This is a genomic window from Moorena sp. SIO3E8 (assembly GCF_010692445.1).
Lineage (GTDB): Bacteria > Cyanobacteriota > Cyanobacteriia > Cyanobacteriales > Coleofasciculaceae > Moorena > Moorena bouillonii.
The window spans coordinates 1-44,562 of sequence record NZ_JAAHHM010000056.1 but is presented as its reverse complement, the minus strand read 5'-3'; the positions used below and the strand labels follow the sequence as shown (position 1 = coordinate 44,562).

Annotated in this window: 36 protein-coding genes, 1 tRNA gene and 2 pseudogenes; 20 read left to right on the top strand and 19 right to left on the bottom strand. The window is 43.5% G+C overall.

Annotated elements, in window-relative coordinates; all coding sequences use genetic code 11:
- Positions 1–21: 21 nt before the first annotated feature.
- The 8 genes from F6K46_RS22060 to F6K46_RS22025 form a co-directional block, all read right to left on the bottom strand.
- Complete coding sequence (locus F6K46_RS22060; protein ID WP_293059681.1) at positions 22–2,265, bottom strand: molybdopterin oxidoreductase family protein; 2,244 nt, start codon at positions 2,263–2,265, stop codon at positions 22–24.
- Positions 2,266–2,892: 627 nt separating this feature from the next.
- Positions 2,893–4,416, bottom strand: coding sequence for an MFS transporter (locus tag F6K46_RS22055; RefSeq protein WP_293059678.1), 1,524 nt, complete (start codon positions 4,414–4,416; stop codon positions 2,893–2,895).
- Positions 4,417–4,868: 452 nt separating this feature from the next.
- Complete coding sequence (locus F6K46_RS22050; RefSeq protein WP_293059674.1) at positions 4,869–6,242, bottom strand: ABC transporter substrate-binding protein; 1,374 nt, start codon at positions 6,240–6,242, stop codon at positions 4,869–4,871.
- A gap of 151 nt (positions 6,243–6,393) precedes the next feature.
- Positions 6,394–7,929 carry a ferredoxin--nitrite reductase gene (locus F6K46_RS22045; protein WP_293059671.1) on the bottom strand — a complete coding sequence of 512 codons (1,536 nt, stop codon included), beginning with the start codon at positions 7,927–7,929 and terminating at the stop codon, positions 6,394–6,396.
- An 86-nt stretch (positions 7,930–8,015) separates the two neighbouring features.
- Positions 8,016–9,116, bottom strand: coding sequence for an RRXRR domain-containing protein (locus tag F6K46_RS22040; RefSeq protein ID WP_293059668.1), 1,101 nt, complete (start codon positions 9,114–9,116; stop codon positions 8,016–8,018).
- A 518-nt stretch (positions 9,117–9,634) separates the two neighbouring features.
- The gene (locus F6K46_RS22035; protein ID WP_293059665.1) at positions 9,635–10,744 is read right to left on the bottom strand and encodes an ATP-binding protein; all 1,110 of its coding nucleotides are present in this window, start codon (positions 10,742–10,744) and stop codon (positions 9,635–9,637) included.
- Between the two features lie 12 nt (positions 10,745–10,756).
- Entirely contained in the window at positions 10,757–12,502 is a 1,746-nt protein-coding gene (locus F6K46_RS22030; protein ID WP_293059662.1) for a histidine kinase dimerization/phosphoacceptor domain -containing protein, read from the bottom strand.
- A 94-nt stretch (positions 12,503–12,596) separates the two neighbouring features.
- A complete protein-coding gene (locus F6K46_RS22025; RefSeq protein ID WP_293059659.1) occupies positions 12,597–13,874 on the bottom strand; it encodes a valine--pyruvate transaminase in 1,278 nt (425 codons plus the stop codon).
- A gap of 70 nt (positions 13,875–13,944) precedes the next feature.
- Between F6K46_RS22025 and tsaB the strand changes: the two genes are divergently transcribed.
- From tsaB to F6K46_RS21995, 6 genes and pseudogenes are all read left to right on the top strand, one after another.
- The gene (tsaB, locus tag F6K46_RS22020; protein WP_293059713.1) at positions 13,945–14,715 is read left to right on the top strand and encodes a tRNA (adenosine(37)-N6)-threonylcarbamoyltransferase complex dimerization subunit type 1 TsaB; all 771 of its coding nucleotides are present in this window, start codon (positions 13,945–13,947) and stop codon (positions 14,713–14,715) included.
- Positions 14,716–14,839: 124 nt separating this feature from the next.
- Complete coding sequence (dprA, locus tag F6K46_RS22015; RefSeq protein WP_293059656.1) at positions 14,840–15,976, top strand: DNA-processing protein DprA; 1,137 nt, start codon at positions 14,840–14,842, stop codon at positions 15,974–15,976.
- 230 nt (positions 15,977–16,206) lie between these two features.
- A complete protein-coding gene (locus tag F6K46_RS22010) occupies positions 16,207–16,332 on the top strand; it encodes a hypothetical protein (RefSeq protein ID WP_293059653.1) in 126 nt (41 codons plus the stop codon).
- A 199-nt stretch (positions 16,333–16,531) separates the two neighbouring features.
- Positions 16,532–17,635 carry a transposase gene (locus F6K46_RS22005; protein WP_293059650.1) on the top strand — a complete coding sequence of 368 codons (1,104 nt, stop codon included), beginning with the start codon at positions 16,532–16,534 and terminating at the stop codon, positions 17,633–17,635.
- Between the two features lie 73 nt (positions 17,636–17,708).
- Positions 17,709–18,602: pseudogene (locus tag F6K46_RS22000) on the top strand (endo-1,4-beta-xylanase).
- Between the two features lie 82 nt (positions 18,603–18,684).
- Positions 18,685–19,312, top strand: a pseudogene (locus F6K46_RS21995) (Uma2 family endonuclease).
- A gap of 234 nt (positions 19,313–19,546) precedes the next feature.
- Here F6K46_RS21995 and F6K46_RS21990 read toward each other — a convergent pair.
- From F6K46_RS21990 to F6K46_RS21965, 6 genes are all read right to left on the bottom strand, one after another.
- Positions 19,547–20,857 carry a putative sulfate exporter family transporter gene (locus tag F6K46_RS21990; RefSeq protein WP_293059644.1) on the bottom strand — a complete coding sequence of 437 codons (1,311 nt, stop codon included), beginning with the start codon at positions 20,855–20,857 and terminating at the stop codon, positions 19,547–19,549.
- Between the two features lie 356 nt (positions 20,858–21,213).
- Positions 21,214–21,402, bottom strand: coding sequence for a hypothetical protein (locus F6K46_RS21985; protein ID WP_143727560.1), 189 nt, complete (start codon positions 21,400–21,402; stop codon positions 21,214–21,216).
- A gap of 566 nt (positions 21,403–21,968) precedes the next feature.
- On the bottom strand, positions 21,969–22,610 hold the full coding sequence (locus F6K46_RS21980) for a hypothetical protein (protein ID WP_293059639.1): 642 nt from the start codon (positions 22,608–22,610) through the stop codon (positions 21,969–21,971).
- 94 nt (positions 22,611–22,704) lie between these two features.
- Entirely contained in the window at positions 22,705–25,197 is a 2,493-nt protein-coding gene (locus F6K46_RS21975; RefSeq protein ID WP_293059636.1) for a CHASE2 domain-containing protein, read from the bottom strand.
- A gap of 66 nt (positions 25,198–25,263) precedes the next feature.
- A complete protein-coding gene (locus F6K46_RS21970) occupies positions 25,264–26,436 on the bottom strand; it encodes a DUF1822 family protein (RefSeq protein WP_075898687.1) in 1,173 nt (390 codons plus the stop codon).
- Positions 26,429–27,949 carry a hypothetical protein gene (locus F6K46_RS21965; protein ID WP_293059632.1) on the bottom strand — a complete coding sequence of 507 codons (1,521 nt, stop codon included), beginning with the start codon at positions 27,947–27,949 and terminating at the stop codon, positions 26,429–26,431. Before F6K46_RS21965 ends, F6K46_RS21970 begins: the two co-directional genes overlap by 8 nt.
- 275 nt (positions 27,950–28,224) lie before the next feature.
- On the opposite strand from F6K46_RS21965, the gene F6K46_RS21960 reads away from it, so the two are divergent.
- The 6 genes from F6K46_RS21960 (at position 28,225) to F6K46_RS21935 (ending at position 32,932) form a co-directional block, all read left to right on the top strand.
- The gene (locus F6K46_RS21960; RefSeq protein ID WP_293059711.1) at positions 28,225–28,872 is read left to right on the top strand and encodes an alpha/beta hydrolase; all 648 of its coding nucleotides are present in this window, start codon (positions 28,225–28,227) and stop codon (positions 28,870–28,872) included.
- Between the two features lie 389 nt (positions 28,873–29,261).
- The gene (locus F6K46_RS21955) at positions 29,262–29,456 is read left to right on the top strand and encodes a hypothetical protein (protein WP_293059629.1); all 195 of its coding nucleotides are present in this window, start codon (positions 29,262–29,264) and stop codon (positions 29,454–29,456) included.
- A 497-nt stretch (positions 29,457–29,953) separates the two neighbouring features.
- A complete protein-coding gene (gene rfbC / locus F6K46_RS21950; RefSeq protein WP_075898682.1) occupies positions 29,954–30,499 on the top strand; it encodes a dTDP-4-dehydrorhamnose 3,5-epimerase in 546 nt (181 codons plus the stop codon).
- The gene (gene rfbD, locus F6K46_RS21945) at positions 30,496–31,386 is read left to right on the top strand and encodes a dTDP-4-dehydrorhamnose reductase (RefSeq protein ID WP_075898680.1); all 891 of its coding nucleotides are present in this window, start codon (positions 30,496–30,498) and stop codon (positions 31,384–31,386) included. Before rfbC ends, rfbD begins: the two co-directional genes overlap by 4 nt.
- 268 nt (positions 31,387–31,654) lie before the next feature.
- Complete coding sequence (locus tag F6K46_RS21940) at positions 31,655–31,855, top strand: hypothetical protein (RefSeq protein WP_158069518.1); 201 nt, start codon at positions 31,655–31,657, stop codon at positions 31,853–31,855.
- Positions 31,856–31,858: 3 nt separating this feature from the next.
- Positions 31,859–32,932, top strand: coding sequence for a glucose-1-phosphate thymidylyltransferase (locus F6K46_RS21935; RefSeq protein WP_075898666.1), 1,074 nt, complete (start codon positions 31,859–31,861; stop codon positions 32,930–32,932).
- Positions 32,933–33,164: 232 nt separating this feature from the next.
- Here F6K46_RS21935 and F6K46_RS21930 read toward each other — a convergent pair whose 3' ends face one another.
- Positions 33,165–33,290 carry a hypothetical protein gene (locus F6K46_RS21930; protein WP_269086979.1) on the bottom strand — a complete coding sequence of 42 codons (126 nt, stop codon included), beginning with the start codon at positions 33,288–33,290 and terminating at the stop codon, positions 33,165–33,167.
- Here F6K46_RS21930 and rfbB point away from each other — a divergent pair.
- Complete coding sequence (gene rfbB / locus F6K46_RS21925) at positions 33,289–34,386, top strand: dTDP-glucose 4,6-dehydratase (RefSeq protein ID WP_075898664.1); 1,098 nt, start codon at positions 33,289–33,291, stop codon at positions 34,384–34,386. The two genes, F6K46_RS21930 and rfbB, sit on opposite strands and share 2 nt — an antisense overlap.
- Here the strand turns inward: rfbB and F6K46_RS21920 are convergent.
- Positions 34,313–34,639 carry a hypothetical protein gene (locus F6K46_RS21920; protein ID WP_229415262.1) on the bottom strand — a complete coding sequence of 109 codons (327 nt, stop codon included), beginning with the start codon at positions 34,637–34,639 and terminating at the stop codon, positions 34,313–34,315. The two genes, rfbB and F6K46_RS21920, sit on opposite strands and share 74 nt — an antisense overlap.
- A gap of 580 nt (positions 34,640–35,219) precedes the next feature.
- Here F6K46_RS21920 and F6K46_RS21915 point away from each other — a divergent pair.
- From F6K46_RS21915 to F6K46_RS21905, 3 genes are all read left to right on the top strand, one after another.
- Positions 35,220–36,170, top strand: coding sequence for a hypothetical protein (locus F6K46_RS21915; RefSeq protein WP_293059615.1), 951 nt, complete (start codon positions 35,220–35,222; stop codon positions 36,168–36,170).
- Between the two features lie 475 nt (positions 36,171–36,645).
- On the top strand, positions 36,646–36,804 hold the full coding sequence (locus F6K46_RS21910) for a hypothetical protein (protein WP_293059612.1): 159 nt from the start codon (positions 36,646–36,648) through the stop codon (positions 36,802–36,804).
- A 314-nt stretch (positions 36,805–37,118) separates the two neighbouring features.
- Positions 37,119–38,276: a mechanosensitive ion channel domain-containing protein gene (locus F6K46_RS21905; RefSeq protein WP_293059609.1), complete on the top strand. Its 1,158-nt coding sequence runs from the start codon at positions 37,119–37,121 to the stop codon at positions 38,274–38,276.
- A gap of 179 nt (positions 38,277–38,455) precedes the next feature.
- On the opposite strand, the gene F6K46_RS21900 is transcribed toward F6K46_RS21905, so the two are convergent.
- Positions 38,456–38,527 (bottom strand) — tRNA-Val (locus F6K46_RS21900).
- A gap of 60 nt (positions 38,528–38,587) precedes the next feature.
- Here F6K46_RS21900 and F6K46_RS21895 point away from each other — a divergent pair.
- From F6K46_RS21895 to F6K46_RS21885, 3 genes are all read left to right on the top strand, one after another.
- Positions 38,588–39,193 carry a metal-binding protein gene (locus tag F6K46_RS21895; protein WP_293059606.1) on the top strand — a complete coding sequence of 202 codons (606 nt, stop codon included), beginning with the start codon at positions 38,588–38,590 and terminating at the stop codon, positions 39,191–39,193.
- Positions 39,194–39,271: 78 nt separating this feature from the next.
- Complete coding sequence (gene mazG, locus F6K46_RS21890) at positions 39,272–40,111, top strand: nucleoside triphosphate pyrophosphohydrolase (protein ID WP_293059603.1); 840 nt, start codon at positions 39,272–39,274, stop codon at positions 40,109–40,111.
- Between the two features lie 330 nt (positions 40,112–40,441).
- Positions 40,442–40,642 (top strand): hypothetical protein, encoded by a 201-nt coding sequence (locus tag F6K46_RS21885; RefSeq protein WP_075898656.1) that lies wholly within the window; start codon positions 40,442–40,444, stop codon positions 40,640–40,642.
- Positions 40,643–40,842: 200 nt separating this feature from the next.
- Here F6K46_RS21885 and F6K46_RS21880 read toward each other — a convergent pair whose 3' ends face one another.
- Positions 40,843–42,387 (bottom strand): YcjF family protein, encoded by a 1,545-nt coding sequence (locus tag F6K46_RS21880; protein ID WP_293059600.1) that lies wholly within the window; start codon positions 42,385–42,387, stop codon positions 40,843–40,845.
- Between the two features lie 215 nt (positions 42,388–42,602).
- Here F6K46_RS21880 and F6K46_RS21875 point away from each other — a divergent pair, with 215 nt between their 5' ends.
- Entirely contained in the window at positions 42,603–43,124 is a 522-nt protein-coding gene (locus F6K46_RS21875) for a hypothetical protein (RefSeq protein ID WP_293059597.1), read from the top strand.
- A gap of 21 nt (positions 43,125–43,145) precedes the next feature.
- Here the strand turns inward: F6K46_RS21875 and F6K46_RS21870 are convergent, their stop codons facing one another.
- Positions 43,146–44,174: an Hpt domain-containing protein gene (locus F6K46_RS21870; protein WP_293059594.1), complete on the bottom strand. Its 1,029-nt coding sequence runs from the start codon at positions 44,172–44,174 to the stop codon at positions 43,146–43,148.
- Between the last annotated feature and the right edge of the window lie 388 nt (positions 44,175–44,562).

Sequence of the window (44,562 nt, the reverse complement as noted above, 5' to 3'; positions counted from 1 at the left end):
TTAACTTTAAACTTTTAAAAATCAACTAAACACTTTGAGCTTTTGTAAAATCGGTGTTCCTAATGGCTCTTGGTTGGGATTTTGCGATCGCATACTCTCAGTTTCACTGATGGGCACCAAGTTGACAGCACAGGCTTTTAATTCTGGTTCCAGGGAAATGGGACAAGATTCAGGATGGGTCAGAGCATTAGCTTCTGCCTGATTTGCCCACAAAGCTCCCCAGTGCATGGGGGCAAAGACTGTACCAGGAGTAATCGCTTTAGTGACTTGAGCTGGGAAGCGGCAAGTTCCGCGACGCGATCGCACTTCTACCCAATCCCCATCTTTAATCCCCAGCTTTTGGGCATCACGGGGATGAATTTCTAGTAACGGATTGGGGTACATTTTGGTAATTTTCTCAATCCGTCCGGTGCGGGTTTGGGTGTGCCAGTGACCATAGAGTCTGCCACTGGTCAGCACCAAAGGGTAATCCTCCGACGGGGGTTCTGCCAGTCCTTTAGAATGGAAAGCGGCAAATTTTGCCTTGCTATCTGGCGTATTGAATCGGAAGTCAGTATAAAGCCGTTTGCCAGTATTGCTGATTGACTCAGAAGACTCTTGATTTTGGAACTCCTCAGGGCAGGGCCATTGAATCGGACCGTTTTTCCGTAAGCGCTCGTGACTAAGTCCAGTCATGTCACAAAGTCGTCCACGGGTAAGTTGGACAAATTCCCGATAGACAGCGGCAGAGTCAGTAAAGTCAAATTCTTTAGTAAAGCCGAGGCGACGCCCTACTTCCGCAAAGATTTCCCAATCCGGTCTGGCTTCTCCTGGTGGATTACGGAATTGGGGGCAAAAGGTGACAACTCGCTCAGAGTTAGTCATAGCGCCAGTCTTTTCACTCCACTGGGCTGCTGGGAGCAACACATGAGCATAAGCAGCGGTTTCAGTGGGGTAGTAAGCATCTTGATAGACAGTAAAGGACGATTTTCTTAGGGCTGCCTTAGTTCGTTCAATATCCGGCATACTCACAGCTGGGTTAGTGGCAGCAATCCACAAGAAACCGACATCTCCAGTTTCTAGACCTTTGATCATGCTCCAAGCATCAAGGCCAGGATTGGGGGAAATTGTCCCTGGATTGAGTTTCCATAACTGTTCCACCTCACTACGATGTTGGGGATTCTTTACTACCCGATAACCCGGTAAGATGTGAGCAAGTCCCCCAGCTTCTCGTCCTCCCATCGCATTAGGTTGACCAGTTAGAGAAAATGGTCCTGCTCCTGGTTTACCAATGTTCCCTGTCATCAGGTGCAGATTGATGATGGTGCGAACTTTAGCAGTACCTTCTGATGATTGGTTGACTCCCATGGACCACAAAGACAGGACACGCTTCGATTTTGCCCAGTAGCGAGCGGCTTCCTCAAGTTCATGCACCGCTATACCACATCTTTCCGCAACTATTTCCGGTGGGTAGTTGATAATTATCTGAGCGTATGCAGAGAAGTCGCTGGTACACTCCTCAATAAATTCCGTGTCTAGTTTACCCCAGCGCAATAGTAAGTGAGCAATGCCATTGAGTAAATCAATGTCAGTACCCGGTTTAATCGCTAGATGTAAATCAGCCAGCTTAGCGGTAGACGTGCGGCGAGGATCTACCACTATCATTTTAACATGACGATGCTTTTTGTGATGCTTACGCAGACGGTTAAATACTATGGGGTGACAGTCTGCTGTATTAGTCCCAATCAAAAAGGCACAGTCTGTTAATTCTAAATCGTCATAGCAGCACGGAGGTCCATCGGAACCAAAACTTTGGATGTATCCAGCTACAGCTGAAGACATACACAGGCGCGAATTAGCATCAAAGTTATTGGTACCGAGGCAACCTTTGAGCAATTTCTGGGCAATATAGTAGTCTTCGGTTTGGAACTGACCGGAACCGTACATACAAATTGCTTCTGGTCCTTGGGTGAAACGAACCGTCTGAATCCGATTCACTACTCGGTCTAGGGCTTGATCCCAACTCACTCGCTGAAATGGTTGGTCTAGGGAATCCCGCATCATGGGATACTTGAGGCGGTCTTTATCCAGAGACTCAGTTACACTGGCACCTTTGATACAAACCATACCCTGGCTTGAAGGATGAGAGCGATCGCCTCTGACTTTCCAAATCGGATTCCCTTGACTATCTCGATAGGTAGCACGACCAGAACCAGCTGGAGGCAATACTTCCAGACCACAGCCAACCCCACAGTAGGGACAGAGTGTCTTAGCTGAGTCAGTCATGATGTTTTCCCCCAATTTTTTTTTTTTTACTATTTTTATAGTTTGTAACTATATTAAATAGTTTTTTTTATTAATTTATGATTAATATTTCTTATATCAACTATCAGTTATTTCTAATAAATGTTAATTTAAAATTAATCATAAATTAGTTAGCTACTTCGCTACATTATTTCCCGTTTTAAGGATTTTTCAAGAGCAATTATATCTTTCGATAGGATTTTGGGAAAATTTTTGTTAATTCAAAATCAGGTTAAGTCTTGAAGAGCTGATAGCTGAAGGTTGACTGCTAAAGGTTGACTATTTTTTTTGATTCTTCAGTACCTACTATGCTAAATTTATAGTTAAAAAAAACCAAAAAGCTTACTGTGTAAGGGTTATGAGGCTATTTAACAATAAATTTTTCCAATATAGCTGCCTCTTCCTGCTGCTCCCTGCTCCCTGCTCCCTGCTCCCTTTGGCAAAGTGCTAATTTAGCATAACAAGTACGGAAGAGCCATTTTTTTCCTTGTTTAAGAAGCGATTATTTCGTGAGTTTTGGGGCAATCTTAATTAAGATTGCCCCACTTCTATCTACATATTTTTGAGCCATCTAGTAAGCGAGTGCTTTCAACTAGACCTACAAAGGAACTAGTTCATTAAGTCTCCAGTTTCCATAGCGGCAGCAGGGCTAGCAGCAGTAGCATATTGTTCTTCCCCTTCATGAAGGTCAGCAAAGGAACCCTTAGGTTCTTTCAATACTAGGAAGCACAGGAAGGCAACAATCAAAGCTGAAACACCCAACATCTGGAAGAATATACGGTTACCCACATCCCCTGCTGGCAATAAACTGAAGATAGTCAGGTAAGCAACAGCACCAACGTTTCCGTAAGCACCCACGTTACCAGCCACCTGACCGGTGATCCGTCGTTTCACCAGAGGTACGATAGCAAAGGTAGAGCCTTCTCCAGCTTGCACAAAGAAGGAACAAGCCATGGTCAGCAGTACCGCACCAGGAAGCCACCAGCCTCCGTTCACCGTACTGAAAATCAGATAGCCAATACCCATACAGAATGTTAGAACTGCCATGGTCATCTTGCGGCTACCCAGTTTATCAGAGATTAAGCCGCCACCAGGACGGGACATCAAGTTCATGAAAGCGTAGCTAGCAGCAATCATCCCCGCTGCTTGTTTACTCAGTCCGAAGGTGCCTTCAAAGAAGGCAGGGAGCATAGAAACTACAGCTAATTCAGAACCGAAGTTAACAACGTAGGTCAACTCTAGAATGGCAACTTGAGAAAAATTGAAGCGGTCTTCAGGAGGATAGCGCTTACGACCTGCTAACAAATCTTTGTTAACTGCCCAGCAGTTGTAAGCTTGGAACAGATACAGCCCAAGTAGACCAGCCCAGACGATGTAGAGAACATTTTGCTCGAAAAAGCCGACTTTATTCAAGCGCCAAGCCAGAACACCAAGAATGATCGATAGAGGAGCATTCATCACCATCAGAAACCAGAAGTCTTTTTTGGTGGTGACTTCCATTCCTCTGGCGCTTTTGGGCTTCTGATAAACTTTGCCTGGGGGAGTATCTTGGACGTTAAAATAATATAGGATACCATAGAGAGCAGCGATAATCCCAGTACCAGCAATGGAAAAGCGCCAGTTGAGACCTGGACTGCCAAAGGCTAAAAAAGCGGCAATGGTAGGTAGGGTAAAGGCTGCTGCTGCAGAACCAAAGTTACCCCAGCCCCCGTAAATCCCTTCGGCTAAACCAATTTCTTTGGGAGGGAACCATTCTGCCGTCATCCGGATGCCAATCACAAAACCTGCACCTACGATACTCAGTGCCAAGCGGCTAATCACCAGTTGGCTAAAGTTCTGTGCCGAGGCAAAAGCAATACAAGGTATTGCTGCATACATCAGCAACAGGGAGTAGGTGATTCTTGGCCCGTATTTATCTAACAGCATCCCGATGATGATACGGGCAGGCACTGTCAGGGCAACGTTACAAATTGCGATGGTTCGGATTTGACCTACTTCGAGACCGAAGTCTGATTTCACCTGTGTTGCTAGGGGCGCTAAGTTGAACCAGACTACAAACGACAGGAAGAAAGCAAACCAGGTCATGTGGAGGATTTTATACCTACCACGAAACGACCACATTTCTGCGAGCATCTATATACCTTTCCTCTACTCAAACTACGAAAACAGAAGATTCACGCACCAACAGCATTAGTGATAAAAGCTGAACGTTTGGGTGGATTTAGTCTCCTCCAAAAACTACTCCAAAGAATCCCTTTCAAAACAATCCAGCTGATCGGTTGCCATCAACTTGCTGACTGATTAAAGTTACCTATTAGTTTGAATACTATAGCTTATTGGTTTAGGGTAATTCTTTCGGAATTGATTGCTAAAGTACTCGCCCATAGATACTACTTTTCTGAGGTTAACTTAATACTATTGTTCAGGTACTAATAGTGACACCCCTGAAACATAAGTTTCGTATGATTTGTTACAAATTATTTCTGGTGATGAATTAAATGCATAATTTATATTCAATGGTTACATCAGAGCCAGAAAATTGGGGTGTTGCTTAATTTTCGAATGAATTGAGGTTTATTCCTAAGTTAAGCCAAGCCGATTAACTGAGAACGATCAGCTCGGATATCGAAACCATTGAGGTAATTAACTGGCTGACTAGGGTCAAATGCTCTTTGATCCACAAACACATCAGCAGGTTCAACCCTCATACGCTCACTAGGTAAATCGATTTTCAACGCCTTGGCAACCTCTTCATAAATTTTCACTGGATAAACCCGGTCGATAATTTTATCCGCATCCTTGGGATATTGACGTCGGTTAATATGACGCCAGCGAATCATTTGGGTTAGCAACCAAACACCATGGGAGCGCCAAGGATAATTAGCATGATTGGGCTTTTTCAGATAGTCTGTATCTTGGAAGTGAAATAAATTAAAATCAGGGATTGCTTCAAATCGGTCTTTCTGGTCAAAGCCACCATAATTATAGTTGCCCAGTAAAGAACCTTCCAGATAGCTTACTTTAGTGTCGATGTATTTGCTCCTAGATATAATCTGAGCAATTGACTGGCGATTTTCTAGTTGGTCACAATACTGACAAGCTTCCAAAACAGCCGCTACTAAGGCTCGGGCGGTTGTGGGATGTTTTTCTGCCCAAGGTCCCATGGTTGCTAGTATTTTTCCTGGATGACCTTTCCAAATATCCCGACTTACATAAACCGTAAATCCAGCCTGGTCTACAACTGCTCTTTGGTTCCAGGGCTCATCTAAACAGTAGCCATCTACTATCCCAGCTTGGAGTTTGTATACCATTTGAGATGGTGGAAACTCGATTAGCTTAATCTGTTTCTCGGGATTAATCTCCATAGCTGATAGCCAGTAGAGAAGCGTATAGTTTGCCATGGAGTTGGTCAAGTCTATCCCTACCTTGAGGGGCTCGGCTAATTGTTTAATGTATTTCCTGTAGGAGTAGGCAAAATCTGGGAAATTATAGTACTCCGTTGAAGGACGAATAGCACCTTGCCAAGCTTTTTTGGAAAAAGTGATCCCAGCGCCATTGCGATTGAGCATCATTAGAGATATCACTGGTGCCTTGGCTGAACCAAAATTGGTGAGCATTGGCAATCCAAACAAGGCAACGCAGGCATCTATACCCCATGATAGTAAGTCTTTGTGAACCCCTGACCAGTCAGGATATTTTTTAAGACCCACATTCAGACCATAACGCTGAAAAAAGCCCTTTTCTTTGGCAATGATTAAAGGAGCACAGTCAGTTACAGGAACAAAGCCAATGGTGAGGTTAGTTTTTTCTAACTTACCAAAGTTAGCCGGAGGTCGTTGAGTGGGCTCAGAGGAGCGATCGCGTTTTGGGAAATCGAATAGATTATTTGAGCTACAGGCACTAAAGCCACATCCTACCGTGGCACAGCCGATGTATTTGAGAAACTTGCGGCGCTCCATATTGTCGTTTCCGATTAATGGACAATGGAAAATGGAAAACTAAGTTTTCACCATTACCTAACCATTAACCATTAATCTTTGACAACAGTGATTAGGGATTAGCTATAAGGTCTTCTACTGGTTAGTGATTACTCTCCGACTCAGAACTAACTTAGTGGGATTTTGCTCCAAAATTCTCAATCAGTATATTGCCCAAGACCTCTGGTAAGTCATCACAAGCAACACTTTTGAGCACACACTCGCCCAGCTTAGCATCTTTGCCAACTTTGCCACCCATGTAAATATTGACTCCTTCAACAGACTTACCGTCTTTACGCACCTTAGTTCCCATCAAACCAATATCAGCTACTTGGGGTTGACCACAAGAGTTGGGACAACCTGTCCAATGAATCCGCACTGGGTTTGGTATATCTAAATTTTCTTCGAGTTCCCGAACTATTGCCAAGGCACGATTTTTGGTTTCAATCAGAGCAAAATTGCAGAACTGGGCTCCTGTGCAAGATACTAGAAGCCGTTCTAGAGGTTTGGGCTCAAGGGTAAATTTCTGCAAGAGGGGTTCAGCTAAGAAAGCGTCGAGATTAGCATCCGGAATATTGGGAATAATCACATTCTGCTCAACCGTGAGGCGGATTTCGCCACTGCCATAAGCCTCAGCCATCCGTGCCAGATCAAACATCTGCTGAGCATAAAGCCTACCAACGGGCACGTGTAAACCCACATAATTCAGACCTGGTTGCTTTTGGGCAAAGACACCAATATGGTCTCGTTTTTCCCAATCTATTTCATCGTGAGGAGCAGCCGTAGGGAGTTCTCTACCAAACTGCTTACTGACTTCCTCGCGGAACTTGTCAATCCCCCACTCATCAATCAACCACATCATCCGGGATTTTTGCCGATTCGCCCGCGAGCCTTCGTCGCGATAAACTTCCAGAATAGCACGACACAAGTCAACTACATCATCATTAGGCAGTACCCAAGCATTGAGGGGAACAGCAGCTTCACAACGCTTGGCCGAGAAAAAGCCACCTACGAGTACATTCAAGCCTAGTTGTCCATCTTTGTAGGCAGGCACGAAGGCAATATCATTAATTTCAGCATGGACTGAGTTATCCCGACCCCCTTCAATAGCAATATTGAATTTACGGGGCAAGTTAGTAAACTCGTAATTTCCTTGGCTGTTATTAGTGATCATGTCCTGTACCTTTTGGACAAGATCCCGAGTGTCAATTAATTCATCGGGATCTATCCCCGCCATGGGAGAACCAGTAATATTGCGGACATTGTCCATACCGGATTGGACGCTAGTTAAGCCAACTTGCTCGAACCTGCGGAAAATATCAGGCATGTCTTCAATGCGGATACCTCGCAACTGGATGTTTTGGCGGGTCGTGATATCAGCACTACCATCTTCACCATAGCGCTGCACTATCTCAGCTAGTACCTGCATCTGAGTGCTGTTGAGAATGCCGTTGGGTGTCCGCATCCTTAGCATGAACTTGCCTGGAGTGACAGGTCGGTAAAAAACACCCATCCACTTCAGCCGATGCTGTAGGTCATCTGGCTCTATTGCTTCCCAGCCAATTCTAGCAAACTCTTCTATTTGTTCTTTAATGGCAAGACCATCTTTCTCTGCCTTGAATTTCTCAAATTTGTTTAGTTTTGCGGCTGGCTTAGCTGCGCTGGTCATCAAATCTTCGCGGCTGGATACCCCATCCCTGGCCGTAGGCCACGCTGCGCGAACGTTCAGGGTGGGGAGGAAAGCCGCGCCTCCATCTAGTAGTTAACAATTAAGCCCGTTGCACGTTTGAGGAGTCGGACTTTCCGGGCTGAAAATTGTCCGATCCGTTTCCAATTAATGTTGCTAACAGAGACTTGTTTTGCCGTCTCACCACTGACCCAACCTCGATAAGTTTTACCAGCTTTAACCGCTTCGACATAATCTCCTTTGCGAAAACCGTGACGAGTGGTTGTCCCCCCGTACTTACGCCGTTTTCCACCTTTAGAAAATTGCAGTAAGTGCAACTGACGGCGGCTGATGGGTGCTCGTCTGACTACAGCGAACAAAGCATTGGTTACGGTGCAGTTCTCTGGGAAACTTACCTTACCGTTGCGATAATAGTAATTCCGACGACGGAAAAAGTGAGTGGCAGCCAGTGCAATTCCGTCTACCCCATGGGTTTCCAGCGTTTGACGACTTTTGTCGGTTTTGTCTTTGGTCAGTCCCAATCCTTCTCGCTTCAATGCCGTCTCCCACCCTTGCTTTCGGGTAACCGGAGCCATCTGTTGTAACTGGGAGATTGCCCAGTGTTGACCTACCATTACGGGAGAGAACCCTTTATTACCGCGTGCTTTGACCACTTCGTAGACAATAGCTTTGACTGGGTATAAACGAAACAGTTCACTCACCACTTGGAATTCGAGCTGACGATTTGCTCGAATGGAAGGGGGAACCTTTTTTGCTATCCGGTTTTCAAAGCGCTTCTGTCTGTGAGCACGTTTGGAATAGGAGACTTTGCGGTTAATCCGACGACTCCGGCGAGTTCTTTCGGCGAAGCCGACGCTACGCGAACGCATAATTCGTCGAGTATCGATCCGGTCACGAACTCTTTTATACGGCAGTACCAAATGCCCCGTCCAAAGAGTAGTGGTTTGAGACTGAACAGCAATGCCAGAAAACAGTTTGCCGGGATCAACTCCAACAGCAATGTCTTGGGTTTGGCTTCCAGATGGTTGATTAACTAATTTAATGGCGAAAATATTTAAATCGTTTGGGTAAACAACGGCAAAACCTTGTTTCAACCAACGACGAGCGCGAGAAGCTTTTGTTGGCATCAGGGGCTTTCCATTAGGTGAAATAACTGGAACTCGTAGCATGGTGATAAACCTCACGAGACAAAGTATTTAGGTTAAAAACCCGTCCCCTGGCCGTAGGCCACGCTACGCGAACGACCACCAGATTCAAGATGTCCTGTCTAACAGCAACTGACAACACAGTTTTGAAGAGGTTCGGACTGGGGAAGCATCCGAACGTTCGTGCCAGAATTCGGTTCAATGGTCTAGTCAAACCTGAGAAGTTGCTTGTCTTCTCAAGCCCCAACCTGGCCGTAGGCCACGCTTCGCGAACAACGAAGTAGGTTGGGGTTATTGACAGCTGTTCCCTCGTTGCCTTTTGCTCAATTGCCAGAAGTTTTGTCCAGAGCCTCTGATGTCACTACTCTTGATGTTGATAAATTAATTTAAAGTATTGCTAAAATTTTGTATATTTTGTTACTAAATACTGATTTTAATTAAAAAAATGCATAAATTAAATGCATAAATTGTATTATGCAGTTAGATCAAGTCTGCCCCTGCTCCCCTGCTGTCATAACCATGGCATTCAAAGGAAGACCAGCTTACTCCCAATCCTGACTCGACAGGGGTAGTCTAACGGTAAACAAAGTTCCTACACCAACCTGGCTATCTACCAAAATTTGACCACGGTGCTGCTCTACACTCTTGTTAACAATCGATAATCCTAGACCTGTACCAGGAATATCCCCAACATTGCTAGCTCGCTGGAAAGGTTCAAACAGCTGGGAAATCTCTTGTTTGGGAATACCAATTCCCGAGTCTCTAATTTTAAAAATTGCCCAGTTACCTTCCACGGTTAACTGAAACTCTACCGTTCCCCCTTCAGGAGAATACTTAATCCCATTGGATAGCAAGTTATTGAAAATATATCGAAGGAGTTGGGTATCCATATAGGCATCAGGAATATTACCTTGAGGAGTAAAAATAATCCTATGGCTCCCCCCGGTAGCCAACTGCATCTGCTCTATCAAATCAGAGCAGAATTCTACTAGGTTAATTGGAGTTGGGTTAAAAGTTAGCTTGTTTCCTTCTGCTTTTTCAATAAATATAATTTCATCCAAGAGTTGTCTCATATCTTGGATAGAGCCTTTAATTTGTTCAAAATACTTGCGATGTTTATCTTTGACCAAATGTTTGCTATAGCGTTCTAACAATTCAGTAGCTAGGATAACTTTACTCAAAGGTGTACGACATTCGTGGGAAACAATAGAGACAAAGCTAGATTTTTGCTCTCTAAGCTCCTGTTCTATTACTAGTGCTTGACGGATTTTTGCTTCTGCTTGAAAGCGAGAAAGGGCAATTTCAATGGTAACTCGCAGTTCTTCTTCCTCAAATGGTTTCAGAAGGTAACCAAAGGGTTGGGTTATCTTAGCTCTTTCTAGGGTGAGCTCATCGCTATAGGCAGTCAAATAGACCACTGGGATCTTCAATTTTGTCCTAATCAGCCTTGCAGCAGTCACTCCATCTATTTCCCCTTTCAGACGAATATCCATCAGGATTAAATCTGGTTGGATTTCCTCAGCTTTTCTAACTGCTTCTTCTCCAGATACAGCCACAGCAGGAACCATGTACCCTAAAAGTTTGAGGCTATTCTTGATATCCATAGCCACAAGTGTTTCATCTTCAACAACTAGGATTTTTTTCTTGGTCATGCTCGACTTGCCCTAGAGATCCAGTGAATGGGGAAAGTTTATTTTTAATCTAGTGCCTTGGCTACAGTCAAGGATGATGTTACCCCCCAGTTGTGCAGTCAAGTTACGAACAATACTCAAACCAAGGGATTTAGTGGATTGAAAGTCTAAATTGTCCGGTAAACCAATACCATTATCACTTACCGTAAGGATTAGCTGACCCTGTTGATCTGAACTTAGACTGATTTCAATCTTACCCTCTTTATGTTCATGAAAGGCATATTTGAGTGAATTAGACACCAATTCATTGATGATTAGCCCACAGGTAATAGCTACATCAATGGTTAAGGGAGCTGTGGTAACTTCAATATTGAGGGCGATTGTCTGTCGGTTAATCCCGTAGGAACGGAACAAGTTATTGGTTAAGGTTTGAATGTATTTTCCGAAATTAATCTGGGCTAAATTTGGGGATTGATACAGCTGCTGGTGAATCAGAGCCATAGATTGAACCCGATGCTGGGAATCTTTGAACAAACTTAATGCTTGTGGATCTTCAAGTTGCCTCGACTGTAGGCGGAGTAGGCTAGAAATAATTTGCAGGTTATTTTTGACCCGGTGATGAATTTCTTTGAGCAAAACCTCTTTTTCGGTTAGAGAGGCTCTAACTTGATTTTCCGCTTGCTTGCGTTCGGTGATATCTACAATTTGATACAGAAATTTTCGGGGCTTACCTTGAGCATCCCTGACTAAAACTGCTTTCTTGGTCAAAACATGGATAACTCTACCATCTTTCGACAGTAAGCGATTTTCCATCTGAAAGTGGGATGTTCTTCCTGGCCACAACTCTTGATTCGGGGTAAGGTTAATTGTGAAATCATCGGGGTAGATAATATCTGTAGCCTTTTTCTGCCTCAGTTCCTCGGCTGTGTAACCAACCGTGTCACAAAAGGCTTGATTAACCTTTAGCACGGAGTTATCAGTGCTGGTAATTGCCATACCCATGGGAGATAGTTTAAAAATCAGGCGAAATTGTTCCTCACTTTTGCGAAGTTGTTCATTGACGTTCTGTAGGTCAGAAGTCCGTTGTTCGACTCTCAGTTCTAGTTCCTGGTTGAGCTGTTGTAGAGCTAATTCTGCCTGTTTATGCTCGGTGATATCAATCCCTACACACACGGCTGCAGCACCTTGCTGGTACTTCTGAGCGGCAATTAGATAATATCTCGAAGAATTTTTCACTTTGAGCTCAACCACCTGGGAAGATCCTGAGTCCCCACAGGCGAGAAACTGAGTCATAAAGCCGACAAACTGAGGGCTGCTCTGCAGAAAACCCAACTCTTGACCGACAAAAGTCTCTGGAGGTAATTGCAGGCTCTGAGCCAGATGTCGGTTAACCCCAAGATATCGACCATCAGCACTAATCCAAGACACCGCTCCCGGTACAGCATCCAAAACTGCCTCTAGTTGCTCTTTTGTTTGTCGCAGCTGATGATTAGCTTCGGACAATTCTGTTGTCTGTTTTTGAAATTGGTATTCCAATTGCTGATCAGCCTGTTGCCATTTCTCCTGAGCCTGCTTACAGTTGGTAATTTCCGGTTGTAATTGCTGATTGACCTGAGTTAACTGAGCAGCTTGTTGTTCCACTACTTGCCCAAGTCCTTTGATAATCCTACACATCTGTGTATAATTAAGGGTTGTGAGCAAGTTAGGCTGGTTAATAATGCCTAGCAACTCCCCTAGATCGCCAGTTTCCAACACTTGTGCTAGCTGCTGCTGTTCCATCTGTTAATATGATGTGAATATTATTTAATCAGTACTGATCTAACAAGTACTCACCGAACGCTGTTAGATTATCACAACATCTCCAACAGAAATACTAATCTGACCCCATCCGATAGACTTCCTCGACCAATGTTGCTAAACGCTGCATGGCCATTTCAATTTCTTCTTCACTAGCGGTAAGACTGATGCGAATGCACTGTTGCTGGTGAGACCAGTCTTCTCGTAAGCCAGGGAAAAATGTACTCCCAGGCACCACAATCACACCCACCTGCTTCAACTTTTGATACAGTTCCCAGTCGGTAATTGGCAAATCCTGTAACCACAACCAAGCAAAGATAGCTCCTTCACCCCGATGCAAGAACCAAGGCAAGTCTTTGGGCATGAATTTGTCTAATGTCAGTTCAAGGGTCACAAACTTTTGCTGGTAGTGGGGGCGAACCACATTAGTGGCAATCTCAGGGAGTGCTCCAGATGCGATCGCTTTTGCGGCAATAGCTTGTCCATAGCGAGCCGAATGAATACAAAGATTGGTCTGGAAGGATTGTAAAATGCTAATTAGCTCGGGATTTCCAATTGCTACACCAACCCGTTCCCCAGGTAGTCCAGCTTTTGATAAACTCAGACAGTGGATGATATTGTCTCGAAAGACTGGTGTCATTTCGGTAAAGTTCAGTGCTGGAAAGGGTGGAGCATAAGCTGCGTCAATCAACACTGGCACATTGAAGGGTGCAGCCATTTCCGAAATTTTGATTACTTCTTCATCGGTTAGGACATTGCCAGTGGGATTACAGGGACGGGAAACAATTACACAGCCAGTCTCTTCGCTAATCTTCAATTGGCTGAAATCAGGGCGATACTTAAAACGGTGTTGCTCGTGGTTAATTTCCAGAGTAGGTTTGTATGCATATACTGCTTCTGGAGTCAAGCTTACTCCTCCATAGCCAGTGTATTCTGGAGAAAGGGGCAAGACCACTTGTTTGAGCTGGCCGCTGCTGGTGTAGCCACCAAAAACGTTAGCGGCGTAGAAGTAAATCGATTGAGAACCGGGAGTAATCAGGATATGGCGATCGCTTAGGGAAAGACCGTAGCGTTGATTGAAATCCTTTGCGATCGCATCGATCAGAGGCTGATATCCTTGAGATGACCCGTAGCGGCAAATCACCTCACCATACTCTGAGCTAGCCAACAGTTGTGCCGTGCAATCGCGCCAAAGTTGCTCGACTTGTGGCAAAATCACTGGGTTTCCTGCACTGAGATTAATCCAATCTTGTCCCTGACCAGCTCGTAGCGTTTCGATAATATCTTTCATAATCGCTCGGACACCAGTCAGTTTGGACATCTGAGTCCCAATTTGAGTCAGGGTAGGATCCATGGATAGTGATCACCTTTTAGCTGTGATGGTACTTTATCAAGAGTTCTCCAATCGAAAATCATACCAACAAATGCCGATTCTCGAAGCAAACAAATATGCTCTTGCCCTTCACACCACTAGTCCTCAATTGGGGCTAGTGACCAGTAACTTTGCCAGGGATACCCGCTGCCAAACTTGGGACTTAGGGCGAGAGTTGTCTGGCCAATTGCATCAGCACTTGACTGAATTTCTCAATTCCCAAACTTGGGAAAACTTAGAATTCATTGCGGTAGCTATCGGACCGGGTAGCTTTACGAGTACCCGTATCGGTATAGTTACTGCTCGTACCATAGCACAACAGTTAGATATTCCCCTGTTTGGCATTTCTACACTGGCAGCGATCGCCTGGTTAGGGAAAGAGGGCAAAGAGGAGGAAGAGGGTGCTATGTATCAAGACAACTCTGGATCAGGACTCAGCACATGGGCTACGCCCACGCTACGGGAACAGCAATTAGCAATTAGGACTCAGGATTCAGCACATGGGCTACGCCCACGCTACGGGAACAGCACTCAGATTGCTATTCAAATGCCTGCCCAACGTGGTCAGCTTTATACCGCCATCTATCAGCCATCAATAGCTGGTCTGGGGCTGAGGAAGATATTACCAGATGCTGTCATGACTTCAGATCAATGGAAACAAGTTTTGGATACCTTAGAAACACCATTACGATTGCTAGAGGCTCCGGCAAATTTGGGAAGTTATGCTAGGGGTGTCTTGGAACTTGCTTATCTCGATTGGCAACAGGGAAAGCGCCCCAACTGGTCAGAAGTACTGCCGTTTTATGGACAGCATCCAGTTTAAGAATTAAGAATTAAGAATTAAGAATTAAGAATTAATAAAATTAGATTTTTTTTGAAAATTTATAATTCAAATTATGGGGTATTTTTGAAATATAAATTGATAATTTATAATTGGAGCGAAGCGATTGACCAAGGAAGAAGAACGTGCGTACTGGCTAGCATGGTCCGAAGTTCCCGGTATCGGATCAGTATTGCTCCAACGGCTACAGCAACAGTTTGGGACTCTAGCAGAGGCTTGGAAAGCTTCAGCTTCAGAGTTAGGAGCAGTTGAAGGGTTCGGGGTGCGGCTGATCGAAAGAGTAGTGAAAATGCGTGGGCAAACTAATCCGGAACAGCTACTTGAGCAACACTTGGTCAAAAATCCTTGTTTTTGGACACCAGCGGATGGGGAGTATCCCCGCTTGTTACAGGAAATTCCTAGTCCTCCCGCAACGCTATACTATAGCGGACTAGTTGATCTACAAGAAAATTACGGTAGCAAGCCGATAGTCGGTATTGTGGGTACTCGAAATCCCACCGAATACGGTAAACGTTGGACTCGTAAAATCAGTGCTACCCTTGCTAAGCATGGTTTTACAGTGGTGTCCGGTATGGCAGTGGGAATTGATACACAAGCCCATCGCGGGTGTCTGGAAGCGGGTGGTAGGACAATAGCAGTTTTGGGAACTGGCCTTGATGTGGTATATCCCTTGAGCAATAGTTATCTTTATAAACAAATTCAAGAACAGGGATTGATACTCAGTGAGTATCCAGCTAGTACGAAACCCGCACGTTCCAACTTTCCCCAACGGAATCGGATTATTGCTGGTTTAAGCCGTGCAGTTTTGGTGATGGAAGCGCCTAACAAGTCCGGAGCGCTAATTACTGCTAGGTTAGCCAATGAGTTCTGTCGGGATGTCTATGCACTACCAGGTTCCTTAGATAATCCCAATTCTATCGGTTGTTTGGGACTGTTAAATCGGGGTGCCCATGTAATTTTAAGTGAAGGTCACTTGTTGGAAATGCTCGGAGCTATTCCAGAACTTGACCCCCACTCGGCTGTAGAAAAACCTTTACCCGCTTTACCCGTACCAACCTTAGAGCCAGAATTGGCAAAAGTGTTGGATGCGATCGCATTTGAACCAACCCCATTCGATATCATTGTCCAGCAAGCAGCTTTAGAAGCAGGCTCAGTATCCAGTGCCTTGTTACAGTTGGAACTAATGGGATTAGTGTCTCAGTCACCAGGGATGCGATATCGAAGATTAATAACTGAAATATGACAGTAAAAAGGATTGAAGGTTTAATGTTGAAGGTTGAAGGTTGCAGGTTGCAGGTTGCAGGTTGTAGGTTGCAGGTTGCAGGTTGTTCGCGTAGCGTGGCCCATAGGCCAAGGTTGGAGGTTTAAGGTTGGTAGGTTTAAGGTTTAAGGTTGCAGGTTGCAGGTTGACTGTTGACTGTTAACAGTTAACAGTCAACAGTTAACAGTCAACAGTCAATAGAATAAATTGAGATGAATACAAATAACAGTAATTTACGTTCCTTGGCACAAAAGCGTAAATTGGCGATTGGAACGGGAGTGTCGATGGAACCGTTGCGGGACGATCCTAGTTATCGGGAGTTGAGACTTAGTAAATAGTTAGCGTTACTTTGCGTCTGTTTTCGGTAGCTTGCGGATATATTCGCCGCCTGAGACATAGACCAACCATTGACGTCTGCGTTCGAGCTTTGTAGCTGACCGTGTTCATGTTCTTTTAGCATTACTTTTAAGCAGTATTCGCCCTTGCTCATTGAGCGGTTTTGTGGGTATAATATAGGTAATAACAGGCTAACACCCTATGGCTCCCAATCACTCTTACACGACAAAACTGAAGCTTAACAACCGTCAAAAAACGTTGATGGCCAAACACGCTGGTTTTAGTCGGTGGGTGTACAACTGGGGTTTAGGGATGTGGAAAGATGCCTACAATCAAGGGTTAAAGCCTAACATTAAAACCCTAAAGCGGTTATTTACCAACCATGTCAAACCTGAGTATCCCTGGATGAGGGAATTATCCTCAAAGGTTTACCAATATGCCTTCATCAATTTAGGGGAAGCATTCAAAAGGTTTTTCAAAGGATGGGGTAAGTACCCTAGATTCAAATGCAAGGGTAGAAATGATCGCTTTACTATCGATAATTCAGGAAGACCGATTCGATTAGGTGGACTAATTCATAACTTACCCTTCCTGAAGCAGGTTAGAACGTTTGAAGCCCTACCAGATTGTCTAACTAAAAAAGTCACAATCTACAAAAAAGCCGGGGAGTGGTATATTAGCTTCTCTATTGAAAAGACCTTTGAACCAACACTTAAAGAACGAGAAAGAGTTGGTGTGGATTTTGGGATAAAAACCCTAGCTGTATTAAGCTCTGGTGTTGAGTTTGAAGGACTTAAGCCTTACCGCAACGCTCAAAGGAAATTAGCTAGAGTTCAACGGAAATTATCTAAAAAAGTAAGAGGCTCTCAGAATTACTCAAAAACCAAGCTTGAAGTACAGAAACTTCACCGTCGAGTTGCTGATATCCGAAAAGATTATCTTCACAAGATGACCACTTATATAGCTAAAAACCACAGCGTAGTTGTCATAGAAGATTTAAACGTGTCTGGGATGATGGCTAATCATAAATTAGCCAAAGTTATCGGTGATAATGGACTGTATGAAGCCAGGCGGCAACTTCAGTATAAGTGTGAACGCTACGGTGCCAAGTTAGTAATAGCTGACAGGTTCTTTCCATCTAGTCAATTATGTTCATCATGCGGAAATAAACAGCCAATGCCTTTATCTGAAAGGATTTATGAGTGTGGTTGCTGTGGAAATAAGATTGATCGGGATTGGAATGCCTCAATGAACCTAGAAAGCTATAACGAGTACGGCTCGACTCGTAAGCCTGCTAAGGGTTAACCGCTCCCATGCCCCCGTTGAAGCAGGAAATCAACACACAAAGTCTCGTTATGTGACGCTTTGTACACGTTTGATGGAGCAGGTGTTGATGCGTGAATATAACATGGTGACACCAACTTATATCATGAAGTTTGAGGCGCTACAGCCGCAACGCCATCACTATAATTTTGAAGCTGCTGATAACTTTGTGGCCATGGCGAAAGCCAATCACATGCAGGTGCGCGGTCATAATCTAGTTTGGCATCATAGTGTGCCTTGATGGCTAACCCACGGACAATGGACAACAGAAGAGTTAATCTATATCCTGCGACAACATATTCATACTGTTGTTGGTCACTATCGGGGACAATTAGCAGCTTGGGATGTGGTCAATGAAGCGGTAGCAGACCAAGACTCAGCAGGACAAAGGAAACGAGATACAATTTGGTTGCGCGGCATTGGACCAGAATACGTTGAGTTGGCATTTCGGTGGGCTCATGAAGCTGACCCCACAGTTCCCTTGTTTTATAACGACTACGCTGGAGAAGGACTTGGGGCAAAGTCAGATGCGATTTATGCCATGGTCAAAGACTTGCGGCAACGGGATGTCCCAATTCATGGCATTGGCTTTCAGATGCACATTAGTATTCAAAATCCTCCTAAGCCAGAAGAAATAGCAGCAAACATGAAACGTCTGGGTGAGTTGGGATTGCAGGTTCAGGTCACAGAGATGGACGTAAAAATCCATGATGGTAGCGGCACACAAGAAGAACGGGTGGCTGCTCAGACACAGGTATATCGAGATATACTCCAAGTTTGTTTAGAGGCTCCCAATTGTACAGCGTTCTTAACTTGGGAATTTGCAGATCATCATTCCTGGATTCCGGATTTATTTGGTAAACCAGATTCCCCTCTACCTTTCGATAACTCCTATCGTCCTAAAGCTGCTTATCACGCGATGGTTCAAGTTTTAAAAATTGATAGTTAAAAAGTAAAAAATAAAAATAAAAATCGCTTAAATTATCCTTTTTCATTCAATAAGTTATTGTATAATTTTGGAGGTAATTAACATGGTATATTTACCTGATACCCTCGAATTAACTATTAATTTAAGTGACGAACAATTTTTCCAGCTTTGTCAAGATAACAGGGATTTAAGATTTGAGCGCACCTCTGAAGGAGATTTAATCATCATGTCACCTACCGGAGGAAATACAGGTAGACGAAATATTAAACTATCGACTCAACTAGAATTGTGGAGCAGTCAAATGAAACTTGGTGTTGCATTTGACTCTAATACAGGATTTAAAGTGCCTAATGGAGCCAATCGTTCCCCTGATGCGTCTTGGATTAAACGAGAGCGTTGGGAAGGGTTAACCTCAGAAGAACAGGATAAATTTGTTCCTTTATGTCCTGATTTTGTGTTGGAATTGCGTTCTCCGAGTGATTCCCTGTCTTGATGCAGTCGCTCATGGGGGAAACCCCCAAGACCGCGCTGCATCGCTGAAAATGGTGCAAACTAAAGTCCGAGAATATATGGAAAACGGCGCTAGATTAGGATGGTTAATTGATCCCCAAAATAAGGTTGTGGAAATCTATCGTCCCAATCAAGATTTAGAAATTATCCAATCTCCGAAAACCTTATCAGGAGAAGATATTTTGCCTGGATTTACTTTAAATTTATCAGAAATTATCTGATATATAGAGCAGTTACCAACCCAATTGATAAGTGCTATAGTTGAATAGGTTAATCGTGAGATAGTATCTCTACATCTGTCCAGAAAATTCCTGAAGCATCACTCTCGTTTTCGTAAATATCCTGTACGCTCGACCCCAAATAACCATCTACTATCAAGCTATTCAATAACCACAGTAGTAGCGGAAGTGCGCAAATACTCATCAAAAAGATTAGGGATTTTCGGATAGTGTTTATCACTGTGCTAACTCCGGTATAGGAAAAATAATTCCGCTTAACATTAGCCACGCTATAGCCAAAGTAAGCACAATGTTAAAACTCTGTCCTACCAAGTAAAGAATCATGGGTTTACCACCCTGAAGTTGTGTCCCTAAATCCCGAAAGTTCGAGTCTAGACCAATGGACAAAAATGCGATACAAAATAGCCAGCCGCGATAGGTCTTGGTTTGACTAAGAATCCCTTTAACTGTATCCATTCCCATCAAGGGAATAAAAACAAAGGATACTAACACAGAAGCAGCTATAAAACCTAAGATAAACTTGGGCAAACGTACCCATAATTCCCTCATTTGTGGTTTAGGAGCATTTGGCTCGCGCTCTACACAAAAGACCCAAAATAAAGCGATCGCAAAAGCTATCACGCCGATCAGCATATTTTGAATCATCTTTACTAAAGCAGCAGCTTGACCAGCGATTTCCCCTACTGTTTCACCAGCAGCGACAACTGCGCCAGTAGAATCAATGGTTCCCCCCAGCCATGCACCACTGACTAATTCATTCATACCCACAGCCTTGACAAACAAGGGCATGATCACCATCATGGCAACAGTAAAAATGAGAGTCATCCCTACAGCTAAAGTCAACTCGTTTTTCTTAGCCTTACAAGCTGCTGCTGCTGCAATAGCGGCTGATACACCACACACTGATGTTGATGTTGCGACTACCATCACCAGTGATTTCTGCTGCATGTTCAGAAAGCGAGTACCAAACAGATACATAAATATGATCACAATAGGCGTAACTAGCCAAGCGATCGCTAAACCATAAGGTCCGAATTCCACAATTCGGTTAAAGAGAATTTCTGCACCGAGAATCACTAAGCCAGTCTTGATGTAATATTCAGTACGCACCGCTGGCATCATCCACCTTGGTGTACCAATAGTATTGCTGATGATTAGTCCAATCAACAATGCCCAGAAAGCATAGCCGAGGTTAATTGCTTTAGCGGTCTGTGAATTCCCCAGTATATAGGATAAAACTGCTAAAAGAAATATAACCAAAAAGCCTGGTATCATGTTTCTGCCTTCTTTTCCCTTCATTACCAGGTTGCCAAGGGTAAACAGAGCACATAAACCAATGGCGAGCAATGCCAGTTTAGGAAGCAATTCCCAGGGGAGTGCCGATAATAGATCTATCCCTTTCCATTTGGGCATCTTTGGCACAACAGTTATGATGCCACTAAACACTGTCCCCAATAACAGCAGACCAATCCATACAGACCACCAGTCTTCTAATTTGTAGAAGTTAGACCATTTTGTTTGACTCATTAGTAGATTTTATTTTACCCTGGAAGGCACCACCGAAATAATATCAATTCATAATACCAATTCATAAAAGTAGCACGCTAAGATGTAGATGGGGAGATAGCCATCTCCCCACGCCGGGGTCAGTTTCTTTAACTATTTCCTATTCCCTGGGCACAGCGCTATACTTTATTCTCGGTAACGATTGCTCCTAGTGGCACTTTCAAAGGCTCTAGACTCGAAATCCCCTGAAAGCCAACCAGAGCTAGGGAAATACGTCGGCGCTACCAAAATGACTGAAACCCAAGTGCATCGCTTCTGTCTTCTGCCTTCTGCCTTCTGCCTTGCTGTTGTGCAATTTAAATGCACAACAGCTTATCTTAAAATCCCAGTACAAACTGCTGGTCGAACCTGAACATCAATTCAACTCTCAACCCATTAATTCCTTCCCAGGAAAGATTTAGAAACACAGGAGCAGCCTCTGCTTTATAAACGTAAGATGCGATCGCAATACACAGAGCAACACTGGTGAGTGCAGTATTAACAATTTTGGCAAGTTTTTTTTTCATTTTTAGATTATCTCGACTACATTTGGTTACTACTGACTGTTCAAACAAAAATTCACTTTAATGGCTGATTAGATTGGTAGTTGATAAATTCCCTAGCAACGAGAGGTTATAACTAACAGCGCTAATATAATTCAGGAGCTCCCTCAAACCCCTCAATGAATGTTGATAACTATAGCTTCCTATGCCGTTCCAGGTTTCTGTAAAAACAATCAAGTGACGTTGATTATAATGATCTTATCAAATGATCCGGACAACTTGTATCAAGTTATTATCAATATAATCAAGGGAGTTGTGAAGAGAGTTTTAAGGAAATATGAAACTAGTTTAGGACTTAGGCAAAACTAGTCAAAAAAAACTATAGGTAGTAGAACACTACAGGTATATTTGCTGTGTAATTCCTGTAGTTAAGACTAGTCTCGTTAGACTATGAAAACTAAAAATTATGAATTGTGAAGACTGATAATACCTGATTTCGACATAACAAACTATCCTCTGATTGAGGAGCTTCGAGTCAGGAGTCAGACTAATTTATTTTACAGTAATTTTTAAGATAAATTCGTCCTTGACTACTCACAAAACTTTTGATATAATTCCTCAGTATTAGTTTTCCAATTATCTAAGTCCCCAAACACCGAAATCACTCGTACCACATCTAGGAAAAGATCGTGATCAGCAAAGTAACTCGCCAGCTGAGCAGTTTTATGCTCAGCTGGCAATTCAGCTTGGATAATCCGATACGCTTCACCACCCATAACTTGAAAGGGAATAGTTTCGGTATCTGTAATTAGTTGTCCATTATTATCAGTTGTGTTATACTCTACCCAGTAATAATATTCTTTACCTCGTTGAAGTGGCTGACCTTTACCATCAGCATTGTAAATAACACTAGTCTGATTATCGTTTACCTGATAAGACCATAAGGCTTTTTCATAGCGAGAGTAACGAACTTGAATGATATTAACACTTCCTTCCCAAGCAAATAGAGGTTGGTCACTCCAGGTGCGATAGGCAGCAATATTAGGAGAAATTGAACAAAACTCTCCATGGGTACCTGCTTCATCTTTCTTCCTACGAAAAAGATCTCGGATCTTAGCCCATACAGATTGTGTTTTCTGTTTGGTTTGACTTACTGCTTTCGCTACTTGATTCCCTTGACTGGTAAACGAAGATCCAACTGATACTGATGAGGTCGGAAAACTAATACTCATCGTTCCAGTAATTAGCAGTAGATAAAAGACTCTGATTAATCGATACATAGGATTTAAAGGCCAAAGGCTTGCCGGGAATTAAATTAATAATTAACTAAATAATATAAAACCAGAGTATAATTGATGGTAAAGCTATAGGAATTAAAATAGAAGCTGAGATATAAGCCTGTAGTCCGATTATTCCATAGACCGCTGTAGCACCAACTAAGATCAATATTGATTGCTGTCGTTTTTGAGGCTTTTGCTGCAGCAGTAGCAGCGTTGTTCCTTTTCCTAACAATGCTGCTAATAGAATCATCCAGCTGTCGGGAATTAATTTTATTGTATGTTTCGATAAAAAATGGTGAACCATATAAGCATGGGCTTCACCTCCGGTAAATACCTTCGGACAAGTATCTGGTGGCTTTCTGGTTCGATTCAGTGGATCACACCAATATTCAATAGCTAGAGGTAGAGAAAAATTATCCTCGGCTTCATCATATCCCCCAGAGGCAATGATAACCACTTGCTGCTCAATGTTAGGAAAGTCACTTTTGAGGAATTCCCAAGCAGGCTTGTGCTCATAAGCCTGTTCTGGAGGAATAGAAAAGTCAATAATATAGCGCATCCCTAACGGTAGATTCTTTGGTTTGAGGGATGCGTTCGCGTAGCGTGGCCTACGGCCAATCGCAAAAGGTAGATTCTTTGGTTTGAGGGATGCGTTCGCGTAGCGTGGCCTACGGCCAATCGCATTATCCTGGCTACTGACTTGCTGAAGATACTGACTAACTTGCTGCTGAAAGTTGGTGGTACTTTCAACATTAGGATTTAATCCTATCCCGTGGTTTGGCTGTTGGTGCAACTGGTGTGATAGAGCCAGTAGATAGGCAAAAGGACATGACTTGTTGCAGGTGGCATCCTGGGGGAGTTCCATATCCCAACGGAAAAAGGTAATATCCCCTTGTAGACTCCATTTAGGGCTAGCAATTTTGGGAAACACCTTGCGATTTTTATCCTGATTGACCCCAAAGACAAACCAGGTATCCTGTTGACTAACAGCGGATTGAATCGCACTAGCCAGTTTTTCCTCTCTCGGTTCTTGGGTATGCAGCAGATAATCAATTCCAATTACCTTAGCGCCTGAGTTCGAGAGTTGTCTGACTAATTTGCCAAGGTATTCCCGTTCCATCGGCTGGGTTTTAAAGCCTTTAATTTCCAGTTGCGCCTGATTGATTGAGTCTTGATCAATAGCAATTAACAGTACAGAGCGTGGCTTCTGGGAGGATAAACCCTCCCGAGGAAACTGGTTTGTGCTATCACGATAGACAGCTTGAACAAAGGTTCGCCCATCTTGCAACATGTCTTGTACAGGAACCATAGCGCTAACTAAAAGCACACTAGCTAATGCGATCGCTTCTTTTGGTTTAGGTAGCCACTGCTGAAGTAGTTTCTGGTAACCCCAAGGCTCAATCCGAAATGGCTTGGCACCATAGGGACTAAAAAACGAAGGAATCAGGTAAGCTGATGGATAAACAAACTTTTCACCTACCTGTAAATTGCGACAAGCTGCCAGCATTGCTTCCTGGACATCCTGATACTGAGCTAAGCTGCTGCAAAATTCTTTGAGAAATACATGAGCCACATTATCATGAACTTCCTCCCGCATGATCACCACTTGCAATCCTAAATCAGCCAACCGATTGGCAATTTTTAGACCACGACAGGAGTTAAAGACGCACAACTGAAGCCCCTGATTTTTAGCAGTAGTTAGGTATTCCTTAATTTCACTGATAGATACCAACTGCTCTGGCGCGATCGCTAATTTTCCATCAGTAACTTTTGTTTCATCACTATGACCCATAAAAAATAGAGCATCCCACCCCCTTTCATCCGTTATTTCTGCGGCCAGTGCTGCTTTAAGATTCACCCCATCCTCTTGCTGTTGCCAGTCAAAGAACTCTACTTGAGCAACGCCTTTAAGCAACTTAATAGCCTGCTTATCTTTCTCTAAATTCAGATCTGTATTATCCCCCAAAATTGCTAAAATCCGAGGTTTCCCATGGCGCAGTTTATTATCTAGCGCTATTGTTTCTGCCTGAGTAGTCATCGGAATCCTGGTAATCCGAATGGTTCCACTGGGGATATCCTCTGGAACCAACTGCCATGCTTCCCAAGGAAGCCGTGCCAATTCCACAGAATCGCAGGCTATAAAAATAGCTACTTCTCGATAGGCTTCTGCTGTCTTCTTTGACTGTGATTCCTTTCTAGCAATAGTTAAAATTTGATGTTGAATTGTTTCTCGAATAGTCTGTAATTGACCTAACCACCGTTGAAAAACATCCAGAAATATCTCTTTTGCTTCTTCTAATTCATGTCCCAAGTCATCGACTACTGGTGTGATAGCACCACTAGATAATTCTCTTGCTCGCAATTTCGGGTAAAACTGGAGGTAAAGGTATCGCCACTCTTCATAACACTCTATTACTTTAGCTGGATAGTCCAACTTAGCGGATACTTCCTGTCCGTGATTACCCCGTAAATAAAACAGACAGGATGAATCAGCTTGCCAAATATTTAGTCTAAAACTACTTTGATGATTAGTTGTCATTTGTTCCTTGTTTATTACCCCTACTCCCTACTCCCTACTCCCTACTCCCTACTCCCTATTAAAATATCATAAACATTTATCAGGCTCAAAAGCAAAGGGAAGTAGAGTTAATGATGCTCCGTTACTTAAAGAAATGGTTACTACAAATTTTTGGTTCCAGCTACCTGCTACTGCAACATGGAGATAACGTTCATTTACCAATACCGCTTCAGAGACAACACCAGTGAATTCACTGATTCGTAACTTCATACCAGGGGGAAGTGTATTACCAAGACAGTCTTCGATTAGCAATAGCAATGCCCATTCACGAGTATCTTCTGGTGCTTTCTGGTAAATGAACCAGGTAACAGCACATAGTTTGAACAGAATGCCATTTAAATTAACAGTTTGGTAAGAACCACGAGCATGAGACGGAACAATTAATCCTTTTTGTCGTCTCAACTCTTTAGCGATCGCTCGATATCTGTCTGGTTCATCCGATACTGGACTAATCCGACGCATCGATGGCTTAGAAAAGGTATAGTCAGGAAGCAGTTGCCAAGATAAACAGCTTGCTAACTCATCCATTTCTCCTCGCAGCCACTCTGCTGTATTAATGGCTGTTTCAGCAAAGAATGGTAGGATTTCCTGAACAGAACGCTTAGTATCAGCAACTGGAATTGTGATCTCTTGGGAATCTAACCAACGCAAGTAGTGCAGTAAATGATTTGGTTGCTGATCAAATAAAGACAGAGGTAAATTATAGTTACGGTTACCTTGTGGTAAGTTAGTTGATTCGCTATAGTTAACCAACTCGTCGTGACGTAAAACACCTCGAATAATACCCTGTTCTTGGGTTTCTTTAACCTCAATTAGGATATAGAAATGAGCCGCAAGTTCTGGTAATTCAACCGCAGCTATTGGTACAGTAACCAATTGCTCATTGGAGTTATCCGTGACAATTATACACAGATTAAACTCCCCAACTTTCAAATTACATACTGTATCAATCAGATTAGCATAGTCTGGTTGATACACCGAACATTTATCCGTAATAATTGGTAGCTGATAAACCCGCTCTTCTAACCATCTTTTAAAACCAAATAATGCTAAACTATTTAGATAAATTTCCTCCTGATTTACTTCATTATTCACTTGTTTGCTAATCTTTATGGCTTGCTCAAAGTCTTCTGTTTCGAGCCAAAAGTATTCTAGTATTGGAAGGGTTGTATCCATTGACTCTATACTGGCCTTATTCATTGTTTGCTCCTTGTTTTTTTTTGTTGTATTCATCTAGATATCGGCACAGTCGCTGAGCATATAAACTATTCATTGAACGGCTTTTAGACGTACTCAGTTCGGCTACCGCTGCTTGAAAAACTTGTGTATTTAAGAAAGCCTCAACTTCCTGCATCACGTTACTCAAATAATCGAGCTTTGTAGCATTTTCTTCGAGACCTAATCCCTTAGTCGTTGTTGAGATCAGCTGGAAAAAATTTTCTACACTCAGATACTGAACATGATTCAGCAGTTTCCCTGGTGCCAAAACTCGGCTGGCTTGGGAATGATTGGTCATATTCAAAAGGGTTGCTATCTCTTTAAGAGACTTCCCCTCACAGTAAAAGAATCGGAAACCTGGGATAACCTTTGAAGCAAAACAAGCGTAACGGCGGCTTTGCTCTAAAGAGGCAATGTGCTCAACCAACGCTTGCCCTATAGCGTGATCTAAAACCTCAATCAGTCCCTGTTCAAGAAAATCCTGCAATTCAGATTGTCCTAAATGATCTATAGTATTAATAGAGTTTAGATCAGGTAATTCTTTCGGGACATACTCCCCAGTTTCTGGCACCCGTGCTTCTAGAGGTTCCCAGATCGGACTTCCTCTGCGGCTCCAAATCTCCTCTTCTTGCAGACCCTTGGCTATCCTGGTTAGTTCTTTGTGAAGCTCTTTGGTGGAATTGATGATAACACCACGTTCTGGCAACAGGTGGAGCATGTCTTGGAGTTGGTCATCCCTAGGCTCAAGGCATTGGTTGACTCTATGGTTAACTCTATGGTTAACTCTATTGCGCCGCTGCTGTTGTCTGTCTTGAGAATAGACAGTATGGAAGGTTTCTACTAGTTTGCGATCGCGTGGATAGAGCTGTTCAAGGTGTCTGAGTTTAACTCGTCCCAACAGTGACCAGTTACTGGACAAGGGCAATCCCTGTTCAGCTAAGCAACGTTTTATGTCAGGATGTTGTTTAGTTTTACGATATGCCCAATTGTCCAAACTGAGGCGATCTGATGAGTTCAGACGATAGCTTGCTAAGACATCAATCGTAAAAAACTGACCAAGTCCACGTTTAATTTGACCTTGCTGATTCAGAACCAGTTGAGTTTTGCCATCACTATCGAGAATAATCGGAGTTTTGCCATCATCATTGAGTACATAGGATAGCAGCTCACGGTAAGTTAAGCGATAGTCAAGGCAAAACTGACTCGCTAGTGTTTTACAAGCCTTTAAGATCGAGGAAGAAACATAGCACCGAAGACAAAGTCCAGCTAACGCCTGGGATGTAGTTTCAACCGTAGATGGCTCAGCGCGAAACCAAGATAGCAGTAAATCTTGAATATCTCGCTCCCACTGAGCTGATAATTTTTGCTTTGGATCTAATCCCAGGAGTGTTTGTTGAAAAAACTCCTGTGCTTTGTTGTGATGGCAGACTTTGTAGCCTTCTTCGTTATTGCCTGGGTCAAATACCCGAATTGTCGAGTATCTAGATGCATCCATAACTGATTGAGACAGCACTCTATTAGTATATAGATGTCATGCTATTTAACCTGTGCAGTTGTTCTCAAGGAACAGCAACAGGCAAGGGGTTGGTCAATGGTGGAACGATTTAAGGTAATCGGTAATGGGGAAGCAGGGTGAAACTCAATCGATTGAGGCGACGAAAATTTATATCTCAAAGTTTAGGAGCTCTGGGAATAACTCTGTTATCCACTGCTTGCCGAAAAGCGTACAATTCTCAAGAGATCACCTACTCTGATTCTGGAGATAACTCTTTGTCACTGAAGTATATTAACGTTCCCCCTGCTAACAACCAACCACCAACTGGATTAATTGTCTGCTTACACGGCTTTGGAGCCAACTCCCAAGATTTAGTATCTTTGGCTAAGGGGCTAAACTTACCAGATTATCAGTTTCTATTTGCTGAAGCTCCCTTTGACCATCCTGCTGTACCTGGGGGTAAAATGTGGTATGACTTAAATGTCCCCGGCTATCAAGGCTTAACCGAAAGCAGACAGAAGCTGATTGATTGGCTCAAATCCCTGGCCAAAAGGCCACGCTACGCGAACGAAGGCAGCACTGGCGTGCCCCTATCCCGCACCATTCTGAGTGGATTTTCCCAAGGCGGAGCCATGACATTAGATGTAGGGTTAACCTTGCCAATAGCAGGCTTAGTATCCATGAGTGGCTATTTACATAGGGAACCCCAACTTCCTACAGGCTTGTCATTACCACCCATTTTGATAGTTCATGGCAGACAAGACGAGGTTGTACAGTTAATGGCTGCTCACCATGCTAGAGATACTCTAACTGGTTTAGGGATACAGGTCAAGTATCAAGAATTTGACATGGGACATCAAATCATCCCAGAGGTAGTAGTGCTATTTCGTAATTTTGTTATTCAATTAATGGCTAATCGGTAATGTGTTCGCGTAGCGTGACCGTTCGCGTAGCGTGGCCTTTTGGCCAAGGTCAAGAACTTTTAGTTAATTGAATTTTTTCGATTCGGAAATCCTGATAACAATTAGAAACTCAGTAGAATACAAAAGTTCGTCAGATTAAGCCTAGAGCCATCTTCGACCTCTGGTCATCCCTCTCTTTCTACACAACTAGGTGTAGTCTACTTGAGTGCAGACTACTAGAATCCCTATTCTTCAGCGATTTTGTTTTATACCAGTCGAAGTAAAGCTTAAGACATATTCGGTGCATCTTCAGGCGCGACCTGAACGCGCCCCGCGTCGGCTTTGCCGATAGATGCGAATTTAATTCTTAATCCGGAAAGCGTACCTAGAAAAGTTGTTTAACCTGGTTGGTGGAACGGGCATGTTGGTGGAACGGGCATGTTGGTGGAACGGGCATGTTGGTGGAACGGGCATGTTGGTGGAACGGGCATGTTGGTGGAACGGGCATGTTGGTGGAACGGGCATGTTGGTGGAACGGGCATCTTGCCCGTTTCATTTTTCGGGCGGACGCAACTACTACTAAAAATCCCTATATAGTTAATTAACTCTTGCCTTTTCCTAAGCGATGCAGCGCGGTCTTGGGAAGGCAGCGCGGTCTTGGGGGTTCCCACGGGGCTTACAAGGTGCGGACGCAGGTTCCGCACACAGCCCCTCCCCATGAGCGACTGCCGTGGTTTCCCCCACTCGCGCTTTGCATCAAGACAGGGATTTTGTTCACAACTCAAAGAGAAATGCTATATTTCACAAAAAGTTTGGTTCTTCAGTACCTGCTATGCTAAATTTCCAGTTAAAAAAACTCAAAAAGCTGACTGTGTAAGGTTTTTGAGGCTATTTAACTCATAAAATTTTCCAATATAGCTGCCTCTTCCTCCTGCTCCCTGCTCCCTGCTCCCTGCTCCCTTTGCCAAAGTGTTGATTTAGCATAACAAGTACGGAAGAGCCAAAAGTTTACAAAGTCTTGAAATTCTTTCAGTGTAGATAACACAAACTTGATGAGGAGTTGGTCACTTTAACACGCTTCGCTAATCAACTAGAGAACTCTATGAACGTTATTGAAACCAAAATACCGGAAGTCTTAATTCTTGAACCCCGCGTCTTTGGTGATGACCGTGGTTTTTTCTTTGAAAGCTACAACAAACGAGTTCTAGCAGATAAAGCTGGGATCACCGCTGAGTTTGTCCAGGATAACTATTCCCGTTCAGCCCAAGGAGTGCTTCGAGGATTACACTACCAGATTCAACAGCCCCAAGGTAAATTGGTGCGGGTTTTACTGGGGACTGTATTTGATGTGGCAGTGGATATCAGAAAAAGCTCCCCGACCTTTGGACAGTGGGTTAGTTGTTTGCTGAGTGCAGAAAATAAACAACAAATCTGGATTCCGGCTGGATTCGCTCACGGATTCCTGGTGGTCTCTGAATTCGCTGAAGTTTTATATAAGACTACCGACTTCTACGCTCCTGATCACGAGCGGACTATTTTGTGGAATGACCCTGACCTAGCCATTCATTGGCCTCTGACCGACTCTCCTACTCTGTCGGCTAAAGATCAAGCGGGTAAGTCTTTCAAAACAGCCGAGGTTTTTTCATGAAAAAAATCTTACTCACTGGCATCACTGGACAAGTGGGTCAAGAGTTACAACATACTCTGAGTCCCCTAGGCCAAGTAATCGGTGTGGGGCGCTCGGATATGGACTTAGCTGAGCCAGAGAGTATTCGTCAGGTAATCCATCATATTAAGCCTGACGTGATTGTCAATGCAGCGGCTTACACGGCTGTGGATAAAGCAGAGACAGAACTGGCACTGGCTAAATCGATTAATGCTGTTGCTCCGACCATCATGGCAGAGGAAGCTCAGAATTTAGGGGCGATCCTGCTCCATATTTCCACTGACTATGTGTTTGATGGCAAAAAAAATACTCCTTACACCGAGCAAGACACTCCTAACCCCATCGGTTCCTATGGTAAGTCCAAACTGCAAGGGGAAGAAGGGGTACAGCAAAAATGCGATCGCATTCTCATCCTTAGGACTGCTTGGGTTTACGGTACTCGTGGTCATGGCAACTTTGTCAAAACCATGCTACGACTAGGGGCTGAGCGAGAAGAGCTTCGGGTGGTAGCGGATCAAGTGGGTACTCCTACCTGGGCTAAGGATATAGCAGTAACCATTACTCAACTTTTGCAAGCAATGGATTCTAATCCAGTGGTAGGGGGAATCTATCACTTCACCAACAGTGGTGTCACTAGTTGGTATGACTTTGCCGTTGCCATCTTTGAAGAAGCCAAACTCCTTGGCTTCCCCTTAAAATTGCAGCGAGTTGTTCCAATTACTACCCCAGAATACCCCACCCCCGCCCAGCGTCCAGCTTACTCAGTTCTCTCAAACCAGAAAATATCCCAAACCTTGGGAACCTATCCGCCCCATTGGCGTCAATCTTTGAGGCAAATGTTAGCAGAACTTTATCAAAAGCTTGGGTAATTGCTATAAGCATAGGGAGTAGGGAGTAGGGAGTAGGGAGTAGGGAGTAGGGAATCGGGAATCGGGAATCGGGAGTCGGGAGTCGGGAGTCGGGAATCGGGAATCGGGAATCGGGAATCGGGAATTGGAAAAAAATCCTGTGTACCTGATTACTATGAAAACCGCTATAGTTCAAGTTCACCCTTAAACCTTAAACCTTGGCCTTTCGGCCACGCGATCGCTGAAAGCGGGACTTCGTCCATCGCGTTCAACCTGCTAACCTTGGCCTTTGGCCACGCTACGCGAACAACCTGCTAACCTTGGCCTTTGGCCACGCTACGCGAACAACCTTCAACCTTCAACCAAACAACCTTCAACCAAACAACCTTCAACCAAACAACCTTCAACCTTCAACCTGCTAACCTGCCAACCTTCATATTTCATAATTCATATTTCATATTTCAGACTTTATAGTGAGGATTTCATATAGCTTATGAAAGCACTGATTCTTTCTGGGGGAAAAGGCACTCGTTTACGTCCCCTAACTTATACTGGTGCCAAACAGTTAGTACCTGTTGCAAATAAACCAATTTTGTGGTATGGGCTTGAAGCGATTATCGCTGCTGGTATTACTGATATCGGTATTATTATCAGTCCTGAAACTGGGGAAGAAGTTAAGGCTAAAACAGGAAATGGCGATCGCTTCGGAGCCAAGATTACCTATATCCTCCAAGACCAACCCTTAGGACTTGCCCACGCCGTTAAAGTCGCCCAACCCTTTCTGGGAGATTCTCCTTTTGTAATGTACTTGGGAGACAACTTGGTTCAAAGTGAGCTGAACTTATTTGTAGAGAATTTCCAGAACAAAAATCTGGATGCTCTGACTCTGCTAAGAGAAGTAGAAAATCCTACTGCCTTTGGTGTTGCCAAAGTCGATGAATTTGGCCGAGTGTTGCAGCTAGTAGAAAAACCCAAAGTTCCTCCTTCTAATCTAGCACTGGTGGGTGTTTACCTATTTTCTCCTGTTATCCATCAAGCAATTGCTAACATCCAGCCTTCTGCTAGAGGGGAACTGGAAATTACCGATGCGATTCAATACTTGATTGATCAGCAAAAAAATGTAGAAGCTTTTCAAATCAAAGGTTGGTGGCTCGATACTGGGAAAAAAGATGACTTGCTAGCTGCTAACCAGATTATTCTAGATACTTGCCTAGAATCTGCTGTTGATGGTGAAATTGACTCCGAAAGTCGAATTAGCGGACGGGTACAGATTGGTAAGGGGTCTTATATTACTAATTGTACCATTCGTGGTCCAGTTACCATTGGTGAAAACTGCCATCTGGAAAACTGCTTCATTGGTCCATATACTAGCATTGCTGACCAAGCTACTCTGGTAGATGCTGACATTGAGCATAGCGTGATTCTAAAAGGTGCTAAATTAACGGGTATTCATCAACGAATTGTTGATAGTTTAATTGGAGAAAGAGCTAAAGTTAAAGCTGCACCCCAACATCCAAAAGCATTACGATTCATGATTGGTGATGACTCACAAGTTGAACTAACTTAAGGGAAGCATTTAGCGGTCAGCCGTCAGCGGTCAGCGGTCAGCGGTCAGCGGTCAGCTGAAAATAAACCTTGTTCGCGTAGCGTGCGCATCGCGCAAACGATCGAATTTAATAATTCGATATTAATCAGAATTGAAGGTCTGGGTAAAAGCCCTTGGCCAAAGCTTACCTCTTGTATTCAAAAGCACCTCAAGTAGTGTGGCAAGAGGCCAAGGGCTGATAGCTGATAGCACCTCAAGTAGCGTGCGCGTAGCGCTTAAGCTGATAGCTGATGGCTGATAGCTGATAGCTGATAGCTGATAGCTGAATGCTTACTTTTATACTAACCCACTTAATCACTAACCCACTCAAACTAATCATGAATTCTTCTGAACAAAAATCCCTGACTACTAGACAACCTCGCCAATTACTAGTAACAGGTGGTGCAGGATTTATTGGCTCGAATTTTGTTCATCACTGGTGTGAACAGTACCCAGGCGATCGCGTGGTGGTACTAGATGCTCTGACCTATGCTGGCAACCGGCAGAATCTGGCTGGTCTGGAAGAGAAAGCCAATTTGCGGTTTGTCCAGGGAGACATATGCGATCGCACTCTAGTAGACCGCCTGCTACAGGAAGAAAACATCGACACCGTCGCCCACTTTGCTGCTGAATCCCACGTTGACCGCTCCATTTTAGGACCCGATGCCTTTATCCGCACCAATGTAGTCGGTTCCTTTACCCTACTAGAGTCCTTCCGGCAAAAATGGCAAAATCAAGGACAACCAAGGGATTATCGCTTCCTCCATGTTTCCACCGATGAAGTGTATGGCAGTCTAAGTGCTGATGACCCAGCCTTCTGTGAAACCACACCCTATGCCCCCAACAGTCCCTATTCTGCTTCCAAAGCTGGCAGTGACCATCTTGCCCGGGCTTATTACCATACCTATGGGGTCCCGACTATTATCACCAATTGCTCCAATAACTACGGACCCTATCATTTTCCCGAAAAATTAATTCCCCTGATGTGCATCAACATCCTGTTGGGCAAATCTCTACCAGTCTACGGGGATGGACAAAATATTCGAGATTGGCTCTATGTGGGTGATCATTGTCGTGCTTTAGATGTGGTGATTCACAAAGGTCAACCAGGAGAAACCTATAACATTGGTGGCAATAACGAAGTCAAAAACCTTGACCTAGTTCATCAGATTTGCGAGCTGATGAATGAATTAGCCCCTGATCTACCCGTCGCTCCAGCACAACAGTTAATTACCTTTGTCAAAGACCGCCCAGGCCATGACCGTCGCTATGCTATTGATGCCACTAAAATTAAAACTGAACTGGGTTGGGTACCAACAGAAACCCTAGCAGGTGGACTACGTAAAACTATTGAGTGGTATCTCAGCAACCGGGATTGGTGGCAACCATTGCTATCCCAAGAGTATCAAGCTTACTATCAAAAAGTTTATGCCTAGAAGGGTTAAGGCTTGAGTACCTTGTCCTAGGTTTTAGGGAGTAGGGAGTAGGGAGTAGGGAGTAGGGAGTAGGGAGTAGCGATGCAGTGTGGTCAAGACCGCTTAGGTGCGTTTTCCGTAGGCGAATTAAATTCGCCACGGGTCGCACCTCTGCATCGCTTTTTAATAACACCAAAAAATCCTCCGAGCTCTTTCCTACTGTTCCCTGTTCCCTGTTCCCTGTTCCCTTGTAAATGCTATAGATGATATCCATTGTGGATAAAGGGATAAACTATCAAATTTTCTCTCATCATATTTTTTTTATCCAAGCTTTATCTAGTTAAAGTTTTAGTTAGTTTTTTGTTAAACATGGGTATGCTACCAATTCCTAACAATAATAGACCTAAGAAAATATTTTTATCCTATTACAGTGAAAATTTATTGAGCAAATTGGGACTATATTTAAGGTTTTATACGAACGAGATGCCGAGATAGGTAACTTAGATAAGATAGAGCGCAGTCAGTCTAATAGCTTAGAAACAGTTAATACGATAATTGATAAAATTAACTCTTTTTATAGTGCGATTATTTGTCTACCTTCATTAGAAGAATCATCTCAACAATTCCAAGCTATACTCGATTTAGGAGCTTGCTTGGCTCTTTTTCATCAAAACCCGATCCTTATCTATAAAGCATTTGTACCGCCATAAGGCTTAAATAGCAAACAATTATAAACGTTCACTTTTTACGTAATTTTAGATTCAAAAAATAATAAAAATATATGAAAAAATCTCGAAAATATTAAACTATTGAACATCTTAAAAACAAGTTGCTGAACTGATCAGAGGGAAGCTATGACAGACGAAGAATTTAGAAGGTACTTTGTCCAAAATTTACCAGACAAAGTGTATAAGGCAATAATTGAGTTATGCGATCGCTTTTTAGAAAAAAGGAGGAGTCTTTCCTACGAACAACATCTCATTGCTTTTGCTAGCTTTGAACAGTTTCTCAGAGATCATACTATTCCCTATTCAATTCCCAGAAGTTTTGAGTATTCTGGACTTTCAAACTATCAAAGAGAAAAAGCTATTGTCGAATTCTTTAGAACTATCAAGCAAACTATGCAATCGCTTCCATGGAGCGAGCAGTCAAAGTTGAGGGAGCAATCTCTGAGTAGCACCTGGAAGCCAAAGGAAAACCTTCAACCGAAACAAGAACTTAAATCTTTATCTCAAGATGCTTGTCTACGTTTGATTCAAGAAAAAGATAATTTAATTAATCTTTTAATTAGACAGGTAGAAACAGCGCTACAGCGTCCGAGTTTTTATACACACACAAATGTTAAAGAGGTAGGTACTATGACTAACAATCCCGGTGGAATTTCTGTAGGTGGTAATGTAGGCGGTGATTTTAAGAACGTGCAAGGTGATAAAAACCTGCAAGGTGACAATAACACTCAAATAATCCAAGGTCAAGGTGCTGCATCAACCGAAGAACAGCTAACCAAAGAGCAGGTTATTGAGTTGTTAGCAAAACTCGACAAGCTGGTTCGAGGAGCAGAACTGCCAGAAGATACCAAAGAAGAGGCAACCATGTATCTTGGTGCTGCCAAAAAAGCGACGGAAAAAGAAGAACCGAAGAAGGAAACAGCACTAGCCAACCTAGAGAGTGTAGCAGAAACTCTCGAAACAGCGAGTAACACCCTTGATGCGGGTAAAAACATCTGGGAAAATGCCAAGCCTATCATCCTTAAGGTGGCAGGTTGGTTAGGCGCTGCTGCTGGTTCTTACCTTCTGGGTCTGTAGAATTGATTCCTGTTTAAAGCGCCATAGTTTAGGAATTTCCATAACGCTATCTTGGTCCTTGTGGTAGCCTCCACAAGGGCACTTTTTCCTATTTTTATACACCTCCCATACCTCCCATATCTCCCACAACAACCTTTCTTTCCCTATTCCCTTGTAAATGCTATAGATGATATCCATTGTAGATAAAGGGATAAACTATCGATTTTTATATCATCATATTTTTTTTTATCCAAGCTTGATATAGTTAAAGTTTTAGTTAGTTTGCCGTAAAAATTATAAATTTTAGCTGAGTTAGATATAAACTGATAGTCGAGACAATAATTAAGTACTAACTACTAAGAGTTATTTGAACTATTAATTACTTAATTTCAGGTTAAAACTATGAAGATTCGATAGGTTATTTGATGGTGTTATATTTTGAATAGTTAAGAGGTAAATCATTACTTATTTCAGTCTAGCAATCCGTGTAGTAATTGTGATAATTTTTATTCCCTATTCCCTACTACCTATTCCCTACTACCTACTCCCTGCTACCTGTTCCCTGTTCCCTGTTCCCTTTGCTATAGATCGATTCTTGATTTCTTTAATCCTAGTTTATAAGTCCTCTTACTTAAGCAATTACTACGTTAATTGATAATACATTTATGATCAGTATTATTACTATAGTTGGTGTTGAGTTTTTTAGATTATACTGAGATGTCTTCCCTTTAAATAAAAGCTAATAACTTCTTAGTTAGGATTCATGGAACACAAATTATTATCTACATTGATAAAACCTCGAATAGTTATTAGCTAAATACAGTAACTAATCCCTAGTCTTTAACTCACCTGCTATTCGAGCCAACTTTACCTATTATTAACTAGTTTTGTCCTAGTGCAATATCTAAGTTTAAGAACCAGTGCAACTAGGCAGATGGAGCTCTCTGCTGTTCTATTTTAGTCAAAACTATGGAAAACCTTATCAACCTAATCAAAGAAAGGATATTTGATTCCGACTTCCAGCTCGGCAACATCCCTCTTTCCACGATAGTTATTATGGTGATCATCCTCCTGCTCACCCAAATATGTCGAGGTTTGTTCACTTCAATAATCATTCACAGAATCGAGCGTCTGACTAGTGCTACAGAAAGCACCCTAGACGATGAGTTTATTAAGATTCTGAGGGCACCATTAGGCTGGCTAATTTGGCTGGCTGGACTATGGCTAGTACATAGTGTTGTGGCAAGCCATCTTAATCCTGAACAGAATCAGAAAATCCCCGAGATTCTCTTTGTCAGCGCTCTGTTCATTGTTACCTATATTCTTTACCGTGCTGCTCCACTACTGGGGGAGGTGCTAGCCGGATTGGCGGCACACACTGAAACTGAACTGGACGATTTGTTCGTCCCCTACTTCCCAAGGCTTTTTCAGACAGCAGCAATCCTGATTGCTGTCATTAAAGCCAGTGAGATTTTGTTGGGGGCATCTGCCGGTGCACTGATCGGTCTAGTCGGTGGCGCAGGTGTCGCCTTAGGTTTGTTATTGAAAGATATTATCTATGACTGGTTTTGTACGGTGATTATCTACGCTGATGGTCTCTATAAACCCGGTGACTGGGTAGGAGTTGACGGAGTCAATGGTTTTGTTCAGATAGTCAGTATTGGTCTGAGAAGTACACAGCTTCGTCTGACTGAGTGGGGTTCTATCAAAAAAGTTCCCAATTCTAAAATGATTGCTGGCGTTGTGGAAAATTGGTCCCAGAAGACTGGCGATACCTTTGAGTGGGGCATAAATTTAACTTTGAAAGTTGATGGAATTTCGGCTGAGCAAACTAGCCGAATTTGTCAGTCTATTGAAGAAAAAATTACCTATATCGATGGTTTGCACAAGCAGAAACTGTTAGTTTTATTTTCCCACATTGAAGAGAATGCTCGTGTGATTATAGTTAGGGTATTTGTGATTGATCCCAACCTCTACTTTGCTGCCCAGCAAAACTTGAATCTAGCCCTATTAGAAATCCTGGAAAAAGAGGAAATTGATCACCTGCATGTTGAGCTGGAAAAGCAACTTCAAGACTACAAACAGCTGAAGGAAAATGGCTCTCCCAGTGTGGCTATGATAATTTAGTGTTCAGCCGTCAGCCGTCAGCCGTCAGCTAAAAGCTCACGCTAGGCGAACAGCCGTCAGCCGTCAGCTATCAGCCTTAGCTATGATGCTAATCAACGGGAGGTAGTAAACAAAGAACTAACAAGCGAGAGTTAGTTCTTTGTTTAACCTTGGAGTTTAACTTTGGAATTCAACGGACATGGGCAGTACTGGATTCGAACCAGTGACGTCCTGCTTGTAAGGCAGGCGCTCTACCGCTGAGCTAACCGCCCGTATGCAATACTTACTTACTATAGCATATTTTTCCAAAGACGACAACAACTATAAAAAATATGTCCTCTGGCTATATACATGATCGCATAACCTTGTGGAGTTTGCCAGTAGTCACGGTTTTGAGCCTGGTAGTAACCCGGAGTAGTGATTTGACCTTGATTGTAGCTGGAGGCTTCCTGTTCGGTGGCTTGATGTTTAGCCCTGATTTAGATCTATACTCTCGACCCTTTAAGCGTTGGGGCTGGTTGCGCTGGATTTGGATTCCTTATCAGAGGATGGTGCCTCACCGTTCTATTTTTTCTCATGGACCAGTGATTGGAACAATTTTGCGACTGCTTTATCTAGCCAATTGGCTCGTCTTGTTTGGGGGTGTGGGATTGCTGGTGTTTCAGCTATTCCAGGATGAACCAGATCGTTGGCTAGAGCTGATTCAAGGGCTGGGCAGTAGGGTGTGGGAATATCGTACCTGTTTGATGGCCTGTGTGGTGGGATTGGAGTTGGGTGCGATCGCGCATTTTGTGAGTGATTGGGGAAGTTCCGCTTATAAGGAGTTTAAAAAAAGGGGGATCACGGGGTTATGGTCTGGCAAGCAAGGGAGGAGCAAGGGCAGGGGTGCCGGTAAGAGTAAACCACAAAGACCCAAAGCACGCAAAGGCAAAAGGTAAGCATATGCTTACCTAAAATTTGGCATTAGTGGTGGATTTGGTTAAGAATAATTAAGTCGCGTTTCGCTTTTCGGTTTTATGTCTACTTCCCCGGAACAAGCTCAGCCAGTTGATCAGGTGTCGATGTTGGCCGCTTTGCAAGAGTTGATTGATGTAGTAGCCAGATTGCGATCGCCTGAGGGTGGTTGTCCTTGGGATTTGGCTCAGACCCCTCAGTCCCTAATTCCTTATGTAATTGAAGAAGCTTATGAGGTAGTGGATGCGATTCGCAGTGAGAATGAAAATGCGATCGCAGAGGAGTTGGGTGATTTGTTATTGCAGGTAGTTCTGCAAGCTCAGATTAGTAGTGAGCAAGGTCAGTTTACCTTGACCGAGGTAGCTCAGGGGATTACTCAAAAACTAATCCGCCGTCATCCCCATGTGTTCGGTGATGTCGAGGTTGATAATGTCGAGGAGGTGCGTCAAAACTGGGAGGACATTAAGGCAGCAGAGAAAGGAGAAACCGTTGCGGATAAGCAATTATTGAGTCGTAAACTCAGTCGCTATAGTAAAACCCTTCCCCCCCTAATGGCTGGGATGAAGATATCGAAAAAGGCCGCTAGTGGTGGGTTTGAGTGGGATAATGTTGAGGGAGTTTGGGATAAGTTTCACGAAGAATTGGCTGAGTTTCAACAAGCACTTGAACAGGACGATAAAGCCCACCAGGAAGCAGAATTGGGAGACGTACTGTTTACTCTGATTAATATTGCGCGTTGGTATGACCTTGACCCTTCAGCTGCTTTGCAGGGAACCCAAGCACGCTTTATTGAAAGGTTAGCGCAAGTGGAAGCATTGGCTGAGCGCCCACTGTCTGATTACACCTTAGATGAGTTGGATGCTCTCTGGCAAAAGGCTAAAGCACTGTTAGCTCAGAAGTAAGGTTTCCCTAGAAGCATTTAGCAGAATAATTAAGCCAGCATAGCAGTAGTATAAAGATATATTTGCTTATTTTTTCCCAATTTATCGAAAAATTACTTTAAAATCAATGATTATGATTCCTGAATCCTGACTTCTGATATCATCTCAGAATAATTACCTTTAATAAAAATCTCCCCCATCTTCCCATCTCCCCACACCTCCGTTTCTCCCCACCCTCCCTAAGATTATGGGTACCCAACCAGAATTAATATCACAGGGGGTATAGCCCCACATCCCCAAGCTCCGGAAAAAGGTTAAAAATATAAACAACAGCCATTACCCTATAGTATAATGTTGGCTCCAGTTCGTCTTATTCCCGGTGCTATACCAGAACTATTTGCTAAAGTTAGCAGCTCTGGAAAAATTACTCTTGCTGATCGATATGGATTGATGGCAGCACTATTGGAGGATTCACTCACCTCCGAAGAGCGAGACTCCATCGACAGATTGCTCCACGCTGTAAATCGGGGCAGGGTGAAGCTTGCTACCTAGTGCTTTGACTATAGGTAGTGGATGAGTCTCCTGGAGAAAACGATATAGAAAACAATAGATAAAAAGAAACCCCCATTGATGTGAGGGGCATGGGGGGCTGGAGAAAACATTGAATCTACTCTATTTAATTAAACAGGAATGTGAGTCGATTTGATAGGCATTCTGGCGGAGATTTAGGATTTGCTTCCTTTGTCCTTAGTTTAGTCCCGTTCATCCATTGGTGATTGGGCTTCTGGTTTCCCTGTCAGAGGTTTGACTACTTTTGCGATCGCTTCACTGACAAAGGCTTTAATAAACTCATCCCGCTGGTTTAACTGAAACTGCTTTTGGACCACTTCACTCATCCCTCCATCTCCCCAGTCTTGGTCATTGCGGAAGTATTCAATAAAGCTTTTCCCAGCAATTCGGATTAGATAAGCAGCGGTTACCCCCTGAATGGCTTTGCCCACAACATAGGTGGCAAGATTCAACCTTAGTGTAGTGCTAAGGATTTGAATCGCTCCCTTGACAATACCCAAACTAGCTAAGGTTTTTCCCAAGGATAGGGCTAATTCCCTACCCCGTTCCATATTCAGTTCACAGCCGTAGATTTTGCCAATTTCGACTACCATTTGGGCATTGACTGCTGCAGTTGCTAACAAATCCACCACGGGTAAAGGAGTCAGAGAAATTACACTGGCTCCAATCCACTGGAACCGTTCCACCACTTTCTCTGCTTCTCGCTTGCGCTGCTTGTTGAGGATGTGTCTAGCTTCTTGGCCTAACCGTTGGGATTGTAGCAGTATGTTATCAGCAATCAACTCTTCTCCCTCTGCTCTTAATACAGCCGCTAAGCGACGAATTAAGGGCAAAATTTCCGGTTCAGGTTGGCAAAGCTGACCATTTTCTAGGGTAACAGGCTGGGGATTGGCTGCGATCGCCACTACATCTGAAGCAGCAATAAAACCCCTTACTCGCTGGCGCAATCGTGCTAGAATCCTTTCTGAGTCTTGTTCGGTGTACAAGTCAATTTTATTGAAGACCAGAAGCGATCGCTTCCCAATCTGTGCCAATTTTTCGAATGGATCATACTCTGAGTGTCGTAAATCGTTATCCACCACAAACAACAACAAATCCGCTTCCGTTGCCAGATGTCGTGCCCATTGCTCTCGCTGAGTGCCAACCACACCAGATTCTAAAATTCCTGGTGTATCAGTAATCAGAATTGGGCGTTCTAATCCCTTCAGCTTTAGTTTGTAGGTTTCCCCAACCTCCGTCGTTCCCATGGGGGCACCGACTTCACCCACCATCCGACCAATCAAAGCATTGACTAGAGAGGTTTTGCCCGCTGAACCAGTACCAAACACTACCACTAACAGTTCCCCACGGGAGAGGATAGCTTCAATTTCCTCAGAGCGGCGCAGCATCGCTTGCCGTGACACTTCATCCTGAATCTGTTTGACCTGTTGCCTTACTGCTTTAAGGGTTTCTTCTGCTGCTTCGGTTTTCACCTCCGGGGCTTTAGGTTCCAGACGACCCTTACCTGGCCGTTTCCGGGATTTACCAAATAACCCCATGGTGTAGATTAAGGCCCATATTAGTAGCCCTAGCAAGATAATCAGCAACAGCAGCACTAAATTAGCCAGTACCGGAGCAGTAAAGGAAATTTGGATATATAGTTGGTACAGACCATTAATCAACCAAAGCATTAGCCCCAGAATAATAATGAGACCAATAATTAGGGTTAGTAGACGTGGCAGGGGCATGGAAGATAGGATAGGTTTTAATTATTAATCTTAGAAGATCCGGCAATAATTCCCCCATCTTCTGAACCCAAGAGGCTGTGCAATAAAACTCCGGATATCTTTCCCCTCTTGCCTCTTGCCTCTTGCCTCTTGCCTTTCGCTATATATATCAGCAATTTATAATTGATTTGGGAAACAACTGTTCACATCTGACTGTTTAAATCCGTTAAAAAATAATGAGCTTATTCAATACTATTCTCAGTGCCATTAATAGTCCTACACAACAAGCTAGTTCTAGTCAGCTAGGGGATATTCTGAACACGGTACAGCAGTTGAGTGGTGCCTATCAAACACAGCCCTCAGCCGTGCAATCTGCCACCTCAATTGTAGGTAAGTATGTGCGTTCAGCGCTCCAACAAAAGCGCACAAGTGAAGGAGAGGAGCAGGTACAAGCACTAGTTAATCAATTTGGTGGCATTGGTGCTAGTTCTCAAGTGGTCAATATGCTCTTTAGTGCGCCTCAGATCCAGGAGCTTGTTGGAGAAATTACCAGCAAGACAGGCATTAATGCTGGTATCATTCAAGCCATGCTACCCACCCTGGTACCCGTGGTGTTGAATTTCCTCAAGACTGGCACCAATATTGAGAATCCCCTTGGTTCTAATTCTGTACTCAGTGGCTTTCTAGATGCTGATGGGGATGGGGATGTAGATATTTATGATGCCATGCAGCTGGCATCACGGCACTTAGGACGTTAATCAAAAGTGCGATTCGTTGGCCTAGGAAGAAGCACGAGTTGCTGGAATCAGTAACTTAATCAGTTTTGACAGCTGGGGTTTATCAAAGGCTTGGATGAGTACCTTGGCGGCGGCTTTTGGTTCTAGCGCAATCGTAATTTCGTTACCCTTAGTGGTTCGGTTTTGCCCAGTAGATCCTACAGCTGCTAGTTTTTGCAGTGCTGAACTAGGAGCGATCGCAGCCGCTGCCTTTCGCAACTCCTCTAGATTACCCTGTGCTGCATGCAACTGGTCACTAGCTTCCTTGAGTTCTTTGATCACTAATGGTGCTAACTGGATATAGGAGTTTTTAGGATTTGCGATCGCTTTATGGCAAACTCCCACTAATTTATGCCAACTACCAATCCCAGCCCCCAGTTGAGCCAGACGCTTACAAAGCTTTTGAAGTTGTTGGCGATTGGTTGGCGTCGAAGATTGTTTAAACAGCTCTAGCATATCTTTAAGTACGCTAATCACCTTCGGCCCAAAGTCTGGGGGAAATTTCCCTTTTGCTGAAGAAGACCCTTTGCTAGTCGAAACTTGATCAGAACGAATTGCTTTTTCAGCAGCAGCAGAGCTATAAGCCATTGCGGCTGGTGATTGACTCTCACCACTGACCAAAGTTTTGAGATAACTCTGCAATTGTTCAAAGCCTGGCTGAGCTGCTTTTATAATTTTTTCTGCTTCACTTTGCTCAAACCCAAACGGTCCTTCCAACAGATCAATCAAAGCTTTGAGGGTATCATAACTCTTTAAAAACAGAGTCTCCAGCTGTTGATCAACCTGAATCTTATTCTCTTGAAGTACTTTGAAAGAATCCTCTAAACGATGGGCAGTCTTTTGAATACTTGTAAACCCCAACATCGCCGCCCCGCCTTTGACAGAATGAGCAGCGCGAAACAATTCATTAACCGTCTCTGGTTCATTGACCACTGAGCCCAGATTTAACAGTCCCTGTTCAATGGTTTCCAGGTGTTCTTTCGCTTCTTCAATGAAATAGCCTAAAATCCTTTGCTGATTCCCAGCTTCCACGGCAATTTTCCCTTATCAGAACGGCTAATCACAACAGATTGATGATAATCATCAAAGCAACATTCGATCTGGTCAACGCAGTTTTCAAATCAATAGACCATAGCGTTGGTTACAGCAACAGCTTATTCTGAGCTTACCCCCAAATCAGCTATTGGGCTATCAATGGTGAAAACTGCTCTTAGATCTTCAGTTGGATCTCTATTGTGGCATCCAACACCAAGTCAGCAAAGACTTTACGCCAGCTTAAAAGCACAAGGAATAGCTAGTGCAGCGCGGTAGAAATGCTTGAGCAGCTGCGGATAATGGTGAAACAGAAGGATGAACCGCTGACCCACTCGATGCTCAGCTCATCCGATTACACTCTTCACAACTAGGCTATGCCTAACCC

Excerpts from the sequence above, each read along its gene's own strand:
- F6K46_RS22060 (WP_293059681.1), bottom strand. The coding sequence starts at position 2,265 with ATGACTGACTCAGCTAAGACACTCTGTCCCTACTGTGGGGTTGGCTGT.
- F6K46_RS22055 (WP_293059678.1), bottom strand. The coding sequence starts at position 4,416 with ATGCTCGCAGAAATGTGGTCGTTTCGTGGTAGGTATAAAATCCTCCAC.
- F6K46_RS22050 (WP_293059674.1), bottom strand. The coding sequence starts at position 6,242 with ATGGAGCGCCGCAAGTTTCTCAAATACATCGGCTGTGCCACGGTAGGA.
- F6K46_RS22045 (WP_293059671.1), bottom strand. The coding sequence starts at position 7,929 with ATGACCAGCGCAGCTAAGCCAGCCGCAAAACTAAACAAATTTGAGAAA.
- F6K46_RS22040 (WP_293059668.1), bottom strand. The coding sequence starts at position 9,116 with ATGCTACGAGTTCCAGTTATTTCACCTAATGGAAAGCCCCTGATGCCA.
- F6K46_RS22035 (WP_293059665.1), bottom strand. The coding sequence starts at position 10,744 with ATGACCAAGAAAAAAATCCTAGTTGTTGAAGATGAAACACTTGTGGCT.
- F6K46_RS22030 (WP_293059662.1), bottom strand. The coding sequence starts at position 12,502 with ATGGAACAGCAGCAGCTAGCACAAGTGTTGGAAACTGGCGATCTAGGG.
- F6K46_RS22025 (WP_293059659.1), bottom strand. The coding sequence starts at position 13,874 with ATGGATCCTACCCTGACTCAAATTGGGACTCAGATGTCCAAACTGACT.
- tsaB (WP_293059713.1), top strand. The coding sequence starts at position 13,945 with ATGCCGATTCTCGAAGCAAACAAATATGCTCTTGCCCTTCACACCACT.
- F6K46_RS22010 (WP_293059653.1), top strand. The coding sequence starts at position 16,207 with ATGAATACAAATAACAGTAATTTACGTTCCTTGGCACAAAAGCGTAAA.
- F6K46_RS22005 (WP_293059650.1), top strand. The coding sequence starts at position 16,532 with ATGGCTCCCAATCACTCTTACACGACAAAACTGAAGCTTAACAACCGT.
- F6K46_RS21990 (WP_293059644.1), bottom strand. The coding sequence starts at position 20,857 with ATGAGTCAAACAAAATGGTCTAACTTCTACAAATTAGAAGACTGGTGG.
- F6K46_RS21985 (WP_143727560.1), bottom strand. The coding sequence starts at position 21,402 with ATGAAAAAAAAACTTGCCAAAATTGTTAATACTGCACTCACCAGTGTT.
- F6K46_RS21980 (WP_293059639.1), bottom strand. The coding sequence starts at position 22,610 with ATGAGTATTAGTTTTCCGACCTCATCAGTATCAGTTGGATCTTCGTTT.
- F6K46_RS21975 (WP_293059636.1), bottom strand. The coding sequence starts at position 25,197 with ATGACAACTAATCATCAAAGTAGTTTTAGACTAAATATTTGGCAAGCT.
- F6K46_RS21970 (WP_075898687.1), bottom strand. The coding sequence starts at position 26,436 with ATGAATAAGGCCAGTATAGAGTCAATGGATACAACCCTTCCAATACTA.
- F6K46_RS21965 (WP_293059632.1), bottom strand. The coding sequence starts at position 27,949 with ATGGATGCATCTAGATACTCGACAATTCGGGTATTTGACCCAGGCAAT.
- rfbC (WP_075898682.1), top strand. The coding sequence starts at position 29,954 with ATGAACGTTATTGAAACCAAAATACCGGAAGTCTTAATTCTTGAACCC.
- rfbD (WP_075898680.1), top strand. The coding sequence starts at position 30,496 with ATGAAAAAAATCTTACTCACTGGCATCACTGGACAAGTGGGTCAAGAG.
- F6K46_RS21935 (WP_075898666.1), top strand. The coding sequence starts at position 31,859 with ATGAAAGCACTGATTCTTTCTGGGGGAAAAGGCACTCGTTTACGTCCC.
- rfbB (WP_075898664.1), top strand. The coding sequence starts at position 33,289 with ATGAATTCTTCTGAACAAAAATCCCTGACTACTAGACAACCTCGCCAA.
- F6K46_RS21930 (WP_269086979.1), bottom strand. The coding sequence starts at position 33,290 with ATGATTAGTTTGAGTGGGTTAGTGATTAAGTGGGTTAGTATAAAAGTA.
- F6K46_RS21920 (WP_229415262.1), bottom strand. The coding sequence starts at position 34,639 with ATGGATATCATCTATAGCATTTACAAGGGAACAGGGAACAGGGAACAG.
- F6K46_RS21915 (WP_293059615.1), top strand. The coding sequence starts at position 35,220 with ATGACAGACGAAGAATTTAGAAGGTACTTTGTCCAAAATTTACCAGAC.
- F6K46_RS21905 (WP_293059609.1), top strand. The coding sequence starts at position 37,119 with ATGGAAAACCTTATCAACCTAATCAAAGAAAGGATATTTGATTCCGAC.
- F6K46_RS21895 (WP_293059606.1), top strand. The coding sequence starts at position 38,588 with ATGTCCTCTGGCTATATACATGATCGCATAACCTTGTGGAGTTTGCCA.
- mazG (WP_293059603.1), top strand. The coding sequence starts at position 39,272 with ATGTCTACTTCCCCGGAACAAGCTCAGCCAGTTGATCAGGTGTCGATG.
- F6K46_RS21885 (WP_075898656.1), top strand. The coding sequence starts at position 40,442 with ATGTTGGCTCCAGTTCGTCTTATTCCCGGTGCTATACCAGAACTATTT.
- F6K46_RS21880 (WP_293059600.1), bottom strand. The coding sequence starts at position 42,387 with ATGCCCCTGCCACGTCTACTAACCCTAATTATTGGTCTCATTATTATT.
- F6K46_RS21875 (WP_293059597.1), top strand. The coding sequence starts at position 42,603 with ATGAGCTTATTCAATACTATTCTCAGTGCCATTAATAGTCCTACACAA.